Annotated in this window: 60 protein-coding genes (2 of these 60 only partly in view); 30 read left to right on the top strand and 30 right to left on the bottom strand. The window is 41.9% G+C overall.

Going from position 1 to position 57,671, the window contains the following annotated elements:
* The 13 genes from fabG to nagZ all read left to right on the top strand — a co-directional run.
* Positions 1-714, top strand: the 3' portion of a protein-coding gene (fabG, locus tag I3B46_RS09125) for a 3-oxoacyl-ACP reductase FabG (protein ID WP_004920831.1). Its footprint begins 21 nt before the window's first position; the window shows 714 of its 735 coding nt (coding positions 22-735); its start codon lies off the left edge, out of view; it ends in the stop codon at positions 712-714.
* 155 nt (positions 715-869) lie between these two features.
* Positions 870-1,106, top strand: coding sequence for an acyl carrier protein (gene acpP, locus I3B46_RS09130; protein WP_004920830.1), 237 nt, complete (start codon positions 870-872; stop codon positions 1,104-1,106).
* Between the two features lie 80 nt (positions 1,107-1,186).
* The gene (gene fabF / locus I3B46_RS09135; protein WP_014656177.1) at positions 1,187-2,437 is read left to right on the top strand and encodes a beta-ketoacyl-ACP synthase II; all 1,251 of its coding nucleotides are present in this window, start codon (positions 1,187-1,189) and stop codon (positions 2,435-2,437) included.
* Between the two features lie 160 nt (positions 2,438-2,597).
* Positions 2,598-3,428 (top strand): aminodeoxychorismate lyase, encoded by an 831-nt coding sequence (gene pabC, locus I3B46_RS09140; RefSeq protein ID WP_014656176.1) that lies wholly within the window; start codon positions 2,598-2,600, stop codon positions 3,426-3,428.
* 18 nt (positions 3,429-3,446) lie between these two features.
* Positions 3,447-4,475, top strand: coding sequence for an endolytic transglycosylase MltG (mltG, locus tag I3B46_RS09145; RefSeq protein WP_004920827.1), 1,029 nt, complete (start codon positions 3,447-3,449; stop codon positions 4,473-4,475).
* A gap of 1 nt (position 4,476) precedes the next feature.
* Positions 4,477-5,103: a dTMP kinase gene (tmk, locus tag I3B46_RS09150; protein WP_014656174.1), complete on the top strand. Its 627-nt coding sequence runs from the start codon at positions 4,477-4,479 to the stop codon at positions 5,101-5,103.
* 9 nt (positions 5,104-5,112) lie between these two features.
* The gene (gene holB, locus I3B46_RS09155) at positions 5,113-6,105 is read left to right on the top strand and encodes a DNA polymerase III subunit delta' (protein WP_014656173.1); all 993 of its coding nucleotides are present in this window, start codon (positions 5,113-5,115) and stop codon (positions 6,103-6,105) included.
* A 13-nt stretch (positions 6,106-6,118) separates the two neighbouring features.
* Positions 6,119-6,910, top strand: coding sequence for a metal-dependent hydrolase (locus I3B46_RS09160; RefSeq protein ID WP_014656172.1), 792 nt, complete (start codon positions 6,119-6,121; stop codon positions 6,908-6,910).
* 28 nt (positions 6,911-6,938) lie between these two features.
* The gene (gene hinT / locus I3B46_RS09165) at positions 6,939-7,289 is read left to right on the top strand and encodes a purine nucleoside phosphoramidase (RefSeq protein ID WP_004920823.1); all 351 of its coding nucleotides are present in this window, start codon (positions 6,939-6,941) and stop codon (positions 7,287-7,289) included.
* 9 nt (positions 7,290-7,298) lie between these two features.
* A complete protein-coding gene (locus I3B46_RS09170; protein WP_014656171.1) occupies positions 7,299-7,715 on the top strand; it encodes a YcfL family protein in 417 nt (138 codons plus the stop codon).
* Positions 7,715-8,299, top strand: coding sequence for a penicillin-binding protein activator LpoB (lpoB, locus tag I3B46_RS09175; protein ID WP_104873546.1), 585 nt, complete (start codon positions 7,715-7,717; stop codon positions 8,297-8,299). Before I3B46_RS09170 ends, lpoB begins: the two co-directional genes overlap by 1 nt.
* Positions 8,289-9,149: a phosphotransferase gene (locus I3B46_RS09180; protein WP_104873545.1), complete on the top strand. Its 861-nt coding sequence runs from the start codon at positions 8,289-8,291 to the stop codon at positions 9,147-9,149. Before lpoB ends, I3B46_RS09180 begins: the two co-directional genes overlap by 11 nt.
* 63 nt (positions 9,150-9,212) lie before the next feature.
* Positions 9,213-10,232 (top strand): beta-N-acetylhexosaminidase, encoded by a 1,020-nt coding sequence (nagZ, locus tag I3B46_RS09185; RefSeq protein ID WP_004920819.1) that lies wholly within the window; start codon positions 9,213-9,215, stop codon positions 10,230-10,232.
* A 339-nt stretch (positions 10,233-10,571) separates the two neighbouring features.
* Here nagZ and I3B46_RS21770 read toward each other — a convergent pair whose 3' ends face one another.
* Genes I3B46_RS21770 through I3B46_RS09215 form a run of 7 tightly spaced genes read right to left on the bottom strand, consistent with a single transcriptional unit; the run spans position 10,572 to position 18,629 of the window.
* Complete coding sequence (locus I3B46_RS21770; protein WP_231405914.1) at positions 10,572-11,333, bottom strand: hypothetical protein; 762 nt, start codon at positions 11,331-11,333, stop codon at positions 10,572-10,574.
* Positions 11,334-11,342: 9 nt separating this feature from the next.
* Entirely contained in the window at positions 11,343-11,822 is a 480-nt protein-coding gene (locus tag I3B46_RS21775) for a hypothetical protein (protein ID WP_231405915.1), read from the bottom strand.
* Between the two features lies 1 nt (position 11,823).
* Complete coding sequence (amrS, locus tag I3B46_RS09195; protein ID WP_014656168.1) at positions 11,824-13,242, bottom strand: AmmeMemoRadiSam system radical SAM enzyme; 1,419 nt, start codon at positions 13,240-13,242, stop codon at positions 11,824-11,826.
* Between the two features lie 12 nt (positions 13,243-13,254).
* A complete protein-coding gene (locus I3B46_RS09200; RefSeq protein ID WP_060561089.1) occupies positions 13,255-15,486 on the bottom strand; it encodes a penicillin acylase family protein in 2,232 nt (743 codons plus the stop codon).
* A complete protein-coding gene (locus I3B46_RS09205; protein ID WP_104873544.1) occupies positions 15,483-16,514 on the bottom strand; it encodes an NAD-dependent epimerase/dehydratase family protein in 1,032 nt (343 codons plus the stop codon). Before I3B46_RS09205 ends, I3B46_RS09200 begins: the two co-directional genes overlap by 4 nt.
* Positions 16,501-17,592 carry an acyl-CoA reductase gene (locus tag I3B46_RS09210; protein WP_104873543.1) on the bottom strand — a complete coding sequence of 364 codons (1,092 nt, stop codon included), beginning with the start codon at positions 17,590-17,592 and terminating at the stop codon, positions 16,501-16,503. Before I3B46_RS09210 ends, I3B46_RS09205 begins: the two co-directional genes overlap by 14 nt.
* Positions 17,589-18,629, bottom strand: coding sequence for a LuxE/PaaK family acyltransferase (locus tag I3B46_RS09215; protein ID WP_036940774.1), 1,041 nt, complete (start codon positions 18,627-18,629; stop codon positions 17,589-17,591). The genes I3B46_RS09210 and I3B46_RS09215 overlap by 4 nt, the downstream gene beginning before the upstream one ends.
* A gap of 1,310 nt (positions 18,630-19,939) precedes the next feature.
* Here I3B46_RS09215 and I3B46_RS09220 point away from each other — a divergent pair.
* Positions 19,940-21,244, top strand: a complete 1,305-nt coding sequence (locus I3B46_RS09220) for an NAD(P)/FAD-dependent oxidoreductase (protein ID WP_004920811.1) — start codon at positions 19,940-19,942, stop codon at positions 21,242-21,244.
* An 811-nt stretch (positions 21,245-22,055) separates the two neighbouring features.
* Positions 22,056-22,664, top strand: coding sequence for a UmoD family flagellar biogenesis regulator (gene umoD / locus I3B46_RS09225; RefSeq protein WP_004920810.1), 609 nt, complete (start codon positions 22,056-22,058; stop codon positions 22,662-22,664).
* 71 nt (positions 22,665-22,735) lie between these two features.
* Here the strand turns inward: umoD and mfd are convergent, their stop codons facing one another.
* On the bottom strand, positions 22,736-26,182 hold the full coding sequence (gene mfd, locus I3B46_RS09230; protein ID WP_004920809.1) for a transcription-repair coupling factor: 3,447 nt from the start codon (positions 26,180-26,182) through the stop codon (positions 22,736-22,738).
* A 195-nt stretch (positions 26,183-26,377) separates the two neighbouring features.
* Between mfd and lolC the strand changes: the two genes are divergently transcribed.
* Genes lolC through lolE form a run of 3 tightly spaced genes read left to right on the top strand, consistent with a single transcriptional unit; the run spans position 26,378 to position 29,521 of the window.
* Positions 26,378-27,580, top strand: coding sequence for a lipoprotein-releasing ABC transporter permease subunit LolC (gene lolC / locus I3B46_RS09235; RefSeq protein ID WP_014656160.1), 1,203 nt, complete (start codon positions 26,378-26,380; stop codon positions 27,578-27,580).
* Positions 27,573-28,274 (top strand): lipoprotein-releasing ABC transporter ATP-binding protein LolD, encoded by a 702-nt coding sequence (lolD, locus tag I3B46_RS09240; RefSeq protein WP_004920807.1) that lies wholly within the window; start codon positions 27,573-27,575, stop codon positions 28,272-28,274. Before lolC ends, lolD begins: the two co-directional genes overlap by 8 nt.
* Entirely contained in the window at positions 28,274-29,521 is a 1,248-nt protein-coding gene (lolE, locus tag I3B46_RS09245) for a lipoprotein-releasing ABC transporter permease subunit LolE (RefSeq protein WP_014656158.1), read from the top strand. The genes lolD and lolE overlap by 1 nt, the downstream gene beginning before the upstream one ends.
* Before the next feature lie 36 nt (positions 29,522-29,557).
* Here the strand turns inward: lolE and I3B46_RS09250 are convergent, their stop codons facing one another.
* Positions 29,558-30,115 (bottom strand): class IV adenylate cyclase, encoded by a 558-nt coding sequence (locus I3B46_RS09250; RefSeq protein WP_036940758.1) that lies wholly within the window; start codon positions 30,113-30,115, stop codon positions 29,558-29,560.
* Positions 30,116-30,246: 131 nt separating this feature from the next.
* Positions 30,247-30,744 carry a TIGR00645 family protein gene (locus tag I3B46_RS09255; protein WP_004920804.1) on the bottom strand — a complete coding sequence of 166 codons (498 nt, stop codon included), beginning with the start codon at positions 30,742-30,744 and terminating at the stop codon, positions 30,247-30,249.
* A gap of 305 nt (positions 30,745-31,049) precedes the next feature.
* Here I3B46_RS09255 and cobB point away from each other — a divergent pair, with 305 nt between their 5' ends.
* Positions 31,050-31,886 carry a Sir2 family NAD+-dependent deacetylase gene (gene cobB, locus I3B46_RS09260; RefSeq protein WP_080997986.1) on the top strand — a complete coding sequence of 279 codons (837 nt, stop codon included), beginning with the start codon at positions 31,050-31,052 and terminating at the stop codon, positions 31,884-31,886.
* A 63-nt stretch (positions 31,887-31,949) separates the two neighbouring features.
* Here cobB and I3B46_RS09265 read toward each other — a convergent pair whose 3' ends face one another.
* Positions 31,950-32,660: an SDR family oxidoreductase gene (locus I3B46_RS09265; protein ID WP_014656155.1), complete on the bottom strand. Its 711-nt coding sequence runs from the start codon at positions 32,658-32,660 to the stop codon at positions 31,950-31,952.
* A gap of 399 nt (positions 32,661-33,059) precedes the next feature.
* Here I3B46_RS09265 and ssuE point away from each other — a divergent pair, with 399 nt between their 5' ends.
* The 6 genes from ssuE (at position 33,060) to pepT (ending at position 38,831) form a co-directional block, all read left to right on the top strand.
* Positions 33,060-33,650: an NADPH-dependent FMN reductase gene (ssuE, locus tag I3B46_RS09270; RefSeq protein ID WP_004920800.1), complete on the top strand. Its 591-nt coding sequence runs from the start codon at positions 33,060-33,062 to the stop codon at positions 33,648-33,650.
* Positions 33,651-33,652: 2 nt separating this feature from the next.
* Positions 33,653-34,432: an aliphatic sulfonate ABC transporter permease SsuC gene (gene ssuC / locus I3B46_RS09275; RefSeq protein ID WP_004920799.1), complete on the top strand. Its 780-nt coding sequence runs from the start codon at positions 33,653-33,655 to the stop codon at positions 34,430-34,432.
* Positions 34,429-35,184 (top strand): ATP-binding cassette domain-containing protein, encoded by a 756-nt coding sequence (locus I3B46_RS09280; RefSeq protein WP_004920797.1) that lies wholly within the window; start codon positions 34,429-34,431, stop codon positions 35,182-35,184. The genes ssuC and I3B46_RS09280 overlap by 4 nt, the downstream gene beginning before the upstream one ends.
* Before the next feature lie 24 nt (positions 35,185-35,208).
* Positions 35,209-36,357 carry an FMNH2-dependent alkanesulfonate monooxygenase gene (gene ssuD / locus I3B46_RS09285; protein WP_104873542.1) on the top strand — a complete coding sequence of 383 codons (1,149 nt, stop codon included), beginning with the start codon at positions 35,209-35,211 and terminating at the stop codon, positions 36,355-36,357.
* 106 nt (positions 36,358-36,463) lie between these two features.
* Positions 36,464-37,393 (top strand): sulfonate ABC transporter substrate-binding protein, encoded by a 930-nt coding sequence (locus tag I3B46_RS09290; RefSeq protein ID WP_104873647.1) that lies wholly within the window; start codon positions 36,464-36,466, stop codon positions 37,391-37,393.
* Positions 37,394-37,598: 205 nt separating this feature from the next.
* Complete coding sequence (gene pepT / locus I3B46_RS09295; RefSeq protein ID WP_004920791.1) at positions 37,599-38,831, top strand: peptidase T; 1,233 nt, start codon at positions 37,599-37,601, stop codon at positions 38,829-38,831.
* 67 nt (positions 38,832-38,898) lie between these two features.
* Here pepT and I3B46_RS09300 read toward each other — a convergent pair whose 3' ends face one another.
* The 8 genes from I3B46_RS09300 to rluE all read right to left on the bottom strand — a co-directional run bounded on the left by I3B46_RS09300 (position 38,899) and on the right by rluE (position 46,879).
* Entirely contained in the window at positions 38,899-40,023 is a 1,125-nt protein-coding gene (locus I3B46_RS09300; protein ID WP_036940747.1) for a ribosomal protein uL16 3-hydroxylase, read from the bottom strand.
* Between the two features lie 86 nt (positions 40,024-40,109).
* Positions 40,110-41,567 carry a two-component system sensor histidine kinase PhoQ gene (gene phoQ / locus I3B46_RS09305; RefSeq protein WP_196993179.1) on the bottom strand — a complete coding sequence of 486 codons (1,458 nt, stop codon included), beginning with the start codon at positions 41,565-41,567 and terminating at the stop codon, positions 40,110-40,112.
* A 1-nt stretch (position 41,568) separates the two neighbouring features.
* Positions 41,569-42,243 carry a two-component system response regulator PhoP gene (gene phoP / locus I3B46_RS09310; RefSeq protein ID WP_004920785.1) on the bottom strand — a complete coding sequence of 225 codons (675 nt, stop codon included), beginning with the start codon at positions 42,241-42,243 and terminating at the stop codon, positions 41,569-41,571.
* Between the two features lie 210 nt (positions 42,244-42,453).
* Complete coding sequence (gene purB / locus I3B46_RS09315; protein ID WP_104873541.1) at positions 42,454-43,824, bottom strand: adenylosuccinate lyase; 1,371 nt, start codon at positions 43,822-43,824, stop codon at positions 42,454-42,456.
* An 18-nt stretch (positions 43,825-43,842) separates the two neighbouring features.
* Positions 43,843-44,475: a high frequency lysogenization protein HflD gene (gene hflD / locus I3B46_RS09320; RefSeq protein WP_004920781.1), complete on the bottom strand. Its 633-nt coding sequence runs from the start codon at positions 44,473-44,475 to the stop codon at positions 43,843-43,845.
* A 2-nt stretch (positions 44,476-44,477) separates the two neighbouring features.
* Positions 44,478-45,581, bottom strand: coding sequence for a tRNA 2-thiouridine(34) synthase MnmA (mnmA, locus tag I3B46_RS09325; protein WP_004920779.1), 1,104 nt, complete (start codon positions 45,579-45,581; stop codon positions 44,478-44,480).
* 181 nt (positions 45,582-45,762) lie between these two features.
* Positions 45,763-46,212: an NUDIX domain-containing protein gene (locus I3B46_RS09330; RefSeq protein ID WP_072502355.1), complete on the bottom strand. Its 450-nt coding sequence runs from the start codon at positions 46,210-46,212 to the stop codon at positions 45,763-45,765.
* On the bottom strand, positions 46,205-46,879 hold the full coding sequence (gene rluE, locus I3B46_RS09335; RefSeq protein WP_014656147.1) for a 23S rRNA pseudouridine(2457) synthase RluE: 675 nt from the start codon (positions 46,877-46,879) through the stop codon (positions 46,205-46,207). The genes I3B46_RS09330 and rluE overlap by 8 nt, the downstream gene beginning before the upstream one ends.
* Positions 46,880-47,683: 804 nt before the next feature.
* Between rluE and icd the strand changes: the two genes are divergently transcribed.
* Positions 47,684-48,937 (top strand): NADP-dependent isocitrate dehydrogenase, encoded by a 1,254-nt coding sequence (gene icd / locus I3B46_RS09340; RefSeq protein ID WP_036940731.1) that lies wholly within the window; start codon positions 47,684-47,686, stop codon positions 48,935-48,937.
* Positions 48,938-49,055: 118 nt separating this feature from the next.
* Here icd and I3B46_RS09345 read toward each other — a convergent pair whose 3' ends face one another.
* The 11 genes from I3B46_RS09345 to I3B46_RS09395 all read right to left on the bottom strand — a co-directional run bounded on the left by I3B46_RS09345 (position 49,056) and on the right by I3B46_RS09395 (position 56,055).
* Positions 49,056-50,183 carry a phage integrase Arm DNA-binding domain-containing protein gene (locus I3B46_RS09345; protein WP_036940728.1) on the bottom strand — a complete coding sequence of 376 codons (1,128 nt, stop codon included), beginning with the start codon at positions 50,181-50,183 and terminating at the stop codon, positions 49,056-49,058.
* Positions 50,167-50,409 (bottom strand): excisionase, encoded by a 243-nt coding sequence (locus tag I3B46_RS09350; RefSeq protein WP_036940725.1) that lies wholly within the window; start codon positions 50,407-50,409, stop codon positions 50,167-50,169. The genes I3B46_RS09345 and I3B46_RS09350 overlap by 17 nt, the downstream gene beginning before the upstream one ends.
* 34 nt (positions 50,410-50,443) lie before the next feature.
* Complete coding sequence (locus tag I3B46_RS09355; RefSeq protein ID WP_196993180.1) at positions 50,444-51,016, bottom strand: 3'-5' exonuclease; 573 nt, start codon at positions 51,014-51,016, stop codon at positions 50,444-50,446.
* An 11-nt stretch (positions 51,017-51,027) separates the two neighbouring features.
* Entirely contained in the window at positions 51,028-51,825 is a 798-nt protein-coding gene (locus tag I3B46_RS09360) for a DNA adenine methylase (RefSeq protein ID WP_196993181.1), read from the bottom strand.
* Positions 51,826-51,827: 2 nt separating this feature from the next.
* Positions 51,828-52,433, bottom strand: a complete 606-nt coding sequence (locus I3B46_RS09365) for a hypothetical protein (RefSeq protein ID WP_196993182.1) — start codon at positions 52,431-52,433, stop codon at positions 51,828-51,830.
* Between the two features lies 1 nt (position 52,434).
* Positions 52,435-52,905 (bottom strand): hypothetical protein, encoded by a 471-nt coding sequence (locus tag I3B46_RS09370; RefSeq protein WP_196993183.1) that lies wholly within the window; start codon positions 52,903-52,905, stop codon positions 52,435-52,437.
* Positions 52,906-52,987: 82 nt separating this feature from the next.
* On the bottom strand, positions 52,988-53,890 hold the full coding sequence (gene rdgC, locus I3B46_RS09375; RefSeq protein WP_196993184.1) for a recombination-associated protein RdgC: 903 nt from the start codon (positions 53,888-53,890) through the stop codon (positions 52,988-52,990).
* 153 nt (positions 53,891-54,043) lie between these two features.
* The gene (gene csrA / locus I3B46_RS09380) at positions 54,044-54,229 is read right to left on the bottom strand and encodes a carbon storage regulator CsrA (RefSeq protein ID WP_196993185.1); all 186 of its coding nucleotides are present in this window, start codon (positions 54,227-54,229) and stop codon (positions 54,044-54,046) included.
* Between the two features lie 439 nt (positions 54,230-54,668).
* Positions 54,669-55,013: a hypothetical protein gene (locus I3B46_RS09385; protein ID WP_196993186.1), complete on the bottom strand. Its 345-nt coding sequence runs from the start codon at positions 55,011-55,013 to the stop codon at positions 54,669-54,671.
* Between the two features lie 29 nt (positions 55,014-55,042).
* Positions 55,043-55,252, bottom strand: coding sequence for a hypothetical protein (locus I3B46_RS09390; protein ID WP_036940698.1), 210 nt, complete (start codon positions 55,250-55,252; stop codon positions 55,043-55,045).
* A 155-nt stretch (positions 55,253-55,407) separates the two neighbouring features.
* Positions 55,408-56,055: a LexA family protein gene (locus tag I3B46_RS09395; protein ID WP_052127956.1), complete on the bottom strand. Its 648-nt coding sequence runs from the start codon at positions 56,053-56,055 to the stop codon at positions 55,408-55,410.
* A 96-nt stretch (positions 56,056-56,151) separates the two neighbouring features.
* Here I3B46_RS09395 and I3B46_RS09400 point away from each other — a divergent pair, with 96 nt between their 5' ends.
* From I3B46_RS09400 to I3B46_RS22375, 4 genes are all read left to right on the top strand, one after another.
* Positions 56,152-56,346 carry a Cro/CI family transcriptional regulator gene (locus I3B46_RS09400; RefSeq protein WP_036940692.1) on the top strand — a complete coding sequence of 65 codons (195 nt, stop codon included), beginning with the start codon at positions 56,152-56,154 and terminating at the stop codon, positions 56,344-56,346.
* 37 nt (positions 56,347-56,383) lie between these two features.
* A complete protein-coding gene (locus I3B46_RS09405; protein WP_196993187.1) occupies positions 56,384-56,842 on the top strand; it encodes a YmfL family putative regulatory protein in 459 nt (152 codons plus the stop codon).
* 282 nt (positions 56,843-57,124) lie between these two features.
* Positions 57,125-57,307 (top strand): DUF4222 domain-containing protein, encoded by a 183-nt coding sequence (locus I3B46_RS09410; RefSeq protein ID WP_140186704.1) that lies wholly within the window; start codon positions 57,125-57,127, stop codon positions 57,305-57,307.
* On the top strand, positions 57,304-57,671 hold the 5' portion of the coding sequence (locus I3B46_RS22375) for a conserved phage C-terminal domain-containing protein (RefSeq protein ID WP_196993188.1). 694 nt of this gene lie beyond the right edge of the window; the window shows 368 of its 1,062 coding nt (coding positions 1-368); its start codon is at positions 57,304-57,306; its stop codon lies off the right edge, out of view. The genes I3B46_RS09410 and I3B46_RS22375 overlap by 4 nt, the downstream gene beginning before the upstream one ends.

Below are 57,671 nucleotides of genomic sequence, written 5' to 3' on the forward strand. Positions count from 1 at the left end.
GCACTTGTAACAGGCGCTAGCCGCGGTATCGGGAAAGCGATCGCTTTAACGCTTGCTGCGCGTGGTGCGACGGTTATTGGTACAGCAACCAGCGAAAAAGGAGCAGAAGCGATTTCTGCTTATTTAGATGGAAAAGGCAAAGGTTTTGCTCTTAATGTGACAGACCCTGCATCAATTGACGAAACCTTGAATAATATTCGTCAACAATTTGGCGAAATTGATATACTGGTCAACAATGCAGGTATCACACGTGATAACCTTTTGATGCGTATGAAAGATGATGAGTGGCAAGATATTATTGACACTAACCTCTCATCCGTTTACCGTTTATCAAAAGCCGTATTACGCGCCATGATGAAAAAACGTTGTGGACGTATTATTTCAATCGCATCTGTTGTAGGTGTGATGGGAAATGCGGGTCAAGCGAACTATGCAGCAGCGAAAGCTGGGCTAATTGGTTTTAGCAAATCATTAGCACGCGAAGTCGCTTCCCGTGGCATTACCGTTAATGTCGTTGCACCTGGTTTTATTGAAACTGATATGACCAAGGCATTGACAGATGAGCAGCGTGCAGGCATTTTATCTCAAGTTCCTGCCGACAGGCTTGGTGATGCACAAGAAATTGCCAGTGCTGTAGCGTTTTTAGCTTCTGATGAAGCTGGTTACATCACAGGTGAAACATTACATGTCAATGGCGGCATGTACATGATCTAAAGAAATGATGGAACCATTTGCATTATTAGTGTTAATTAGCGCAAAATAATGCAAAATTTAGGTTTCAACAGCCGGGATTGGGTTGTATCTTTTCCTGTATTTTATAAACTACGAAAACCATCGCGAAAGCGAGTTTTGATAGGAATTTTAATAGTATGAGCACTATCGAAGAACGCGTTAAGAAAATCATCGTTGAGCAACTAGGTGTTAAAGAGGAAGAAGTTGTAACAACAGCTTCGTTTGTTGATGACTTGGGCGCTGATTCTCTTGACACAGTTGAGCTGGTTATGGCTCTGGAAGAAGAGTTCGATATCGAAATCCCTGACGAAGAAGCTGAAAAGATCACAACAGTGCAGGCTGCGATTGATTACGTCGAGAACGCATCTAACTAATTGTTTTAAAACTTGTCTAGGCGGTCACTCGACCGCCTATGTTTCTTTGATAACTTTTTTTCCCTCCTTGGAGGATTTACGTGTCTAAGCGTCGTGTAGTCGTAACCGGACTGGGCATGTTATCTCCTGTCGGCAACACAGTTGAATCATCATGGAAAGCTGTTTGTGACGGACAGAGTGGTATCAGCCTTATCGAACATTTTGATACTACCAACCACGCAACTAAATTTGCTGGCGTAGTTAAAGATTTCAATTACGAAGATTATGGTATCTCCCGCAAAGATGCACGGAAGATGGACCCTTTCATTCAGTATGGAATTGCTGCTGGTAATCAAGCTATCAAAGATTCCGGGCTGGAAGTAACAGAAGCCAATGCTACTCGTATAGGGTTAGCGATTGGTTCTGGTATTGGTGGTCTAGGCCTAATTCAAGAGAACTGTGAAGCATTACAAAATGGCGGTCCTCGTAAAGTTAGCCCATTCTTCGTTCCTTCTACGATCATTAATATGGTCGCAGGTCATTTAAGCATTATTTACGGTTTCCGTGGCCCAAGTATTTCGATTGCCACAGCCTGTACTTCAGGTGTTCACAATATCGGTCATGCCGCACGTATGATTGCTTATGGTGATGCTGATGTAATGATTGCTGGTGGCGCTGAAAAAGCGACAACGCCATTGGGTGTTGCAGGTTTTGGCGCAGCACGGGCTCTTTCTACGCGTAATGATGATCCGCAAGCGGCTAGCCGCCCATGGGATAAAGACCGTGATGGCTTTGTACTGGGTGACGGTGCGGGTATTATCGTACTTGAAGAATATGAACATGCTAAAGCTCGCGGCGCAAAAATTTACGCTGAAGTTGCTGGTTTCGGCATGAGCAGTGATGCTTATCATATGACATCACCGCCTGAAAATGGTGAAGGTGCTGCTCTGGCGATGGCAAATGCTCTGCATGATGCAGGTATTGAAGCTAACGCAGTGGGCTATATCAATGCTCACGGTACTTCAACACCAGCAGGTGACTTAGCGGAAGCGCAAGCGGTTATTTCGGTCTTTGGTGAAGGAACCGACGTATTAGTTAGCTCAACAAAATCGATGACAGGTCATCTATTAGGTGCCGCTGGTGCCATTGAGTCTATCTTTACGATCCTTTCACTGACAGAGCAAATCGTTCCGCCTACGATCAATCTGGAAAACCCAGATGAAGCTTGCAAACTGGATTTTGTTCCAGGCAAAGCAAGAAAAGTAGAAAATATGGAATATGCTCTGTGCAACTCATTTGGTTTTGGTGGTACAAACGGTTCATTAATTTTCCGTCGCTATCACGAAGAGTAACCCAGACGTATTACTTTACGTTGTAAAGGGTAAAAGCCTCAGTGTTCACAATACTGGGGCTTTATTTTTAGTGTCGTTTTGCAGTCTATGTCAGTTTAGTTTATGATAGTTAATATCCTGTTACTGACTGATTTATCAGCCATTATTATAAGAATTATCAATGCTATACTGGGTTAATGGAGTTGAGTGCCGTCATATTGACGTGACTGATCGGGCTGTGCAATTTGGTGATGGCTGCTTCACCACGATCCATGTGTTTAATCATCAACCAAAAATGCTTGATATGCATATTAGGCGTCTCATGCAGGATAGTTCTCGCCTTAAATTACCCCAACCAGATTGGCAAATGTTAGAGAAGCAGATCCACGCGATTTGCCAACAGCATAATGATGATGAATTCGTTGTTAAAGTGATTATTAGCCGAGGCACGGGGGGCAGAGGCTATAGCACTTTAGGGTTTAATCAGCCAACGGTAATAATGTCTATCGCGCCTTTTCCACAACATTACCAAGCGTTGCAGAAATCAGGTATCCAACTGATATTAAGCCGTATTCCAACGAGTAAAAATCCCTATTTAGCAGGGATCAAACACCTTAATCGCCTTGAGCAGGTGTTAATACGCCAAGAAATTGATGAAGCTCAGGTTGATGAGGCTTTAGTTGTTGATTCTGATGGTATTTTAATTGAATGTTGCAGTGCCAATATTTTTTGGCGCAAAGGCGATACGGTATTTACGCCAAATTTAGCATTTTCTGGCGTAAATGGATTAATGAGACAAAAGATCATAGCGCTTTTAGCTGCTAGTCAGTACCATCTTCGGGAGGTTGAACGTTTTCCCGATGTATTGGGGAACTGTGATGAAGTGTTTATTTGTAATACGTTGATGCCAATACTGCCGGTTGCTACGATCACCTTGGGTAACAATAAACCTCAATGGCAATATTCATCAAGGGAACTGTTTGAATATTTGTTTTTACGTTGCCAACTTTAGTCACTGAATGGTTAATGAATGAAACTCGCTAAAAAAATCTCTATCGCAATTGTCGTTATTCTGTTGGTAATAGGCGTAAGTGCCTATGTGATGTATCAACAGGTTTTGAACTATGCAAAAGAGCCGCTAAATCTAACACAAGAGAAAGTTTTTACGGTTCCTGCTGGAACAGGCCGCGTTGCGCTTGAAGCATTGCTGGTAGACGAAAAAGTGATTAATCAAAGTAACAAATTTCAATGGTTACTAAAATTGCGCCCAGAGTTAGCTAAAATGAAGGCTGGGACTTACCGCCTCCAGCCAAATATGGATATCGCGCAGATGTTAGCATTAATTTCCAGTGGCAAAGAGGCACAGTTTTCCATTCGTTTTGTCGAAGGTAACCGACTCTCTGATTGGACAAATATCTTACGTGATGCGCCTTACTTAAAACATGAGGCGGAAGGGAAAACACAAGAAGAGTTATACGCGCTAATTGGTTTTGATGGAACGACCACCCTTGAAGGCTGGCTATATCCGGATACCTATCTGTATACGGCGGGAACGCGTGATATTGATATATTAAAACGCGCTCACCAACAAATGAAAAAAAATGTCGATGAAGTTTGGCAAGGGAGAGATAAAGATCTACCTTACAAAAACGCGTATGAGATGCTAATCATGGCTTCAATCATCGAAAAAGAGACGGGTATTGACAGTGAAAGAAACCAAGTGGCGTCGGTATTTGTGAATCGTTTGCAGAAAAATATGCGGTTACAAACAGATCCTACAGTTATCTATGGTTTAGGCGATAAGTATCGCGGGAAAATTTATCGTAGCGACTTAGACAACTATACACCATATAACACCTATCGCATTGATGGGTTACCGCCAACGCCGATAGCAATGCCAAGTCTTGCATCAATTAAAGCCGCGGCACACCCTGCGAAAACGAACTATTTATACTTTGTTGCAGATGGTACAGGTGGGCACACATTCAGTAGTAGCCTTAATGACCATAATCGAGCCGTCAAAGTGTATCGAAAAATTGAAAAACAGAATGATAAGTAAGATGAAAAACGCCTATATCGTTATTGAAGGGTTAGAAGGGGCAGGTAAAACCACTGCGATTAAAACCGTTGTTGAAACATTAAATCAGGCAGGGATCCAAGACATTGCCTTTACCCGAGAGCCAGGGGGAACCCCATTAGCAGAAAAGCTACGTGAACTCATTAAACAGGGGATCAGCGGGGAAAAAGTCACTGATAAAGCCGAGCTTTTGATGCTGTATGCCGCACGTGTCCAACTGGTTGAAAACGTCATTAAGCCAGCCTTAGCGGCGGGTAAATGGGTTGTTGGTGATAGGCATGATTTATCTTCACAGGCCTATCAAGGGGGCGGACGTGGTATTGATCGCCAACTTATGCAGTCATTGCGTGATCTGGTTTTGGGGGAATTTAAACCAGCGTTAACACTGTATTTGGACCTACCTCCAGCATTAGGGTTACAGCGTGCGCGCGCTCGTGGTGAGCTAGACCGAATTGAGCAAGAGTCTCTGGCATTTTTTGAACGCACTCGTGCACGTTATCGTGAGTTAGCGGCCTCCGATGAGACTATTTTAACGATTGATGCAAGCCAGAATATTGAACAAGTTCAACATGATATTCGCCAAGCTTTGCAGCAATGGTTGGCAAAATAAGGTGATACAATGAATTGGTACCCTTGGTTGAATGAAACGTATCGTCAACTAATTACCTCCTACCAGCAAGGTCGTGGGCACCACGCATTGTTATTGCATTCACTACCGGGTAACGGAGTGGAAGCATTATGCTATGGTATTAGTCGCTGGTTAATTTGCCAAAATACAGACGGGCTAAAAAGCTGTGGGCAATGCCATAGCTGCCAATTGATGTTGGCAGGAACGCACCCTGATTACCATGTTTTAGAGCCAGAGAAGGGCAAAACAACGGTTAGCGTGGAAGCGGTAAGGAAACTGACAGAGACCTTAAGTAGTCATGCACAGCAAAATGGGGCTAAAGTCGCCTATATTCCTCGAACAGAAGCATTGACCGATGCAGCGGCCAACGCGCTCTTAAAAACCTTGGAAGAGCCAACAAAGCAGACCTATTTTTTATTAGGTTGCGAGAAACGTGAAAATCTATTAGCGACGCTACGAAGCCGTTGCTTATATACCTTTTTATCACCACCTGAATCGCAAATTGCGTGGTATTGGTTACAAAAGCAAATCGTTGGCGTCAACTATAACGACGCATTGACCGCGTTAAAGTTGTGCCAAGGGGCTCCAGTCGCGGCGATGTCATTGTTGCAACCTGAGCATTGGCAACAGCGTAGTGTGCTATGCCAGAAACTCGCTCATGGGATACAACATAATGATATGTTGTCGTTATTACCTGCGATTCATCATGATAAGGCGATTGAGTCGATGGGGTGGCTGCTCGGACTATTAGCCGATAGCATGAAACTGCAACAACATGCAGCCCAATTTTGTTTAAATCAAGACCAATTGCCACTTGTGAGCGTACTTGCATCACGAATGACAAATACACAATTGTTTGAAGTTTATGAGGCTTGGCAAAATTGCCGCCACCAATTGATGACAGTGCCCGCACTGAATCAAGAGTTACTTTTGACAAATCAATTATTACAATGGGAAGCATTAATTGTTACCCCAACACCATAAAAAAGAGTGAAATATGTTTGTAGTTGATTCACACTGCCATCTCGATTGCCTTGATTATGAAAAATTACATACAAGCGTCGATGATGTGATCGCAAAGGCGTCGCAACGCGATGTCGGATTTATGTTAGCGGTTGCCACAACGTTACATGGTTTTGATAACATGAAAACCATGATTGGCAAGCGTGCTAATGTGGCATTTTCTTGCGGTATTCATCCACTTAATTTGGATGAAGGGTATGATTTTGAGCGCTTAGCGCAATTAGCTGCTGGTGAAGAAGTGGTCGCGTTAGGGGAAACAGGGCTAGACTATTATTATCAGAAAGAAAATGCAGCACTTCAGCAAGCGTCTTTCCGTCAACATATTCGTATTGGTCGTCAGGTTAATAAACCTGTGATAGTTCACACGCGGGATGCGCGAGAAGATACACTGACTATTTTACGTGAAGAACAAGTGATGGATTGTGGCGGTGTTTTGCACTGCTTTACGGAAGATAAACAGACAGCCATGGAATTGCTAGATCTTGGTATGTATATCTCTTTTTCAGGGATAGTTACCTTCCGCAATGCAGAGCAAATTCGTGAAGCCGCAAGGGTTGTTCCATTAGATAGGATCTTAGTAGAAACGGATTCACCTTATTTAGCCCCCGTGCCGCATCGTGGGAAGGAGAACCAACCTGCTTATGTGCGGGATGTGGCAGAGTATATGGCAGTATTAAAAGGGGTTAGCCCTGAAGAAATGGCACGTATTACCACTGAAAACTTTAACCGCCTATTTCATTTGAATGTCGGCGAGAATAAAGCGTAATAATTAGTCAATATTAAAGGAATTCGCAATGGCAGAAGAAACTATTTTCAGTAAGATCATTCGACGTGAAATCCCGGCAGATATCGTTTATCAGGATGAACTGGTTACCGCATTTCGTGATATTTCGCCACAAACTCCCTCACATATCCTGATTATTCCCAATAAACTCATCCCAACAGTGAATGATGTGACTGCGGAAGATGAACTGGCATTGGGGCGCTTATTTACCGTTGCAGCAAAAATTGCCAAACAAGAAGGGATTGCTGAAAGCGGTTACCGTTTGATCATGAACTGTAATGAACACTCCGGGCAGGAAGTGTTTCATATTCATATGCACCTTGTTGGCGGTCGTCCTCTTGGACCATTGCTGGCAAAATAAGGTAATGATGTGAAAAAGATTTGGGGAACATTGATACGTATATTAACACTCAGTGCTGTGGTATTTGCGCTGAGCGCTTGCTCATGGGGTAAGCGTGATGGGTTAGTATTCAATGATCAACAACGAGTGATTATGGAGCCTGCGGTTCTTGCGCAAGGTATCATTGTAGAGCAACCTGTAGTCAGCGTTGAGAACTATGCGACGGTGGCTAAGATCAATATGAGCAATAGCCAGCCAAATCCGATGACTGTCATGTACCGTCTCTATTGGTACGACGATAAAGGATTGAAAATCGCAACAACCCATGATTTGCAGCAGATGATACCTGCAAATTCAGTGATTAGTGTTAATGCTGAAAGTACATCATCACTCGCGCGTAATGTACGTGTTTATGTATTTTTACCGCAAATGCTTGGAGACAAATAATGAAACGGATCTTGTTCGTTGCAGCGGCAGCGATGATGCTGGCAGGATGTCCTTCTTTTCAGCAGGATAGGCCTAAAATGCCTCCGCCAGTTGTCCCTGTAGAGCCAACTGAACCCACTGAGCCTACAACTCCACCACCAATCGATAAGGTGCCTACACCACCTAAGCAAAAAACCACAGATTGGTCTGCTGCTGTCTCGCCTTTAGTCGGACAGATGACAGGGGCAAATGGTGTTGAGAGCGGCAAAGTTCTGTTGGTGGATTCAGTTAAAAACAATACGACAGGTTCATTTTCTGTACAAAATGTGACCTCAGCCATCGTAAAAGCGGTTGATGACAGTCATCGCTTTAAAGTCGTACCACAAGATGTGGTCAATGCCGCGCGTAGAACGTTAGGTTTATCGCAAGACGATAGCCTTGTTACACGCAGTAAAGCGATTGGCTTAGGGCGTTACGTACAAGCTGATTATGTATTGTATAGCGTGATTTCAGGCTCTAACGACCAACGCGATATCGAAATGCAGCTGATGGCAGTGCAAAGCGGTGAGATCCTTTGGTCAGGAAAAAACGATATTGAGCAATGACAGTGCATTATTGGCACTGCTGGCAGGTTGCTTCCCAAATATTAACGTTAAAACGTGGGAAGTAACCCCATTAGCAGGGCTTTCAGGGGGAACCTATCACTTACGGTCACATACTCTCAATCTGATTGCGCGTGCTCAAAGTCAGGCGCAAACGGCTCTATTCGTGAATAGACGCAAAGAGGCGCGGGTATTACATCAATTACAACACTTTGGCCAAGCGCCCAAAGTGTTAGCAAGAAATTCAGATTGGTTATTACTATCATGGTGTGATGGTCAGCAACCCAGTGATACTCAATTTTTAACACCAACATTTCAATCTTTATTAGCGGCAACAATTGCTAAATTACATACTCAACCCTTACTCACTTATCGTCTACAGCTTAGGCAAGAAATTGCCCATTACGGGTATTTAGTTGATCCAAAACGCCAAGGGCCTCGGTGGCATCGATGGCACCAACATTTTTTATCCGCACCTATGCCAAGGGTTCTAAAGTTAGCCCCCGCCCATATGGATATTCATAAAGGCAATATTGTCTGTACTGAGAGTGGTCAACTGGCTTTATTGGATTGGGAGTATTCGGCAAATACCGATATTGGATTGTCATTGGAAACCTATTTTCAAGCGAACCAATTGAATACCACACAACGTGATTTTTTCTTATCAGAGTATTGCAATAAATACCATGCTTATGGCGATGTTGAACGCTTGGCTCACCAATGCCGGCTATGGACGCCATGGGTCAAATATATGATGTTAATGTGGTATGAAGTGCAATGGAACCAAAGTCAAAATAATGATTTTTTGTTACACTCAAGGTCATTAAGGCAATACTTTAGTTTGCCTAGTTAATTAAATTCGTATAACGCAAGTGCGAGCAAAAATCGTAAAACCGTTTTAAATAGTGAGGCATGTATGGGTCCGATAATGCTAGACGTTCAGGGCTATGAGCTGGACAGTGAAGAGCGTGAAATACTGGCACATCCGCTGGTGGGCGGGTTAATTTTATTTACCCGTAATTTTCATGATGCAGCACAATTAAGGGAGTTAGTTCGCCAAATTCGTGATGCATCCCGTCATCGCTTATTGATAGCGGTTGATCAGGAAGGCGGGCGAGTGCAACGTTTTCGTGATGGCTTTACGGCATTACCTTCCGCTCAAGCATTTGCAGCACTTAATAGCCAATCTGAAGGGGCAAAATTAGCGGAGGAAGCTGGTTGGTTAATGGCATCTGAAATGATTGCTATGGATATCGATATTAGTTTCGCGCCGGTGCTAGATCTTGGGCATCAAAGTATTGCGATTGGCGAGCGCTCGTTCCATGAAGATCCTGAAATTGCCATGATCATGGCGGAACGGTTTATTAAAGGTATGCGTAGTGCGGGGATGAAAACGACAGGGAAGCATTTTCCTGGGCATGGGGCAGTGAAAGCGGATTCTCATAAAGAAACCCCTCGTGATGACCGCGACCTTGAAACTATTCGTAAAAAAGATATGTCAATCTTCAGAGACTTTATTCAGCGCGATTTGCTTGATGCCGTGATGCCTGCACATGTCATTTATACACAAGCAGACGACCGCCCTGCAAGTGGCTCACCATTCTGGCTCAAATCGATTTTACGTGAGCAGTTGGGCTTCAATGGTGTGATCTTCTCTGATGATTTGTCGATGGAAGGGGCGGCTATCATGGGAAGCTATCCAGAGCGTGCAGCCGCTTCGTTGTCAGCCGGTTGTGATATGGTGTTGGTTTGCAACAACCGTGATGGTGCGGTGAGTGTATTAGATAACCTACCAAAGCAGCAAGGGAGCCTAGCTTCATCACTGTTCCATAGTGGTCGACAATATAGCTTGAAAGACTTACAAGGCGCACAACGCTGGCAAGAGAGCCACAATAAACTGGTAGAACTGCATCGTAAATGGCAAGAACAGCGTTAATTATTACCGGCCGTTAGTAAAAAAGCCGTAAACTGAACAGCCCCCAAAAGTTGGATGCTTTTAGTCTCACTTGAAGGGGCTTTTTCTATGGTAAAACAGTCCTTAAAACGTCAGTTTTAAATTACTTAAGCTTGAAGGTTTTTGCGGCAAAAAGTTTAACTCGATTGTTAAACAGGGGAGTCGTGAATGAAGGTATCTATGATTATCACTATGAAAGATGCAAGGTTAAATGAAAAGGACTAAGCCCTGTTGAATACAGAACTCAGTGCTTGAAGACCGCTTAATTCACGGTCAATTTTATGGGAACGTTCAATTGGGGGAGGAGCCACAGGGGCAAGGCTATGCCGCTTTATCTCTATGTAATCGCCTTGTGGTGGCAATATCAAAAGCAAGACTGCGTAAATTCGGCGTATGATTAATCAATGCACGGTGAGTAGATGCTTGGCTGATAAAGACAAAACTTTCCCCCCAAGGCTGTTGATAATTATCACGGACAATAGGCCCACAACGATGTTTAAGTAAGCCTGCAAGTGGTAAATGGTCATCGCCTTTAGCTAACGTCTTATCAGCTAAATGGGCAAAATCTCGTTTTATCTCTTTGGCTTTCAGATACCAGCGATCACGCGCCCAGATTGCAGCGGTTAAAGCGGTATTGTTATCACTCAGATACCAAACCTGTGGAACAGACTGCTCATGAGGGCATACACCAGAAACTGCATGGTTAAATGTTTTCGCACTGTGTAAGTAACTTGCTAGATTATCGCGTACACGTTGGCATTGCTCTGAAACGATGGAGGTTTTGTATGGGCCGATACGTAACCGCTGCCAGCAGTCGGCATCATAGATATCAAACGGTTCAATGGCTTTGCCATGATGATCGATAACGGTTGGATTAGCAGGAAGTAACTGGTAAGCACTCGGGTATCCGGCAATATCATCGGGAGAAAAGCCATAAAAATAGCGACTACCGGCGTAATAGCCAGTTTCCATCATTGACCACGCATGAAACGTTCCTTCCCATGGCGGGCCGAAAGCATACCATTTGGCAATAAGCTGCCGATTCTCTTCACTGGTTTGACGCAACCAGTAGCGTACAGCCAAATTAGATGCCTATTGCGCAATGATAATACATTTTTGTTTGTCACCAAAAAGGGTCTTTATGCGGTTAATCTCGGCATCTAATATTGTAACAAGCTCTCGGTGATCCGCTCGCCAATCATGGGCTAAAAAGAAGAGGTCTTGGCCTTCTCGATAACCTAAACCAACGTGCAAAACATCTTTCAGCTCCTGTGTGACCAATGTTGTGATGAGCTTAGGAACAATCGTGAATTCATGCAGTTGCTCTGTGGCTAAGATATTACAAGGGGTATCGGGAGAAGGAGCCTGATACTCATAATCGCTTTTCGTGAAAACGCCACGATAATCCCCCCAGATAAATGCTTGTTTGGATCTATCAAACAGTTTACTGCCTAAAATACCCGGTAGATAAATAATGGGTAAATTAGGGCTTTTATCATTGAGTTTGGCACGACGTAGCTGCGTGGCGATGGATTGTGCGCGTAGATATGACCATCCACGATTTAACGGCATATTAGCGCCCCTTTAATGGTATAAAAGTCACCGGCACATTTTCACTACCAAGGTGGGTTTTCTCTGCTTCCGTGACAGGAAAATGGGCACGGTCATAAACTTCAAATAGTTGGCAAGGTTCATTTAAATGATGATAGAGGCGAATACCTTCCGCGTTAGGGTTACTTTTAGAAAGCATAAAACGACCGCAGTTATTCATATTGATATCGCTAACAGGAGTGCCGTCTTTTGAGACAAATTGGTAATAAATATCCGATTCATGCTGTTGCTCAATATGGCAGGCTTGAACTGGGCCGCGGAACATGTGGGTAATACAATGTAACCCATCTGGTATGCTCAAGACTGTTTTATCGGTGTTCGCATCTTCCCATGGTAAAATAATTGGAGGATGGAAATGACAACGAGGGCAATAGCCTTTATCCATATAAGGTTCTGCAATGAGTCCACTACGTTTTACTAACAGTGTTTGGCATTCAGGGCAGTAGGTATTGGCGCTTTGCGTATCGAATACATTACCGACATAAACATAACGCATTCCATCATTGAGCGCTTGCAAACGTGCTTGTTCAAGGAGTGGGATAGCGGTGCGCTCGACATGAGTATATTGGTAGTCGGGATGAAAACGTACATAGTGTAGCGGGATTTCAGCATCAAGATGGGTTAGCATCCAATCAGAGACTTTTTTAGCCTCTTCTAATGTGTCATTGCGGCCTGTTACACACAGATTGGAGATTTCTAAATGTGGGTAATTACCTGATTTTCGAGCATCATAAACTTGTTTGATCCCATCAAGGATAGGTTGAAGGCGACCACCTGTGTGTTTGCGATAAAAGCTATCCTGCATTGATTTTAATGAAATACTAAAAATATCCATGACGGTGAGTAATTCATCAATCCCTTTTTCACTGATATAAAATGCGCTTTTATAGAGATTTTTTAAGCCTTTTTCACGTGCCAGTTTCGCGGTATCCATGACAAACTCGTGCCAAACAACCGGATCGTTATAAGTCCAAGAAAGAACACGAATATTGTGTTTTAAGGCATAATTCACCACATCTTCTGGGCGATAATATGCCACATGGCTGTCTTGAACATAGCGGGCTTGACTCGTTGTCCAGTTTTGGCAAAAGTCACAACGCAGCATACAACCAATATTGCCTAAAGAAAGAATGCGTTCACCGGGAGCGTAATGATAAACGGCTTCGGTTTCAATGGACTCTTGTGTCATAGGAACGGATTTGCCGTAGTTAAGCGTCACTAGGCGACCATTTTCATTGCGACGGACTTTACAAGTCCCGACTCGACCTAGGTTAATTTTACAGGCTCGAGGGCATAATTCACATTGAATACGTGAATTAGAAATCGGGTGCCAAAGGCGAGCAGGATGACTAGTTTGCTGCCATTGCTTCAAGATTGCCATTGATCTAAATCCTCACTCATTATTATTTTGCTTATTTGCCAGTCTTGTCGTTTTTCTTTTACCTGCTTGCCAATCGTTAAGTGTTTTCCTTAGTTGCCAAAAAAATGGGGAGCCTTTTGCCGGTGTATTGATTAAATACACACATTCCCCTCGATTTGCTAAATTTGAGATTAGTTTGAATCCAGGACCAAAGGTATAGGGTTTAGTCTTAATAGACTTATTTTTACCCGCTTGGGATTGCGTCAGAAAATCGGCATTTTGTCGTGTGGCATGGACTGTTTCGCGATTACCGCCTTGATAAGGAAAACGACCTGTTAACAGTTTATTGAGCCATATTGGTTTTTTGATGCTGTGTTGAAACTCAACTTGGGGGTGGGCCATTTTTTGGCTAGCGACTAACGCAGTGGCATAACATTCACGGATCAGATCAGGCAAAGCATCGGCTTCATGCTGCCAATCCTCAATATGGTGTTGCAGGATATTGAGAATGCTCCAGCGGCAACTTGGCCAAAAATCGGTATATAGCGTTCTGGAACCTCGTTTGAGTACTTTGCCAAGTAATTTATCGGTTAAATGTTGGAACCATACATCAAGTAAGCGCGAAGCTTGGATATTCTCTGTGTTACCATCCCACTGCGATAACATCTTGTCTTCAGGGACGAAAGGTAATAAAAAATGTTTTGCCTGCTGGGCAAAATAATCTGTTTTATCATCCTGAATAGCGGTCAATGTTTCGGTGGTGTGTTGGTCGGTGTGTTGGATCAACGCCTCGATACGCCGTGAACGGCTAGGGGGATGCCAGCGATTAGATAAAGCCACTTTTCCCGTAAACAGTGACTCACTATATTGATTGGCATAAAGAGTATAGCCTCGTTCAGGATTATGTTCGCAAGGTAATTCATCAAAAGGCACATAACCCAACCACTGGTGCTGTGGCTCTGTTAGGTTTAGTACCAAGCTACCGATTTGTTGATGACGCTTTGGAATATATCCCATGGTTTGCAGACCAATATCCCCATGAATATCAGCATAGCCAACCATCATTGGTGAGTTTTTTACATGCTTAAGGGCATCTCTAAATGAAGGCCAATCTTGGCATTTGGCGAGCTGATAAAAGGTAATGTCACCACTTGGGTCATCTAGTGCAGGCCAACGTAAAAACATACCGTAGCCATTTTTTTCTGACACTAACCGCCCTTGAGCAAAGCTATAAGTTGTGAAACTGTGTGATTTACCATTTTTCAGTTTGATTTCATGGATATTTTTAGTTAAAGGCAGATTCCCTGATGCCGTTTCAACCTGCTCATTTTCAAGGTCGAGCTTACCCCAAAATAAGTCTTGGTTATCCGCCATGATACCAACCATTCCCCATGCAGCATGGTTATTACGACCGACGATAATGCCAGGAGAGCCTGGAAAATGAGAGCCGACGACATTGAGTCCTTCATCACTTTCAAGGCGGCAAAGTAGATTAAAATTAGGATTCACATGCCCCATATGAGGGTCGGTAGCCAATAGCGGTTTTCCTGATTGGGTTAATGACCCACTGATGGCAATGACATTCGAGCCCGTATCGGGTGAAGCTAGCCCTAAATACTGCAATCCTTTTAATCCATCTTTGAGTGCCTTAACCACTTCTTGGTGCCAATCCCCATTTTCATTTAGTGGTAGTGGGGGAATTTGATGGCCTTCATGGCTAAAGGTTGCCAATAACTGTTGATGCTGTTTTGGCGTCAATCGATTTGCTATGCGCGTGTGGAATAGTTCATATTGCCAAGCGGAATTAATAAAATATTTCAGTTGTCCTAATAAATAACTGTCTGAGATTGAAAAAATTTCAGGACGATAGTGCAGTAATAAGCACTCGATGGGTAAGACTTTCATTTCACTAAGTGCTTGGTTGATACCGGCAGTATAAGCTTGAATATGTTGATATTGCATAGCCTGCCAAGAGTGAGTTGGTGCGGCACAATCAATGTTTGTCGCACGCTCAGCCAGCTCCACTAATCCTAATCGTCGCTGAAAAACATCGGTACGTAAGGCCCCATTTCCCATAATTTCAGATAAGCGACCACTGGCGACACGGCGGGATAAATCGAGTTGCCATAAACGTAGTTTAGCGGTGCCATAACCTTGACCAAAAAAAACCGCATTATCGCTATTCCCTTTAACGGAAAGTAATTGTGCTGATTCGAGGGATAGAGTGACGTGCCCCCATTGGCATGAGAGATGTTTGGTTTTCATGCTACATCCTTTTTAGCAGATGACAATTGAGTCGCGAGGTGTGATACGTATTCGATAAACTCTTCTTTTGGATAGCCTGCACTCCAACCTAATTGTTGTTGGGCCTTATAGGAAGAATAAGTGTAGGAACTGCCATCCATTATATGAAGCGCTTCGCAAGATAACGGCATTGTCAGCCCAAGGCTGGCGAGTTTATCCATTAACCAAGCAGGTATTTTCAGTGAAGAAGCCTTTTTGGCAGGTAAAGAAGGTCTGTCACAAAAATGGCTTAGCATCTGAAAAAGTTCGGGCATAGAGAAAGTCTCGCCAGCCAAGATATAGTTTTGGCGAACAATTTCCGGTGATAGTAGTGTGATGAGTCCATCACAAACATGTGACACATGACAAAGTTGAAATGTGCTTGTCGTTGCGATTTGAAAAGGGATTTTTCCAAGTAAAAAGGCGTTTACGGTCTGGGCTAATACGCTGTTATCACCTAAACCAAATACCCCACCGCTGATGGCAATATTGATAGGAGCGCCTTGGCATTGCTGTTTTACAACCAATTCGTGTGCAATATGTTTTGTTTCTTCGTAATAACTACGAAAGATGCCATTGTGCCGGTGAGATTCATCAAGTAATGCGCCTTGGGTTTCGCCTAAAGCAGCGGTTGAGCTCATATAAACGATTTTTGAAATATCAGCATCTTGAGCCGCTGCTAACAGGTTTGAGGTGCCGATGACATTAGTTTGATACATATGCTGCCGTGCTTGGCGGGTTGGCGCTAAACCGACACGGTAATCCGCAGCAAGGTGGATCACGGCATCTTGCCCTGCCAATGCTTGTTTTAAGCTTTGAGGTTGCAAAATATCACCAGTCACCACGTTCACCTTTTCAGGTAATTTGGGGCGATAGGGAATCACACGATTTTGTGGATTTCGAGATAATACAGTTAAATTATGACCTTGTTCAGCAAGCTTATGCAGCAGATGAGAGCCAATAAACCCAGTTCCACCAGTAATTAATAGGTTGCGGTTATTTATCGCCATTTTCTTCCTTACTGATAAAGTTAACGAGGGCAGATAGCATGAAAAAGCCATCATGCGGCGCATGAATAGGGCGCTGGTGCATGCGACCAATTGGGCAATAACGGGTAAAACTGTATTGTTGTAATGACAAAGAATCTAAATCGCCAAAATAACCAAGGGTCTGTAGGCGCCCAGGCCAAAGTGTTTGCGCTTGTTTTAGGCTATCTTCGATAGAAGCAACGACGAGTTGAAAGCCCTGAGTTAACCATGCTTGAGGGGCAAACTCTGTTTGATAAGTGACTCCCCAGCCTGTTTTTTCACTGTAAACACTCGGCTTATCGGGAGCGGATAGCGAATAAGTGAACCGATGTTCGCGAAATTGCGATATGCCTTGTAAGCGTAGGTTGTCAGACAAAATGGGAAGGTGATCAAGTGTGGTTATCAGTTGATGATAAAGCGCTTCTGCCGCTAAGGGGTTATCCAACAAAATGAATCGAGGTGAGCTACAGACTTGTTGATGAAAAAGGGCGATATCGTACAAAATCAATTCAATTGCAGGAAGTTGCTTGCCAATGATTGCCATGGCACTGATTTTTGGCCCTAGTTCGACCAATTTGATATGTGGCGGTGTGATTTGACGATAGTGTTGGATTAATGCCTCGCCCCCTGCGAGTAAGACCGTATCGACGCCAGAGAGTATCTGCTGATCATTTTGTAAATGACTTTGCCAATCAATGATTTCACACTCCTCATCATCAAGTGACAGAATGCGTTTAACCTGTTGCAAATAATTGATTGATATGCGGGCTTTCAGGCGAATTTTACTGCCAATAAGGTAAGCGGCACATAGCGCTTCTAGTGTACCTAATGGATCTTTTTCAGAAACAATAATCAGCAAACGCTTCGGTGCATGCCAATATTTTCCACCTAATTCACGATGGATCTTTTGTTCCAATAACTGATTTTCAGTCAGACGCTCCAAACGCGATAAACAAAATTGTTGCGTATTTTCATCTTCCGAAAACGACCAATTAGCTTCACGCAAAGTTGTTAGGCACAGTTTGATTTTATTTACACGCGTTTGTAGTGAGTTTTTCATTTTACTTGTGCCGCACAGGTGCCCTCTGGGGTAGATGCTCGTCCTAGATAGCGCAGGAAGGGTAGCGGTTGACCACAGGCACAATTATTGCCCCAACAACCCAGATCTTGCGTTAATAAGCGATGTGAAGGTATTGAGGCAAACAGAGGGCTTTCAAGTACAATGAGTCCATTTTTATTTTCTGGTGCATGGTTCCCATCTTCAGCCATGATTGAAAAACGTGAATAAGCAGGGAGATGAAAATGACCTTCAGGACAACTAATGTAGTGAAGAGGATGTTCAGTCATACCATAAATATCGCGAATATCGACGCTAGGCGCTTGTAAAACTTGTTGCAAACCTTGAATAATCTCAGGGCGTTCAAGTTGTTTTGTCATCCCTTTCCAACCACCGCCGGTTAAGCCTTTTATCGGTGATTTCAAGGTAAATGGTTCAGGGCGTTTTAGGCATAAAAATTCAAAAAACAGTGTTAAGCCTAAAATATAGATAGGGGCAGGATCATTAGCCCAGCGTTTGAGTGTAGACCACGCTAACTCACTATCAAATTGACCTTGCTCTGACACAGTAAAAACAAGCTCTTGTATTGGGGCACATTGGGTGAACTTTAAAAAGGCAGTGGCATAACCTGCATGCTCACCTGTGGCGGGATCAGGAGATAACATTAAAAAGCGAGAAGGTGTGGTTGAAATCAAATGATTATGCAAAAAAATTTGCACCATAGCCGTTTCAATACGTTTTAAACTGAGATTGTCAAAGAAAACGCGTGTTTTCCCATGTTGCCCAGTACCTGAACTATTTAACCATATACCATCAAGCTGGGTATTTGTCGCCAAATCCATGGTTTTAAACAAATTAATAGGGATCAGAGGGTTGGCTTCTGTTTCCCATAACTTTGCATAATTAACATTACGGTTTAAATGCCAGGTATCAGCTTGTTTCATTGCGGCTGAAAATAACGCATCATCAATACTTTCTGGCGCATAGGGTTGCGGGTTATTGATAAGTAAATCAATAGGATTGCTTGTGTTCTCAGACATTTTTTTCACTTATATCAGAATGCTTAGTTATTATTAAGTTTTATTATATGACCTAACTAAAGGTAAATATTCTGAATCAAGCGTTGCAGTTATCACTTTAGGAGAATTTTAAGTTTGAAAAGTTATCATGAAAGCCGTTTTGTTAGTGGTATTTATAGCGGATTGGGGAAATATTAATCGTTGGTAAATAGAAAGTGTCACTTAATTTAGTTGTGTTATTGATTTATTTAAGTGATCAAGCAGTATAAAAAGTTAATGGGGATGACATAGCGTGCTTTTAAGTGCGAAGAGGTAAAGTGATATCTCTTCGCTACAATGTCTCACTTATCGTTTTTTTGCTTTTTATAGGCGATAAATGCTTTATATAAAGGGATTAAACATAGCAATAAAGTTGCATATTTAATGACGGTGATCGTCATATGTAACATCCAAATATTGAGGTTTTCCAAGAAGGTTGGATTTAGGCGAATGAGTAAGATGAGTAGCAAACTAAACAGTAGAGTAACGATGTAGGTGATGACAAGTGAAAATGAAAAAAGAATAAATAAATCAATTCTTTGAATATTATTTTGTTTTTTATATTTAAATAAATTAACACAAAACTCCCAGCGTTTGTTCCGTCTCGCCACTTCATTAATAACGATCACGTATAATGAAAGAAATATTATCGTTATTTTAGTTATTAAAAAATAACCACTGGACAGCTCAAAAGGCAAAGAGGAAAAGACAAGATAGAGTGTAACAAGATGATAGATACAAATAATGCTCGATATAATGCTAGTAATGATTTGATATAAAATAAATTTCATTAATTATGCCTTTCAACAAGAACGATGCCGTTTACCGCCGAAATGATAAAAACCGAGAGATTTATCAGAGAAACTAGCCAAAAATAGGCAAATGATGATCTCTAATATGGGTTGTTTTCTCTACAAAATTTACACTATCCCGCTTTTTTTGTAAGCCCTTAGTGAACAATAAGCTGTCATGGCCCCCTTAAGTCCACATATATTGACTACCAATAATAACTGATTCTCATTATCAAATAGATTGGAAATTGGCTCAAATATTGATTAATATCAATCTATGCAAGCTGACTCGTTTCATTTTGCTAATGAATCACACTTTTTTGTGATCGCTGTCATATTAATCAATTAATTTGATATACATCAATATTTGGTATGACCAAATGACCAAGCGTGTTATCCTCAACAAACTTTTGGTCTTATAAGTGGTGATTAATGTTATTTAAGTTTTTTTATTTCGAATAAGACTTAAATAACATTAATTTATTTTGCAATGAGGGAAATATGGCCTTTTCTCAACCAAAAATTGTGATTGTCGGTGGTGGTGCTGGTGGCTTAGAGCTAGCAACACGACTAGGTCGTAAATTAGGGCGTAAAAAACGTGCAGAAATCACTTTAGTGGATCGTAATCCAAGTCATTTATGGAAACCTCTGTTACATGAAGTAGCAACAGGCTCTTTAGATGATGGTGTGGATGCCTTGAGCTATCTTGCCCATGCTCGTCACAACGCATTTAACTTCCAATTAGGCTCTTTGACACAAATCGATCGTGACAATAAAAAGATCATTTTGGGTGAATTACGGGATAAAAACGCGGAGTTATTGGTTCCTGAGCGTGAAATTGATTATGACATTTTAGTCATGGCACTAGGTAGTACTTCAAATGATTTTGGTACGCCGGGTGTTAAAGAGCATTGTATTTTCTTAGATAATCCGCAACAAGCCCATCGATTCCACGATGAAATGCTTAATCTATTTTTACGTTATTCTGTTCGCGACAATGCAGAAGAGAAAGTGAATATTGCGATTGTTGGAGCTGGAGCTACAGGTGTTGAGTTGTCGGCTGAGTTGTATAACGCGGTAGAGCAGCTAACCAGTTATGGATTTAAAGGATTAGATACTGACGCGTTAAATGTGACATTAGTCGAAGCCGGTGAACGTATTCTGCCTGCATTACCACCACGTATTTCTGCGGCAGCACATCAAGAGTTAAATAAGTTAGGCGTAAAAGTGCTAACTAAAACGATGGTGACCAGCGCTGATGACGATGGCTTGAATACAAAAGAGGGTGAGAAAATTCGTGCTGACTTAATGGTATGGGCAGCCGGTATCAAGGCACCTGATTTTATGAAAGAGATTGCGGGGTTAGAAACGAATCGTATCAATCAGTTGGTCGTTAAGTCGACATTACAGACAACCCGCGATGATACCATTTTTGCGATTGGTGACTGTGCCTCATGCGCTAAGCCTGACGGTGGTTTTGTGCCACCTAGAGCGCAATCTGCACACCAAATGGCGAGCCGCTGTTATGATAATATTTTGGCGATGATAAAAGATAAGCCACTAAAAGATTATATCTATAAAGACCATGGCTCTTTAGTCTCTTTATCGCGTTTTAGTACCGTGGGTAGCTTAATGGGTAACTTGATGCGTGGGGATATGATGGTGGAAGGGCGTATTGCACGTTTTGTGTATATCTCATTGTATCGAATGCACCAAATTGCGCTTCATGGCTATGTGAAAACAGGGTTAATGATGTTAGTCGGAAGTATTAACCGCATTATTCGTCCGAAATTAAAACTTCACTAACGTTTTAGTCAGTCGCAATAAATAGGAAAAATCCTCGTTTTTCATTAAACGGGGATTTTTTTATAAGTATTTTTAAATATAAACTTTAATCAATTGATTGATTATTTATGAATAAACTATTTTGAGCGACCCCAACGATTAAATACATTATAGGAGGTACACTATAAAGATGCCTGATATGAAGCGGCATTAATTTAAATATGCCATTTTAATTAAATTCTGGATTAGCTTATAAGCTAATATACTTATTATTGGCAGTTGCTACCTTCTATTATGTGGAATTTTTGTTTTATATAAAATTATAAAAGTATCCGTTGAGTCATGCGAGTATCAACCTCATAGTGTCACCTAAAACCGCTCTCAATGGGCGTTGCCGCTAGGTAAATAGAAATGGGGTGAAATCATGTTAAAGCTGTAGGCAAGAAAAGGTAATATAAAAAATGCTAGTCGTGTTCTCTGATGAAAATTAAAAAGGTCGTTTGCATTCATTGAATGAGAAATAAAAAAATAAAGGGGGAAATTGATAGAAATTAATAAAAAGATATCTTCGTGTTATTACTTAAAATAAGTGTAAAAAAGACTTTTTTATAATTATAATTACCAAAAATTGATCGTAATCAATATGTGAAAATAGATTAAAATTTAATTTATTGACTTAACAACCAACAGGAGTAAGTTAAATTTTTATTGACTTGTTCTTGATTAAGAAAACTCTAAATCTTTTGATTGTTTTGCCAGTAACTATCGAATTATTAAAGCGAAAAGTTACAATGGGACTATTCACTAACATTGTCATTAATAAGGGCAGCCTATGAAGCTAACATATAAGGTGTTATTAGCAGCAATAGTTATTTGCCTTATTATTATTGTATCAATAACTTCGCTGCGTTTCTCCAAGGATGAAAGTCGGTTGGCGACGGTAATTTCGATAGAGCCAATAAAATCGCATCGGCTGATTGAACAGGAGAATTGTTCAGTTATGGGGATATTTGATGGATTTAATCAGGAATATCTATCGCGCTATCACCCAGCTCAAAGTGAATGTAAGATGGTATTTATGATTGAGGCACTCCAAAAGGACTCCTTATCATCACTACTTGAACGTGACAATCGTAAATGCATAGTAACAGAAAAAGTAGAACAAATTATTGTGGGTTATGATGTGGTATACCGTATTGGTAACACCCTAGGCAAAGTACGCACCGTTTATGATCCAGGACTATTTATCCCCCTTGATGAAAATGGGCGATTAGATTTAAGTACCTCTAGTAGTCAACTTTGTAAAGCGGCACGTAACCAGACTGATGCATTAGTGCCGTTTTATTGCGTCAAACTTGATGAAGCTAGCCGAAACTCGCTGAATATGAATAATGCCGTAGAGATTTATGCGGGAAAAAACACCTACGCTTATTTTGAATAAAAATGAGCGGAAAAGCCCCAGTAACATTATTATGTGGCTGGGGCTTTTCATTTGTTCTAACGCATCATAGATTATGCTTCTAGTAAGTTATCCGCACAGTCACGCAACAACTGTTTGATAAACTCAATGCGTGTCACGCGCTCGCTGAGGTCATGCACAAATTTCAACCTTACAGGACCATCGAGGCGGAAGGTTTTCGGTTGATTTTGTAATAGACTGATTAAGAAGTTTGGCGAGACTTTATGTTTTTCACCAAATTCAATAAATCCACCTTGCTCATGAGCTTCAATTCGCTTGATACCTAATTTTTCCGCTTCTAGCCTGATAGCCGCGCTGGCAAGTAAGAAACGTCCAGCATCGGGTAATGTGCCAAAACGGTCAACCAGCTCAGTACGAAGATCATTTAACTCATCTTCATTATGAGCACTGGCGATACGCTTATAGAACGATAAACGAATATTAACATCATGAATGTAATCATCGGGAAGCAGCACGGGCATGCGCAGTTCAACTTCTGTTTGCTGATTAACTAAGTCCTCTAATGAAGGCTCACGCCCATCTTTTAATGCCTCTACCGCGCTTTCCAGTAACTCCATATACAGCGTAAACCCGATCGTCGTCATCTGCCCGCTTTGATCTTCACCGAGCAATTCACCCGCACCCCGAATTTCCAAATCATGAGTGGCAAGGGCAAATCCCGCACCAAGATCTTCAAGGGAAGAGATAGCTTCTAAACGTTTATGTGCGTCAGCAGTCATCGCTTTTGGATGTGGCGTTAATAAATAGGCATAGGCTTGATGATGAGAGCGGCCTACACGACCTCGTAGCTGGTGTAGCTGCGCTAAGCCAAAATGGTCTGCACGTTCAATAATGATGGTATTCGCTGTTGGAATATCGATACCCGTTTCAATGATGGTCGTACAAATCAGGACATTGAAGCGTTGATGGTGGAAATCGGTCATCACACGCTCCAGTTCGCGCTCACGCATTTGCCCATGACCGACCACAAAGCGCGCTTCTGGTACTAATTCTTCCAGACGTTTTTTGGCTTTTTCAATATTTTCAACATCGTTGTAGAGATAATACACTTGGCCTCCACGTAATGTTTCACGCAAAATGGCTTCACGAACCACAAGGTCATCATATTGGCGTACAAAGGTTTTCACGGCTAAACGGCGAGCAGGAGGCGTTGCGATAATCGACAGATCCCGCATGCCACTCATGGCCATATTGAGTGTACGAGGGATAGGGGTTGCGGTGAGCGTTAAAATATCCACATCCGCACGCATAGCCTTAATACGCTCTTTATGACGAACACCAAAACGGTGCTCTTCATCGACCACGAGCAACCCTAAGTCATGCCACACTAAGTCACTTTGCAGTAACTTGTGGGTACCAATCAAAATATCGACTTTCCCTTGAGCGGTTTCTTCGAGTATCTGTTGCTGCTCTTTGGCGGTTTTGAAACGAGAGAGCATTTCAATTCTTACCGGCCAATTTGCGAAACGGTCACGGAAATTATCGAAATGTTGTTGAGCCAGCAAAGTGGTAGGCACAAGCACCGCAACCTGTTTATTATTATTGATGGCTAAGAAAGCTGCTCTCATAGCGACTTCGGTTTTACCGAAACCGACATCACCGCACACAAGGCGATCCATTGCGATAGGTTGACACATATCGCTAAGCACGGCATTAATTGCCTGCTCTTGATCGGGGGTCGTTTCAAAAGGGAAGCCTTGACAAAACTCTTGGTACTGCTCTTTGTCATGTTTAAAGGCAAAGCCGGGTTTGGCGGCTCGCTGAGCATAGATATCAAGTAGTTCAGCCGCGACATCACGGACTTTTTCTGCGGCTTTATGCCGCGCTTTCCCCCAACTATCGCTACCAAGGCGGTGTAACGGGGCATTTTCATCTGCACCACCGGAGTAACGGCTGATAAGATGCAAGGATGAGACAGGAACATATAGCTTGTCGTTACCCGCATAGGTCAAAATCAAATATTCCGCTTTAATTCCACCTGCTTCAAGTGTTGTTAATCCTTGGTAACGACCCACTCCGTGCTCAATATGAACAACTGGCTGCCCAGGACGTAGTTCGGCTAAGTTACGGATCAGCGTATCAGTATTGATAGTTCGGCGGTTATCTGTGCGGCGACGAACAACACGTTCCCCTAATAAATCACTTTCACATATCAACGCACGGTGTTGTACTGATTGAATAAAACCGTGTTCAGCAGCCCCGATCATGATGGCAAAACGGTTGCTTACTGGGCTGGAGTAGTGACTAATAGTCTCAGGGCGAATTTTGATCCTTCCCAATAATTCAGTGACTGTCTCGCGCCGGCCTTCACTTTCAACAGAGAAAATGACGGTGCCATCAAAATGTTCAACAAATTGACGCAATTTTTCAAGCGGCTGTTTACTTTGCCCTTGTGTACCGATATCTGGCAACGGTAGGTAATCTAAATTAGTGTTAGCTGCCTTATCGGCTAATTTTTCAACAGACAGCTGTACTCGCGGCCATTTTTTTAATGCCTGATTGAGTTGCTCGACGGTCAGCCATAAATCTGTCGGTGGCAACAAGGGGCGCATCGGGTCAACACCGCGGCTTTCGAAACGTTGTTGGGTATCACTTTGGAAACGTTCGGCAGCTTCTTGGTAGTGCTGTGAGATAAACAGCGTATTTGTTGGTAGATAGTCAAATAGCGATGGCAAAGGTTGACTAAAAAAGAGCGGTTGCCAGTATTCAATCCCTGTGGGAAGTGTTTTTTTGCTGACTTGTTGATAGATATGTTCAGGGTCACGCCTGACTTCGAATCGTTCACGCCACTGGCTACGGAAGCGTTCGATGGCATCTTTGTCTGTTGGAAACTCGTGTGCAGGCAACAGGTTGATGCTCTCAACTTCTTCAAGCGTTCTTTGGCTATCGACATCAAAGGTACGCAGACTATCAATTTCGTCATCAAAGAAATCAATTCGGTAAGGGAGTGCGCTCCCCATTGGGTACAGGTCTAATAATGCGCCACGTGTAGCGTATTCCCCGTGTTCCAAAACTTGTTCAACATGGCGATAGCCTGCCTTATCTAGCTCGTCGCGCAAGTTATCGCGCGAAAGTTTGTCACCTTTAGCCATCACAAGTGCATGGCTAGCCAGAAATTCAGATGGGCAAACCTTCTGCATTAAGGTGTTGACCGGAAGGATCAAAACCCCTTTTTGCATAGTAGGTAAGCGATACAGTGTTGATAAACGGTGTGAGATAATTTCTTGATGTGGTGAAAAGTTATCGTAAGGCAAGGTTTCCCAGTCGGACAATGTTTCAATTGGCAGTTGCGTAAACTGTTGAATTTCATCGCGGAGACGTAAGGTGTTTTGCATGTCTCTTGTGATAATGACCACAGGCCCTTGATGACGCTCTATCATCTCTGCACATTCAAGTGCACCCGCGGCCCCAATCAAGCATCCAAGATGACGGACATCACCACCGCGTGTAGGAAGTTCATAACGAAATTTTGAAGACATAAAAATATTCGGTTTCTCAAAGCATAATGGCTAAACGACCTGTTTTACCCCGTACAATTGTCTGAAAGTAAGACAAACAGGCCGTGCCAATAAGAAAAAAATCCACAAAACCGGGGCCGGGTGGTTCCATTCATCATTCGTACCCTTTATTATCGCTGAACACTTCGCTTTGGCAACAGGGGCGTTACAGATTTCATGTCTCAATCTGTCTCAATATTTATAGGTCTGCGTTACATGCGCGGACGAGCTGTCGACAAATTCGGCCGTTTTGTATCCAGTTTATCAGCCATTGGTATCACGCTAGGGGTTGCGGCATTGATCACCGTGACCTCCGTCATGAATGGATTCGAACGATCGTTACAAGATAGCATACTCTCTTATATGCCGCAGGCCGTTTTAACGTCGGCAACGGGGCATATTGACCCACAAAAGTACCCCATTGCAGATCTACAGGGCCTGCAAGGTGTTTCTCATATTGCACCGCTTGTGCAGTCGGATGTTGTTTTGCAAAGCCGCTCGAATGTCGGGGTAGGCATGATGCTTGGCATCACTTCTGACGAACGATCACCACTATTAGATAACTTGATTGACGGGCAGCGCTCAGAATTAGTCGAGGGGCAATATCGTGTCTTCTTGGGGAATAAGCTGGCGGAAAATTTAGGTTTAAAGCGTGGCGATGAAGTTCGTTTGATTATCCCTGGAGTCAGTCAGCTTACGCCAATGGGGCGTATTCCGAGCCAACGTTTATTCACGGTGGCAGGGGTGTTCCAAACCAATGGTGAGGCCGATGCCAGCGAACTGATTGTTGCGCAAAATGATGCTGCTAGGATGATGCGCTATCCCGCAGGGCATATTACAGGCTGGCGGTTATTTCTGAATGAACCGTTAAAGGTCGATACGTTGAGCCAACAAAATTTACCTGACGGACTGATTTGGACCGATTGGCGTGAACGCAAAGGTGAGTTTTTTCAAGCGGTCAAAATGGAAAAAAATATGATGGGTCTGTTGCTCAGCCTCATCATTGCTGTCGCTGCTTTCAATATTATTACTTCACTCTCTTTATTAGTTATGGAAAAGCAAGCTGAGGTGGCCATTTTAAAAACGTTAGGTTTAAAGCGTGGGCGCATTTTGGCGATTTTTATGATCCAAGGGGCAGGTGCGGGGATCATTGGCGCATTAATAGGCTCACTGCTTGGTATGTTAATTTCCAGCCAATTGAATTTCTTGATGCCGCTATTTGGCATGTTGCCAAAAGGGGTTCACTTACCCATTGTGCTTGATTTTTATGGTATTTTAATTATTGCGGTATCCGCAATGCTCATTTCGCTGCTTGCGACGCTTTATCCTTCTTGGCGTGCGGCGGCTGTGCAACCTGCTGAGGCGTTACGTTATGAATAAACAACCACTTCTTATCTGTGAACATTTAAGCAAGGTCTATCAGGAAGGCGCATTGTCGACGCAAGTATTAAAAGATGTCTGTTTTTCGATTAATGAAAGCGAAATGATGGCAATTGTTGGTAGTTCAGGCTCCGGGAAAAGTACCTTACTGCACCTATTAGGTGGCCTTGACACCCCGTCTGAAGGCGAGGTGATTTTTCGGGGGCAACATATTAACCGCCTCTCATCGGATCAGCGTGCCGCCATCCGTAACAAAGATTTGGGGTTTATTTATCAGTTTCACCACTTATTACCTGATTTCACGGCATTAGAAAATGTGGCTATGCCATTACTGATTGGTGGTATGAATAAATCAGAAGCCTTTGATAGAGCGACTAAAATGCTGGATGCGGTTGGCTTAGCCCACCGTTCAGGGCATAGGCCATCCGAGCTTTCTGGTGGTGAGCGGCAGCGTGTGGCGATTGCTCGAGCATTAGTTAATCAGCCTGCATTGGTACTTGCGGATGAGCCAACAGGGAACCTTGATTTACGTAATGCAGATGCGATTTTTGAGTTACTCGGTGAGTTAAATAAAACCCAAGGCACCGCATTCTTGGTGGTGACTCATGATATGAAGCTAGCGCATCGTTTATCGCGCCAACTTGAGATGCGTGACGGGCACCTTCAACAAGATATCACACTGGGGGCAGTGTAATGTCTGGATTACCGCTGACTTTACTTACAGCGTTACGGTTTAGCCGTGGCCGCCGCCGTACAGGGATGGTATCACTGGTTTCTATCGTTTCAACACTTGGTATTGTTTTAGGTGTGGCCGTCTTGATTATAGGTTTGAGCGCCATGAATGGGTTTGAGCGCGAACTTGAAAATCGCGTTTTATCGGTGGTGCCACATGGGCAAATCTATGCGGTGAAAGCCCCATATCAAGATTGGCAATATGCTGAGAATGTGATCCGCAATACTCCCGGGGTTAAAGCAGTGAGTCCGTATGTTGGGTTTACTGGCTTGCTGGAGCGCGGAGCTAATCTCAAAGCAATACAGGTTATGGGGGTTTCGCCGAAAACCGAGTCAGAAGTCAGTGCATTGCCTAAATTTGTACTCGATGATGCGTGGAAAGATTTTAAAGCAGGGAAACAATCGATTATTTTAGGGCAAGGTGTTGCTGACTCACTGAATGTTAAAGTTGGGGATTGGGTAACCATCATGATCCCCAATACAGATGCGAGTTTAAAAATCCAACAACCTAAACGGATCCGTGTTCAAGTTTCAGGTGTTTTTCGTTTAAGTGGGCTATTAGATCACCAATTAGCGCTGATCCCTATTGCCGATGCGCAAGCGTATTTAGGCTATGGTGATGGCATTACAGGGTTTGAAATAAAAGCCGATAATCCATTTAATGCGGATAAAGTTGTTTATGATGCGGGCCTGAAAACCATGCATCATGTGGTTGTGAAAAGTTGGATTGGCGACTACGGCTATATGTATAACGATATTCAGATGGTACGTAGTATCATGTACTTGGCTATGATCCTCGTGATAGGGGTTGCTTGTTTTAATATCGTGTCTACGTTGGTCATGGCGGTCAAAGATAAGAGTAGTGATATTGCTGTATTGCGGACACTTGGTGCTAAAGACAGGCAAATTCGGGCGATTTTTTTGTGGTATGGTTTGCTAAGTGGACTCGTTGGCTCCTTAATAGGGGCAATACTTGGCGTGGTTGTTTCATTAAATTTAACCACCATAATCAAAGGACTTGAGTATGTTATCGGGCATCCTATCTTGTCTGGCGATGTCTATTTTATCGACTTCCTTCCTTCTCAATTGCACCTATTAGATGTGGTGTATGTGTTGCTGACAACGGTGGTATTAAGTTTGTTGGCAAGTTGGTATCCTGCACGCCGAGCAAGTAAACTTGACCCAGCTCGTATCCTGAGTGGTCAATGATAACTAACTGGGTAGCCTATCGTTACCCAGCTTGTTTTATTGCTCCCCATTGCGACGCGCAAGTTGTATCTGCTTATAACTGCGCGTTTCTATCAATGTGTCATTGAAATCATATTGCTGAGCGAGAGACATCAACTGCTGTGTGAGCTGAGGGAGCAGTGAAAGCGTGTCTGTCATTATGGCAAATTCAGCAAACCAGCCAATACCCTCTAAATAATCAATAGTGATATGTACATCGCCAAGAAAATAGATGCTACGTTGTTTGCTGGTGGCGAAATAGCATTGATAGCCAAGTGTTGTCAGCATATTTTTGACGTGAGCACAATCTTCAATATTAATCGCTTTACATTCTGAACTGCCAGGGCCTTTGACTATCCATAATTTAATGCCTGAAGGGAACATTTCACGGACTGACAGACTTATTCCTTGCTGCGCAAGCTGACCATCAGGCATATCAAAAAAGTCATCTTTTTCCGTATTATTTTCCGTAAAGACTTCAGCGCCATCAGCCATGATCCGTTGTAAAAAACGGTTTGGGTCAGGCAATCTAAATTTAATTTCGGCTTCATATTGACCAACAAAATGTTCACTCATGGTAATTCCTAGTTTTATTTATGGGGCAAGGTATTTTCTTCTAAGCTGTGGAACAATGCAGGTATTTAAATGCGAAAGAGTACAACTTATAAAAAGAGGGAAAAATAGTCTTTCCCTCCGATTTAGATGTGCTATTTGCTTTTTTTCATAATAGATTGATCAAGGTAACCCATCACAAATGCGGATAAAACAAATGTTAAATGGATAATGACATACCACATTAATTTGTTATCAGGGATATTCTGTGAGTTCATAAAAACTTTTAACAAATGGATTGATGAAATGGCTACGATAGAAGCTGCTACTTTATTTTTTAATGAGGTTGCATCCATCTTACCTAACCAACCCAATTTTTCGCTATTCTCAGGGATATTGAGCTGGGAAACAAAGTTCTCATAGCCTGAAAACATCACCATTACGAGTAAACCACCGACTAACGCCATATCAATTAATGATAATAGTATCAGAATTAAATCTGCCTCAGGGATTGAGAAAATATTGGGGATCACATGCCATAGTTCTTGAAAGAACTTAATCGTTAATGCAAATAGAGTCAGTGATAGGCCAAAGTAGATAGGGGCAAGTAACCAACGTGATGCATACAGCGTCTTTTCAAACAATTTTTCCATATAAACCTTTTACTGTGTGATGAATTAATCGTGTTAAAAGTAAACTCGTCTATTTTAGCGAGTCTAAATTCAGACTGCGATATTTAGTTTGGTTATGAAGATATAATCACTGAGAAAAACGTATTATTATGGTTTAGTGGCGTTTAAGATAAGTGATAGATAAACATTTAGCCTCACAATTCCTTTTGTTATTTGTTGCGTTATACTGACATTCGAATTAGGTTTGGGTAACGATTATGATCATTGCGAGTAAGGTATAAAACTCGCGGCGATAACAACATGGAAGAAAAAGGTATTTATTGATGTTGCGATTTCGTCATAGGCTAAAGAAACTTAAAAAAATTAAAATGTTACGTCGTCAACGAGCTCGCGATCGTTTTTTTTACAGTGAAAATAGAATAACCAATATGAAAAATGTGAAAGTCGTCGTACTAACTGGGGCGGGTATTTCTGCTGAATCAGGCATTCAAACTTTTCGTTCTTCGGATGGTTTATGGGAAGAACACCGCGTTGAAGATGTGGCAACACCGGAAGGGTTTGCTCGTGACCCACAATTAGTGCAGCGTTTTTATAATGAACGCCGCCGCCAACTCCAACAAGAGAATATTAAACCAAACCCTGCACATTATGCTTTAGCGCAATTAGAAGATTTGTTAGGGGATAATTTTCTGCTAGTGACTCAAAATATCGACAATTTACATGAGCGTGCGGGTAGTAAGCGTATTATTCATATGCACGGTGAGTTATTAAAAGTCCGGTGTAGTTGGTCAAATCAGGTATTAGAGTGGAAAGAGGATTTATCCACAGATGAACGCTGCCATTGTTGCCAATTTCCTCAACCGCTAAGGCCGCATATAGTTTGGTTTGGTGAGATGCCATTAGGTATGGATGAAATTTATCAGGCTATTGAGAATGCGACACTCTTTATCGCAATTGGCACGTCTGGTCACGTCTATCCTGCGGCAGGTTTTGTGCATGAGGCAAGGCTAAATGGTGCACATACTGTCGAGCTAAATTTAGAGCCAAGTCAGGTTGAGAGTGAATTTGAAGAAAAACATTATGGTTTGGCTAGTGAGGTCGTGGTTGATTATGTGAAGCATCTTATTGCCGAACTGACGATGGCGAGTGAAAGCAAGATTTAACACGCGATTTAATGAAGGGGGGTAAAACCCCTTCATCATATCACTTTCTTGCATGGCGTGATGTTAGACGTTTTCATCTAACATAGCAGGCATCGTAATCTCTTTTACACAAGTTGCGTTACTCGTACTTAAAATAAACTTGACGGCATTAAGGACGTCTTGCAAGGGGATTAATGCACCTTCAGTGCGTGAAATAACGTCATCGACAGGCACTGATAGAGGGTATTCCGTTGCTAAATAACCGAGATTAATCACAGAAATAGCTATTTTATCTTGGCGTAATGTCTCCCTTAGCGAGTGAACAATACCGCGTAGTGCATACTTTGAGGCAGAAAAAGCCACTTCATGACCGTTATGGTTATCTAATCCCCACGTTGAGCCAATTAAGATGATTTTGCTATTTTGGCCAAGTCGTAAATTAGGCAACATTGCCTTGAGGTGCAAGATACAGGCACTGATATTGGTTTGGATCATCGTGAGCAGTTCAACATCATCCGTTGATTCAAATCGATAATCGTCGGTGAACGCATATTTTTCCCAAATGCCGACATTATAAATTAGGCAGTCAATCGGGCTATCTTGCAGGGTGCTCTTTACGGTTTGTACAGAATTCGTTTCCGATAAATCAGCTTGGATCCAATGAAAATTGTTATTGGAGAAAGAAGGCATAGAGCGAGAAACGCCATAAATAGTATCTTGTGCGGTAGGAATACCTTCAATTAATGCTTTTCCCAACCCTTTACTGACACCATAAACTAAAAATTTTTTTGTCATCGATATTCTCTTTATTTTAAGCTGAATGAAATAGATACCGTCGCGATGGTTTGCTTTGCATAGATAATAATAGAGGAATAAAAATAATGCTATTGGGAAGTATAAGCTTTAATTCAGCGATGGCTAAAATAAATAATAGGCAAAGTTAAACAGTTGACTAAAAAATAATAATCCCTTGATAACTGGATAATAATAAGTATAAAAATAGTTTTATTTTGTTGAATGCTGCTATCAAAAATAGGGTTAGGCGATTTATTTTATGGAATTTATTATTTGTTATTAGATATAAATAAATATGCTTATGATAAATATGTTCTGACTAAGAACAAATAATTATTTCTGTTTATCAGAGTAACTCGATAAAGATTAAGGACGGTTAGTTCTTAATGCGAGATAAATATGAATGTCTTAATCATTTCAGGTAGCCCCGCGCTAAAGTCGCGTTCATCAGCATTGCTTGATTATGCTCAACAATGGCTGAGTCAGTTTAATTTGATAATTCAACGGATAAGTGTGAATGAATTTGATGCGAGTGTGCTGTTACAGGGTAAATATCAACATGCACAAATTCAAAAATTTATCCAACAAGTCAAAGAAGCTGACGGTATTATTATTGCGTCGCCGGTTTACCAATCCTCATACAGCGGCGTACTTAAAGCCGTGATAGACCTATTACCTCAACGCTCTTTATTACATAAAACAGTATTACCCATCATGACAGGGGGGAGTGAACATCATCAGCTAGCATTAGATTATGCCTTTAAACCATTACTTACCGCATTGAAAGCAGAAGAGATTATTAGTGGCATCTATACTAGTGACCAGCATTTTCAGTATTCAGAAAATACGCATCAATATCTTATTTCCCAAGAAATAATTGAGCGACTAAATAGTAATTTACAGGCTTTTTATCACACGTTAAATAAAAATTATTTTCAGCATATTAACTATCAGACTCAATTACCATTAATCAATGAAATGAGGCTTTAAGTATGGGCTACTCACGTATTGTTATTTTGAGTTGGTTAGTGCCACTGAGTTTATTAATCGTTTGGCAATTTTCAGTCAGTACAGGTTGGCTTTCGAGCCGAATATTACCTGAGCCTCTACAAGTTTTTAGTGCGGGGTGGAACCTTATAAAAAATGGTGAACTTTGGGAGAACTTAGGAATTAGTGCATTACGTGCGGGCATTGGATTTATTATTGGCAGCTCAATCGGATTAATATTGGGATTAATAACAGGACTTTCTCGATTAGGTGAACTCTTATTAGATAGTTCCATTCAAATGATCCGTAATGTGCCCCATTTAGCACTAATTCCCTTGGTGATCCTTTGGTTTGGTATTGATGAATCGGCAAAAATATTTCTTGTCGCACTAGGAACCTTTTTCCCAATTTATTTGAATACGTTGCATGGTATTAAACATCTCGACCATAAATTAATTGAAATGGCAAAAAGCTATGGTTTACACGGTTATAGCCTATTTCGCCATGTTATTTTTCCGGGAGCACTACCTGCAATATTTGTAGGGGTACGTTTTTCATTGGGCTTGATGTGGCTGACATTAATTGTTGCAGAGACGATTTCGGCTAATGCGGGGATCGGCTACTTAGCGATGAACGCTCGCGAGTTTTTAAGAACGGATATCGTGGTTTTCACCTTAATTATTTACGCCTTATTAGGAAAAACAGCCGATACACTCACTTATTTACTCGAAAGGGTTCTACTTCAATGGCATCCCAAATGGCATAAAAAAGAGGTCACAGCATGATAACGAAAACACAATGTTTTGCAGCCAATACGGGGATCCCAATTCAATTAGAGGGCGTGATAAAAGGCTTTAGGGGAAATAACGTCTTACGGTCACTCAATTTTGCTATCCCCGCTGGGCAATTCGTGACCATCGTGGGGCACAGTGGTTGCGGAAAAAGTACCTTATTACGTTTGTTGGCTAATTTAGATTCGCCAACATCAGGGGAGATCACCGTGGCAAAACAGCCTTTATCCAATTTTCATGGGGATATTCGCATCATGTTTCAGGAGCCTCGGCTCTTACCTTGGAAAACGGTGATTGAAAATGTGGCGCTCGGGTTAAACAGAACGTCGCACAATGAGGCACTTAAGGTGCTAGCCTCCGTGGGTCTGTCAGACAAGGCGGGTGAATGGCCAGAAGAACTTTCAGGAGGACAAAAACAACGAGTCGCTTTAGCGAGAGCATTAATCCATCAGCCTCGTTTGTTACTACTCGACGAGCCTTTTGGGGCATTGGACGCCTTAACACGTATGGAAATGCAACAACTGCTGATCAAATTATGGCACCAGTATCAATTTACGGTGGTTTTGGTCACGCATGATATTCATGAAGCAGTATGGACCTCGGAGCGAGTATTGATGCTAAAGGAAGGGATGCTGCATCTGGATATTAATATCAACGAAAACTACCCCAGAAACTTAACCAATGCCTTTTTAATTGATTTGGAATCACAAGTACTCAATGCGTTGACTGAGCGAAAGTTTGCTTGATCACTGAAAATAAGGAATCTCAAGATGACGATACAACAAAAACTGCAATTGTTTTGGTTTTTACCAACGCAAGGGGAAGGGCGTTATTTAGGAACTCAAAAAGGTGGTCGGGCAGTCACACTCCAATATTTACAGCAGATTGCGATTGCAGCCGATAGCCTTGGTTTTCATGGTGTCCTGATCCCGACAGGAAAAAGTTGTGAGGATCCGTGGATAACGGCGGCATCCTTACTCTCAGTCACACAAAAATTACGCTTTTTAGTCGCGGTGAGACCCGGCTTACAGTCACCGACATTGGCGGCTCGAATGACATCAACATTGGATAGGCTCTCTGATGGTCGTGTGTTAATCAATGTGGTGACAGGTGGTGATCCTGTTGAAAACAGAGGCGATGGTATTTTTTTAAATCACAGTGACAGATATAAAGTAACTAAAGAGTTCCTTGATATATACAGACGCCTTATGAGAGGGGAAGCGGTTGATTATCAGGGTGAACATATACAGGTCGAAGATGCCAGTTTGCTATTTCCTCCGGCACAACCATACGGGCCTCCTCTCTATTTTGGCGGGTCATCACCAGAAGCAATGGAGATTGCCGCTGAACAGATTGATACCTATTTAACATGGGGAGAGCCACTTGCGGAGGTTAGTGAGAAAATTAATGCGGTGAAAAGACATGCTCAAGCTAAAGGGAATCATGTGGAATTTGGTATTCGGTTGCATGTGATTGTGCGAGAGACGGAGCAAGAGGCCATTGATGCCGCCAACCGCCTTATTTCACACATTGATGATGAAACAATTGCCAAGGCGCAATCGGTCTTTTCTCGGATGGACTCCGCCGGCCAAAAACGCATGCAATCATTGCACAGCGGTTCAAAAGATAACCTTTTCATTGCCCCTAATTTATGGGCGGGGATTGGCTTGGTGCGTTCTGGGGCTGGTACAGCTTTAGTGGGCGATCCTCAGCAAGTTGTGGCACGTATCAGGGAGTACCAATCGCTTGGGATCAGCAAATTTATTTTTTCAGGGTATCCACACTTAGACGAAGCCCATCAATTTGCAGAATTAGTGATGCCGCTGTTAGTGGATAAAGAGGCCGCGCTATCACCGCAACACGTTAGGTCACTTGGTGAAACGATCGGTATCCACATGCGACCAAAGCAGGCAGTGTAGGGTAATAGCCTCACTATTTTATTCGATTCTTGCCAATAATTATTGTTGGCAATGCAACACTATTTAGCGTGTTAGGAGAGCCTTGGTGAAAAAGTTTATTTTATTGATGGTATTGTGGGTTATGTATACCTTTACCAGTTTTGCTTATTCAGAAACGAAAGTGATTAATATTGGGTATCAGAAAGCGAATATTTTAGCATTGCTTAAATATCGAGGAACGCTAGAGCCGGTATTTAAAGAATATAATGTGAATGTTCGCTGGATTGAGTTTCCAGCAGGCCCTCAAATGCTAGAAGGCTTAAATATTGGCAGTATTGACCTTGCGGCAACAGGGGATGCACCACCAATATTTGCTCAGGCGGCTCAAGCAGATTTTGTATATTTAGGCCATTCACCCAGTAACCCTCAATCAGAAGCGATTGTCGTACCTAAAAACTCGCCCATTCAATCCGTAAGTGATTTAAAAGGCAAGCGGGTTGCCTTAAATAAAGGCTCCGATGTTAACTATTTGCTAGTTGCTGCCTTACAGCGGGCCGGATTGAAATATAACGAAATAACGCCAGTTTATTTACCACCATCAGATGCCAGAGTGGCTTTTGAACAAGGTGCTGTCGATGCATGGGCGATTTGGGACCCTTTTTTAGCAGAAGTTGAAACAAGCTTGCCTGTACGTGAAATTGTGAATGGGGAAAATTTAGCTTCTCACTATACGTTTTTCCTTGCTAGTCGGCAGTTTGCTGAAAAACAACCACAATACGCTGAAGCGATTATTACGCAATTGAGCCAGCAAAGTGAGTGGGCAAATGCCAACCCGCAAGCAACGGCTGCAATTTTGTCTGCATCAACGGGTCTCGATAAAAAAATATGGTTAAAAGCGTTACAACGCACAAATTATGGTTTTATTCGTATGAGTGATAGTGCATTTTTAGAGCAACAAAATATTGCGAATATCTTCGCGAAGATACGTTTAATACCTGTTGCTATTGATGTCAAAAAGGCACAATGGAAAGTAGAAGCTAATGCAAATAAAACCTAACTTTATCAACAATAAGCCATAACAAGATAAATTTTATTAAATATTGATAAGGCGACAAAACTTATCAATAAGTGGTACTCGATTTATCTTATCAGTATTATTTTATCGGAAATAAGCCACCATTAGCCCCAAAGGTGATTTAAAACAAGAATTGTTCATACGTTCTTTCTCATAATAATCTTATTGATACTTGGGGGAATTACGTATGGACAAACTTTTAGAGCGGTTTTTTGAATATACTGCTTTTGATACACAATCAAAATTAAATGCTAAAACAATACCTAGTAGCACAGGCCAGCTAAAATTTGCTCGTGCACTGGTCAAGGAACTAAGAGAGCTCGGTTTTGAAGATGTCGCTCTTTCAGAACAGGGGTGTGTGACCGCTTGTTTATCTGCGAATGTTGATTGGGATGTTCCTACTATTGGTTTTATTTCACATTTAGACACTTCCCCGGATTGCTCTGGTAAACATGTTTCCCCCCAGATTTTAGAAAATTATCGAGGTGGTGATATTGCTTTAGGCATTGGTGATGAGGTGCTATCTCCAGTGATGTTTCCTGTATTGCATGAGATGATCGGCAAAACATTGATCATGACAGATGGTAAAACCTTACTTGGTGCGGATGATAAAGCAGGTATAGCAGAGATAATAACCGCATTTGTGCGTTTAAAGGCCAATAATGTGCCACATGGTAAAATTTGTCTTGCCTTTACTCCTGATGAAGAGATAGGGCGTGGTGCTCAATATATTGATTTAAATGTCTTTGACGCACGCTGGGCTTATACCGTTGATGGGGGGGCGGTCGGTGAACTCGAGTATGAAAACTTTAATGCCGCGAATGTAGCGATAAAAATCGTGGGTAATAATGTACACCCAGGTACGGCAAAAGGGGTGATGGTGAATGCGTTAACACTGGCAAACCGTATTCACGCTGAATTACCGAGAGAAGAAACACCGGAAAATACCGATGGTTACGAAGGTTTTTATCACCTGAACTCCATGAAGGGGACAGTTGAAAAAACAGAAATGAACTATATTATTCGTGACTTTGATAGCCAAAAATTTGAAGAGCGTAAGAAAAATATTATCCGTATTGCAGAAAAAGTAGGGCAGGGATTACACCCAAGCTGCTACATTGAACTGACTATCGATGATAGCTATTACAATATGCATAAAGAGGTAATGAAACATCCACATGTTATTGAAATAGCTCACCAAGCCATGAGAGATTGCGGTATTGAACCTATCGTGAAGCCGATTCGTGGTGGAACCGATGGCGCTCAACTGTCATACCGAGGCCTACCTTGCCCGAATATTTTTACGGGTGGCTATAACTTTCATAGTAAGCATGAATTTATTACCCAAGAGGGTATGGAGCAGGCTGTAAGCGTGATAATGCGTATTGTTGAGTTGACGGCTGAACGTGCGCGCAATTAAACCGTAGGCGTAGGCTAAGAGTCTGCACCTTATGAATTCACCATAAGGTGCAGAATGATATTATTGATTAGTCATCAAAGTACCAATAACCACTATTGATGAGCGCAGTCATTAACGCAATGAAATTCACGTCATCAATTGCATCACCAAGCTGCTGAGCATTCACCGCGTCATAACGGCATAGGCTATCTGCCGCAGCATAACAAGTCGTTTCTAAGCATTCACCATTAACAAAGAATTGATCGCCGACACGTAATGCCCTGAGGCCATTGAGTTTATACAAGGTCTCTTGCTGTGTTTTAAGCAGATCGTACACCTCATCTTGCTCATAAGGCGGCTCTGGCGGTGCAAGGTCTAGCTCATGGCGTGATTGTGAAATAAATTCACCGAGCCATTTACGGAAAAGCTCAGGGTCGTGGAGCATGGACTCCATCATTTCACGTAACTTGATTTGTTCGCCCTGCAAGATTTCAGCTGGGTTATCTCGGAATGAGAGGTCAGGGTCACTATAGCGGTAGCTCCCCAAATCATTGGAAATCAAATAATCCGCAAAGCTACTAATAAGCTCACGGGTATTCGGTGCACGGAAGCCAACAGAGTAGTTGAGAGAAGGCTCAATGGCGTAACCTTCATGTGGGAACCCAGGTGGAATATACAGAATATCCCCCGGCTCCATCTCTTCATCAATAATGGCATCGAATGGTTGCACTTGCAGAAGATCAGGGTGAGGGCAGTGTTGTTTCATCGGCACTTTTTCACCAACGCGCCAACGCCTACGACCTTCACCTTGAATGATAAAAACATCATATTGGTCTAAATGTGGGCCGACACCGCCGCCAGGAACAGAGTAGGAGATCATTAAGTCATCCATTCGCCAGTCAGACAAGACTCTAAAGGGTTTCATCAACGCCGCGCTGGGATGATGCCAATGGTCAACGGCTTGTACTAGGATAGACCAATTCTCTTCGCCTAAGTGGTCATAACTTTCAAAAGGACCATGAGCAACTTCCCATAACCCTTCTTTATGGCTGACTAAACGGCTGTCAACCTCATCTTCCATCGCCAGTCCCGCGAGTTCATCAGGCGAGATAGGATCAATAAAACGTGTAAAACCATTTTTAATGAGTAAAGGGCGTTTCTGCCAATGACTATCCAGAAAACTCTGCCAGTCAAGATTCAGTTTATAATCCATCTTATTGTCCTGCGTTAACATATCTATTGATAGTATACCTGAATTTGCCGCCATAGCAGGGGTTAAACAAGCGCGATGATCACAGATTAATTATCTTGATTCATTTCTTGCCGACGAAAAGTTACTTCCACTCGTGCACCACCGAGCGGGCTGTCACTGATCGTAATATCGCCATCATATTGGTCAATAATTTCAACGGCGATAGATAAGCCAAGGCCTTGACCGGGCCTTAAGGTATCAACACGTTGCCCCCGCGCAAAAATAAGGTTACGTTGGCTTTCGGGTACACCGGGGCCATCATCATCGACAGTGATCACCAAATGGTCATCCCCAACACGGGCGGTCACTTCGACGAACTCAAGGCAGTACTTACAGGCGTTTTCCATTATGTTGCCCATCACTTCCATAAAGTCATTCGGCTGGCCTAGCCAAGTCACTTCAGGCGAAATATCAACGGTAATCGAGACACCTTTATTTTGATAAACCTTATGTAAGGCGCTAGCAAGACTATCGAGCAAAGAGGGAACTGAGGATATCTCGCGCAACATAAGGTTATTGTCACCTTGAGCAGAAGCCCGATGCAAGTAATAACCCACTTGTTGAGAAATACGACCAATTTGCTCAAGCATCACAGGCTCTGCTTGCTCAATCGTCATCTGTTTACCTGTTCTTAGTGAGCGCAAAGTGGACTGTAAAACGGCAAGAGGGGTTTTTAGGCTATGGGTTAAATCAGAAAGCGTGGTGCGATATTTGCTATAACGCTTACGCTCGTTAGTCAGCAAATTATTTAAGTTTCGAACCAAGCCACGCAACTCATAAGGTGGATTTTCATCCAACATCTCGCGTTCACCTTTTTCTAGGCTACTAATTTGTGAAACGAGCGATTTAATGGGGCGCAAGCTCCAATAAGCGGCGAGCCAAAGTAGAGGGATCACTAAAATAAGATTAGCAAGCAGTACATAGCCAAACCATTCCCAGACTAACCCCGTTTTTTGTAAGTCCTGAGGCAATGTATCAACGACCACAATAGTCAGCGGTGGGAGATTTTCTGTCGCACCATATTGATTGACGGACACTGAGTGGGTTAGCGGCTCGTCATTATGGTTCATATCATCAAGTTTACTGTTAAATTCAGGGTTGTTTTGTAACAACAGGCGAGTTTCACCGATATCAGTGTCAATTTCATACAACCCTTCTTTTTTTAACCAATCACGGCGAATGAGGTTTTCGACGTTAGGCATTTCCCGTTGGCGCCATAGAACCTGCCCGTTTTCATTGTATATTATGATTAACGTTGGATTATTTAAGGTGAAATTAGGCGGTACGCGAATATCAATTTTGTTATTTTGCCACTGCACTAAACTATAAATAAGATTGCTTTGACTACGTAACAAGGTATAGGTCGTTTTATCAAAACTAATTAAATAGCCTAATATGGCGACAATACCATAGGAGAGCGTTAGGGCGAGGATCACCGCTGAGGTCGCACACAAAAAGCGTGCCCTCAGGGATAAAGGCTTAAATTTAAATTTCTTTAGCCGCATATTAGCCATTCACATCAAAACGATAGCCTTGCCCACGGACAGTCACTATCACGTCATTAGCATGAAACTGCTGTATTTTTTTACGTAAACGGCCCATTAACACATCAATTGTATGGCTTTCACGTAGCTCAGCATCAGGGTAGAGCTGGCGCATCAACGAATCTTTGCTAACCACTTTCCCATTGTTACGTAGCAAAGTTTCAATAATCGTGTATTCAAAAGCGGTTAATTTAACGGGTTCACCATTTACCGTGAACTCTTTTCTTGATAAATCAATGACGAAGCCATCTAATTCTAATACCTGAGAGGCGAGGCCACTATTTCTGCGCATCAGAGCTTGCATACGTGCAACCAGCTCTTCAAGATGAAAAGGCTTAGTAACATAATCATCTGCACCACTATTGAGCGCTTGGACCTTTTCTTGCCAACTTTCACGTGCAGTTAGTACCAGTACAGGAATGTTGATTTGTGTACTGCGCCAGCGCTTGATCATAGATAAACCATCTTCATCAGGTAACCCTAGGTCGACCATCGCAATATCGGGACAGCTTTCACGTAAAAAATAGTCAGCTTCTTTAGCGTCTTCGGCTGCATCGACTTGATGACCAAGCTCTTTGAGTTGAACCGTTAGGTGGTGACGAAGAAGAGCATTGTCTTCAACGATAAGAATACGCATCTAAAACCTCACATTAAAAAGAGAGAATTGCTCGATATTATTGCAACAAGAATAGCATTAGAAGCTCTATGGTAAAAAGATAAGCGCTTTACAACAAGTGATTAAGTAAACCAAAGGCAAACAAACCCAAGATATGGGCAGAAACAGTAAAAGTAGGCGGGATATTTCCTGCCTACTTTTGCTTAGAGAGAGGACTTAAAAAGGTGAAAATTATTTTAACTCATCAATAAAAGTGACAGCGTAACCAATGTAATTAGCTGGCGTCATCCCTTTCAAGCGCGTTTTTTCTTCTTCTGGAAGGGCAAGTCCGTCGATAAATTGCTGCATGCCTTCAGCCGTGACGCGTTTACCGCGAGTAAGCTCTTTAAGCTTCTCATAAGGTTTTTCAATGCCATAACGGCGCATAACGGTCTGAATAGGCTCAGCAAGTACTTCCCAGTTTTGGTCTAATTCATCGAGCAGGTGTTGCTCATTAACTTCTAATTTATTTAAACCTTTTAGGGTAGATTGATAAGCGATTAGCGAATAGCCAAGACCAACCCCCAGATTACGCAATACAGTCGAGTCAGTCAGGTCACGTTGCCAACGTGAAACCGGCAGTTTGCTCGCTAAATGGCCCAATACTGCATTCGCTAAACCTAAGTTACCCTCTGAGTTCTCAAAATCAATAGGGTTAACCTTATGTGGCATGGTTGAAGAACCAATTTCACCAGCAATGGTTTTTTGTTTGAAGTGATTCAGTGCAATGTAGCCCCAGATATCACGGTCAAAATCTAACACAATGGTATTAAAGCGTGCGACACAATCGAACAGCTCGGCAATATAATCATGCGGCTCGATTTGCGTGGTGAATGGGTTCCAAGTAATACCTAAAGAAGTGACAAATGTTTCGCTAAACTCGTGCCAGTTAACTTCTGGGTAAGCTGCGATATGCGCATTATAGTTACCAACCGCACCATTAATTTTACCTAAGATCTCAACTTGCTCTAACTGATGGTATTGGCGCTCCATACGGTAAGCAACGTTCGCAAACTCTTTACCGATTGTTGACGGTGTTGCCGGTTGACCATGGGTACGTGACAGCAAAGGTAGGTGACGATATTCCTGAGCCATTGCTTTAACTTTGTCAATAATTTGACGCCATTGTGGCAGTAGCACTTCTTCTCGCGCTGTTTTTAGCATCAGCGCATGAGATAAGTTGTTAATGTCTTCAGAAGTACAGGCAAAGTGAATAAATTCAGAAACAGCGTGTAATGCAGGTACCTGCGCCACTTTTTCTTTTAGAAAGTACTCGACGGCTTTCACATCATGGTTAGTTGTACGCTCGATCTCTTTAATGCGCATAGCATCTTTTTCGCTGAAGTTCGCAACAATTGCATCTAGGTAAGCGTTTGCGTCATCATCAAATGATGGAACTTCTTTGATTTGAGCGGTTGCCGCCAGTTTTTGTAGCCAGCGAACTTCAACTTGCACGCGAAATTTCAGTAAGCCAAACTCACTAAAAATAGTGCGTAGTGCGCTGACTTTATCACCGTAACGGCCGTCAATCGGGGATACAGCGGTCAGTGAGGATAATTCCATTGGTAGCAACTCCAAATTTTAAAAGTGAGACAGAATTTCTTTCGCCTGATTACTCAGACGGCTTCGGGAAAACATTAATTGCAGACGACTTCCCCCAACTTGCTGCCAGAGTACAGCACTACGGATACCACTGAGCAAAAGTGTTCTGACTTTCGCTTGAACCAGTGAATTTTTTAAAATATCAGGGGAGCCAGTCACTTGAATCCGAGGGCCTAGTGGACTAATTACATCCACGTAGATCCCCGCTAATGCGTTAAAAACACCGTCAGACATAGGGTCAAAATAGCTTGCTTGACGCTCAAACTGTTCGATTCGTTGCCCGAGCTTATCCATAGCTTGTTGATTCTTATTGAGGCGGCGTTCTAGTACGATAATACTGAGCATATAGCGGGTCACTTCAGCGGATAATGCGCTTGCGTTATTGCCGCCAGATAGCATGCCAAGCATCGCACCAAGACCTGTTTTTAGGTTGACAGGGTCATTCCCATAAACATCGATGGTGGAAGATGGATTCATGTTGGTTAAGCTATTGACCATGACTTCAAGATCATGGTCGTTACAACTACCTTCTTGTGCAAGTTTTTGAACCATGTAACTGGCTTGGCAGATGCCCGCGAGCGCAAGTGTAATATCGCGATAATTTTTAGCCACAACTACTCCTGAATACGAGATTCGATAATACCGCCACCTAGACACACTTCATCAAGGTAAAATACGGCTGATTGACCTGGAGTCACTGCTGCAACAGGGTAATCAAAAATAACTTCAACTTTCCCGTCATTAAGTGGCGTGACAGTACAGGGGATGTCAGCTTGACGATAGCGGGTTTTGACAGCACAACGTAATGTTTGTGTTAAAGGCTCTCTGTCGACCCAATCTAATTGTTGGGCGATCAAACCTGTTGACATCAGACGAGGATGTTCATGCCCTTGTGCAACAATTAGGCGATTATTTTCAACGTCTTTATCGACAACGTACCAAGGTTCATCCGAGCCTTCTTTCATACCACCAATACCCAGCCCTTTACGTTGGCCTAGCGTGTGGTACATCAAACCTTCGTGTTGACCAATGGTTTCACCATCAACGGTCACAATAGGGCCTGGTTGTGCAGGTAAATAGCGCCCAAGGAAATCACGGAATTTACGCTCACCAATAAAGCAAATCCCCGTAGAGTCTTTTTTCTTTGCGGTGACTAAACCGACTTCTTCTGCAATACGGCGGACTTCTGGTTTCTCTAATTCACCAACAGGGAATAGGCTTTTAGCAATTTGCGCATAGCTGAGGGTATAGAGAAAATAGCTTTGGTCTTTATTGTTATCTAAGCCTCGAAGCAATTGGCTTTTACCATTCACATCGCGGCGGCGCACATAATGGCCCGTTGCGATATAGTCGGCACCGAGATCTTCTGCGGCAAATTCAAGGAAGGCTTTGAATTTGATCTCTTTGTTACACAAAATATCAGGATTTGGCGTACGGCCTGCTTTGTACTCGGACAAAAAGTGTTCAAACACATTATCCCAATATTCTGCTGCAAAATTAATGGTATGAAGTTCAATGCCTAATTTATCGCAAACAGATTGTGCATCAGCAAGATCGGTCGCGGCGGAACAATACTCTTCGTCATCATCCTCTTCCCAGTTTTTCATGAACAGACCAACAACCTGATACCCTTGCTGTTGAAGCAAATAAGCTGAAACGGATGAGTCTACACCTCCGGACATACCGACGATGACTTTTTTTTGGCTGTTATCTGACATGGAATACTCTCACTGCGGAAAAATTAAGCCCCATACTTTACCATGTTGTACCCTTGTTACGCCAGCGTTAGCAGGGGGAATATTCTAATCATGATTTCTGCTCGAAATGGGTATTGGCATACCCGCAAACGATAAGTATCTGTTAGCGCTTAGAGCCAGCCTTGTTGTGACACAACATGAATCAGCCAAAGTGCTCCCCAAATGCGGATAACACATCAAGTGGATATTGAGTGCCTTCGAGAAAACAACGTATGCTTTCGGCGACAAGCGGTGAACGCAAGCAATCACTGTTCAAAATATCCTGCGCGCTCACCCAATGGCAGCAAGTGATATCGCTATCTTGTGGCTGGGTATCACAACGCTCAGGCAGTTCCAATGCAAAGAGAAAGCGAATAAAGGGGGTGTTATCGGGAGCTATCCATTGGTGAATTTTAAGCAGTTTTTGCGGTCGCCCTTTAATGCCCGTTTCTTCGAATAATTCACGTTCAGCAGCGGCTAATAGTGTTTCATCTGCTTCTAGGTGACCTGCGGGTTGGTTCCACGTCGGTTTGCCATTAACCCATTCTTCAACAACCAAAAACTTATCCTTCGCATGGACAATCGTTGCGACAGTAACATGAGGTTTAAACAAGAGTGATCTCCTTCCATTCACCAGGTGCTAAATTATTAAGAGTATACTCACCAATTTGATAGCGAATTAGCCGCAAAGTCGGATAACCAATATGCGCCGTCATGCGCCTAACTTGACGATTTCTTCCTTCACTAAGTGTGATTTTTAGCCAGCTAGTCGGGATGTTCTTACGTTCACGAATTGGTGGGGTTCTCGGCCATAACCAATCAGGTTCATTGACTCGTTCTATACCAGCAGGGCGTGTCGGACCATCTTTAAGAGTCAGACCTTGGCGAAATTTCACAAGAGCCGCGTCATCAGGGATACCTTCAACTTGCGCATAATAGACTTTATTAGTGTTTTTTTGCGGTTGTGTTAAACGCGCTTGTAATTTCCCATCATTAGTCAAAATGAGTAATCCTTCGCTGTCACGATCTAACCTGCCAGCCGCATAAACATCGGTTATTGGAATATATTTTTTTAGGGTATCTCGGCCTTGCTCATCGGTAAACTGCGGTAATACATCGAAAGGTTTATTAAATAAGATCACTTTACGCGACGTAAGGGGCTTAGATTGAGTCCGAGATGACAATGAAGAACGAAAATGCTCAGAGGTGGCTTTTGACCCAAACTTGCGCGGCGCTTTCTTACTGGCTGGTGGTCTAGCTTTATAATTCGATGTAGACATGAGAATCCATTTTAACAGATTAACTAAATATTGATAAAAACAGGCCAACAAAATGTTGGCTGAGCTTTCAGTGTAGTTGATTTTTAAGAAAAATGACACAAAAGAGCAAGGAGGGAGATGAGGTTTATTGTCAATCACAAAGAGAAGATAAAAAATGTCATTTAAAGAGGGCATTTAAAAAAGTTCAAAATGAAAGATATAAAAGTATAAGGAGACGGAGATAGTTTATTATTTATTAAGCTTGAGAATAATTTTTATATTTAAAGTTGTATCTCTATCTAGAGATGTTAATTTTATACATCTAAGGCGCATGAGCTTATCTTATTGATAAACTTAATAGAAGAATAATAGAGATTATTTTTATCAGTGGTTATTAATTAAAAAAAACAAATAATATAATAAAAAACTTTAAAATCATTAAATCTGTTAAAACCTATTAATTTACAATGATAAATTGCTTTAATAAACCTAGTTTATGTGAGCAAAACGAATTTTTCTTAATAGCATTTAAGATAAACTGCAAATAGTCTCTTTTTTCAACAACTATTCATTTATTCACTAAATCATCGAAGCAACATCTTGGTTACGTAATTTCTTTAAGATTAGGCTTTTATCGTACCTTGTTGATTTAATGGGAAATGTGTTAACTAAATCAACAAAAAATGTGAGTCAGTCAGTACGTTTAATGCGATCCGCATAAAACCTTGAACGACTAACCATTGGCGTTAGAGAAAGTTTGAAGTAGTATTGACAGGTCTCTTACAAAAAATTAACAAGCAAATGCGCAAGTGAAAGGAGAGGTTAATGGAAAGCAAAGTAGTAGTTCCGGCAGAAGGCGCTAAAATTACCATTGATGCTAAAGGCAAACTGAATGTTCCGAACAACCCGATCATTCCTTACATCGAAGGTGATGGTATTGGTGTTGATGTGACGCCAGCGATGTTGAAAGTGGTTGATGCAGCAGTTAAAAAAGCCTACAACGGCGAGCGCAAGATTTCTTGGATGGAAATCTATACCGGCGAAAAATCTACTCAAGTTTATGGTAAAGATGTTTGGTTACCGCAAGAAACTCTCGATTTAATCCGTGATTACCGTGTTTCAATTAAAGGCCCTCTGACAACCCCAGTTGGCGGTGGTATTCGTTCTTTGAACGTAGCGCTACGTCAACAACTCGACCTCTATATCTGTCTACGCCCTGTGCGTTACTATAAAGGTACGCCAAGTCCTGTTAAGCAACCTGAACTCACTGATATGGTTATCTTCCGCGAAAACTCAGAAGATATCTATGCGGGTATTGAATGGAAAGCAGGTAGCGCAGAAGCAGATAAAGTCATTAATTTCCTGAAAAATGAAATGGGTGTAACTAAGATCCGTTTCCCAGAAAATTGTGGTATTGGCGTTAAACCTTGCTCAGAAGAAGGAACAAAACGTCTAGTTCGTGCTGCGATTGAATATGCTATCGATAACGGTCGTGATTCAGTGACTTTGGTTCATAAAGGCAACATTATGAAGTTCACTGAAGGTGCCTTTAAAGATTGGGGTTACCAACTGGCATTAGAAGAGTTCGGTGGTGAGCTACTTGATGGCGGCCCATGGGTGAAAATTAAGAATCCAAAAAATGGCAAAGACATCATTATCAAAGATGTGATTGCTGATGCGTTCTTACAACAAATTCTTCTGCGCCCAGCGGAATATGATGTTATCGCATGTATGAACCTAAATGGTGACTATATTTCTGATGCATTGGCGGCACAAGTTGGTGGTATCGGTATCGCTCCAGGTGCAAACATTGGTTCAGAATGTGCACTGTTTGAAGCAACACATGGTACAGCACCTAAGTATGCAGGTCAGGATAAAGTGAACCCAGGTTCAATTATTCTTTCCGCAGAGATGATGTTACGTCACATGGGCTGGACAGAAGCCGCTGACCTAATCGTTAAAGGTATGGAAGGCGCAATCGAAGCTAAGACTGTAACCTATGACTTCGAACGTCTGATGGATGGCGCTAAATTACTGAAATGTAGCGAATTCGGCGACGCAATCATTAAACACATGTAATTTATTACGTGATGTGATTAATAACGGGAGCCTAAACACTCCCGTTTTATTTTGCCTAAAAAATTCTTCTGCAAAACTCCTGCAAAACTCTTCTGCAAAACAAGCTACAAAATAATCGTTATTTTATAGCTAAAACCTGCCAATTCTTTCCTCTGTCGTCATGATATTTATCGGTCATTGCTTGGCTCTTATGTCCCAATAATGTTTTAGTATCGATGCCTTGATCTCTATATAACCTTTCCGATAAAGAACGTTGTTCATGAAAACTTGGCGGGGTTCCATCTTCCCACTTCAAATCAGTCTGATCCCTAATTCTCTGAAATAATGTTGTGATTGCATTACTTGAAACTTGTCCGCCACGTTTAGCCTGTGAGGTCGTGTGGTGATAATGAAGTATATAAGGGCTAACGATTAGATCCCGGCATCGAGCAATAACATCTCTTAATGAGTATCCCAATTTTTCACAATGTAATGAGAGGGGAATTGCAATTTTAGAGCCTGTTTTTTCTTGAATAATATGTAAATGGTCATCCCAGACATCATCAAACCTCATTTTTGCAATATCACCCAAACGCTGGCCAGTTATGACCGCTAATAGCATTGCATTTTGCAAATAACGTTGCGTTTTTTCAGCCTCATTAAAGATCACCAGCCATTCATCAAAGTCTAATCGCTGGCGCTTAATTCTATTCATTGGCAACTTTGTTGCTTGTGCGGGGTTGTATCCTGGTGGAACTTCGCCGGCATGTTGCGCTTCTTTAAATACATCGACTAAAACCATTCTAACGACTTGGGCCATTCTTGTTTGCCCACGCTCTTTGTATTCATCAACGATGGATGCTATGTCTCTAACATCTATTTCTGAAATAATTTGGTTACCACATGCTTGGCGAAAAGCTTCAACTGGCGCTATTTTTTGTTTATATGTATTGAGCTTTATTTCGCCATATTCCATGCGTTCTTTTTGTATTTTTAAAAACTGATTTAGCCATGTATGGACCGTAATCCCTTTTTTTAGCTTTCGGCTAATTTCATCCTTGGCTTTAATTAACTGGTTCATTTTTGCTTCAGCTAACCGAGAGTTTGCTTCAATCGCAATTGCTTTTGCTGCGCTTTCATCTGTGCCTAGCCCGTGAAACTTGCCAGTGATAGGGTGCTTATAACGCCAGTACACTTTCTTTGTTCTGGCGTCAATGTAGCAAGATAAGCCCGGTATGTTGATATTGTATTTACGTGGACGAGCCATCCTCTAATATCCTCAGTAATCGCGGATCGTCATTTTGCTTGATTGTCGGTTTGCTATTCATTCCAATAAATCTTGCATTTGTGTCGACTCGCCAACAACGGCCAGCTTTAAATGGCTGGGGTGATATCATGCCGTTTTTTGCGTAACGTATTAATGTTTGATAACTAGGCACGGGCGCTTCAAATTCTTCCTGAGCCCAAGTTTTCAATGTTTTTGTACGTGTCACAGTAAATACCTCCACACATCTGCCGCATACAGATTTAAATATCGTCGTTAACTGGTTTAATTAAATGCTGGTGGATAATAGACACATACTTAGCTTGATGAATTGCATCAGCCAAAGCATTGTGTTGCTCACCCTCAAAGGCTAATGTCCGCTTAGGATCAATACCAGCACTACGACCAAGCTCTACAATCGTGCGAACATCTCGATTATTCCAGAATTTCCAGAACGGATTAAAATCACATGCAGCATAAGCACTAGCTAGGACAACATTGTCAAAATCGCTACCGTTACCCCATACACATACATTGTCAGTTAAATGTTCTTCAGCGAAAGCGGATAGGGCGAGTAATGCTGATTGAATGGTTCCAGCATCCTCATCAACAATAGCAGCTCTAGCTTCACTACTTTGCCTCATCCACCACAGCACTGTATCAGCACCAATATGCATGCCGAGCTTTTCGCAACTAACCAGATCAACAGTCAAATAGAACTCGGGACCTAATTCACCCGTTGACGGCTCAAAAGCTACTGCACCAATCGAGACAATAGCCGCATTACTTTTGTTGCTCATAGTTTCCAGATCTAACATTAAGTGTTTATATTTCATTAAATTTCACCTTAAAAGTTTAGCCACAGACATTCGGTACGTTTTACAGAACCTGCGTGTCCATTTGCTGCTGTTGTCTTTGCTTCTTTTCGCCAGCTCGAGAGTTGGCTGTTATATAGATCGTTGTCATAACCACAAATAATAACTTTTCCTGAAAGCTGGCCAGCGACGGTTATTAATTGCTGGTGTCCCCATTCATCCATTTCGTACCGATATGTTTCGCTTCTCATGCTCCTTGTTTCATGTAAATAGGGTGGATCGATAAAATGCAATGTGCTGGTGGTATCATGGTCTTTCATGCACTGAACAGCGTCACGATTTTCAATTAATACCCCTTGTAATCTGTCTACTACAGCGAGTAGGTTTTCTGGTGCCCGTGTCCATATTTTTTGTGCTGTTGCTGAATTACGTTTAGTGTCTAATCTAAAACCTGTTTTGCCTTTTGTTGCACCGGCACTACCAAAACCCATAGTGGCACGCACAATTGTTTTGCGTGCTCGTTCAATAGGACAATCTGAATCATCATAAGCACAATTAAACTCGGTGCGTGAATAGGGCGTTAATAAGCAAGCATCGATAAGTTTCTCAGCTTGGTCTTTATCACGTAGAACGCGAAACAGATTTACTATTTCATCATCTAGATCGTTATAAACTTCAGCTTCCGAGCGAGGTTTACGTAAAAGAACCGATGCAGCACCACCGAAAGGCTCAACATAACAACGATGATCAGGAAAGTGGCCTATCACCCAAGAGGCAAGCCGAAACTTGCCGCCATGGTAGCGAATAACTGGGTGCTTTATATTATTCATAATCACACTCGCTTAAACTCAATAACCCATACCCACGGATTACTTTCAAAATTACAGTCAGGTTTACTAACTGAATCCCATAAGTGACGAAACCAACAAAACGCATCAGTACTACCGCCAGTTAACGCCCTTTCCAGCGGGTATCCCTCGGCTTTAAAATCATCGTCGCTAGCTGCTTGCAAGCGCTCTACTCGAACATCAGTAATTTCTAGTGTGATACGTGAAGCCCAGCGCGGCATGTGGATAGATGGGGTCCACTTAATTTCCTCAAGCCATCCTTCTTCTAAATCAGAGGGTTTATGCGTAGCTTTGTATGCAATTGTTGATTTAGTGCATAACCCTGCTTTAAATGTTTCACGAACCCAAAGGCGATCGCCAACTCCACCGTGTGGACAGGCTATTCCAGCAATGCCAGCCCATATCCCTTCGTTATCCTGCATCATATCTTCGATATTAATCATGGACTGACATATATTACTAGGCCACGATAAGCCACCGTTTTCATTTGTTTTTGGCTGCGGCTTCATGATTCTGCGTGTTTGAGTTTTACGGCCATCAAGGATGGCGCGTACCATTTCTGAGTTAAAAATAATTCCGCGCTCTTTCATGTTAATCCCTTAATGACTTGTAAGTTGATTTCATTTCTAGATAAAGCTTTTTACCTTCACCGGCGTCGTAAAGAACCTTCCATTTATCCCAATTATCAATAACAGCAGACCACTGAGGGGAACATGCTTTCATTTTATGTAATTGGCTTGCTAGTTCAGGTACGGCTTCTAGTAATCGAATGCAGCGACCTAAATCAGCACCATCCAAAGGGTAATGATGTGGAGCGCTAAATTGACCAGAAAGAACGGAAGCCATATATTTTGAGCTCGCCCCTACATCATCACTAGCAAGCCAAGCAGCAAGCCCCATACCTTCAGAAGCTTTAACAAACGGCTTTTTGAATTCGTCACAAACCAAATTCGCGGCCTTAATAATGGCATTCATATAACGAGGTTCAGCAGGTATGCCGGGTATTTGTTTTTCAATTTCGCTTGATATCGCAGCAATTAAATCAATTTGATTAATATGCATAATTAATACTCCACACAGATTTAGATAATAAAAGTCCGTCTCTTAATAAAGAGAATTAAATTCCTTGGTGTTGGCTAAATAGTTATTCTGTTTTTTCTTTGTATTTTAATAATTCAATTAATAGCTCAATGGTATTAACCATATGAAACATAAATACAGCATTAGTGTGTCTATAGCGAAAAACTCTATCTCCATCACAGTCGATTTCAATTAGAGGCTTGATATTTTTAAAGTCAAAATCATCCGTAAGCTTAAAGCTTATATCAAAGGTACTCAATTCAATTAAACAAACTGTAAAATGATTCTCAATAGAGTCTTTGACTTGCTCACGGATTAAATTAAGTTCCGCATCATATTTTAGGGTTTCTAGCTTTTTATCAAGCTTACGTTGTAGCAAAAGGAAATTGCCGGGATATAGGTCATGACCAAAGCACTCTGCTGGTGGTTGGTTATCAATGTGGTTAGATAACCGTGTTGTAATCCCATTCTTTGCATCATCAATGTGAAAAGTTTCAGTTTTTACAGTACCGCAAGCTTTCACTAAACTACCTAATAGTGCTTGGTGGTCTGGCTTTCGCGTTGTGGACACAAACAGGAAACCCTTTTTAACATGGTACAGAGCAGTGATGATTTTTGTTTTAGTTAAAGCAACCTTTAGCATTTCTTCTATTGCAACATGCTTTAGCTCCGCTTCAAGAAAGTCATCGATACCTTGTTCTTTCAATTTTTCAATGCGTCTATTAACCTCAAAGGCGATAGCCGCTTTAGGAAGTATCTTTTCATCAATACGAAAAGTAATAATATAACCACCTTCAATTGGGGTAACTAATTCACCAGTAATTTTATTTGGAATAAAACCATAGCTTGTAGAGTGAGATTCTAAAATATCAACAAAAGGCAATTCTTTTAAATGATTTTCTAAAACTTCGGCGCTAGGTAATTCCGCTTTGAAAATAACACAGTTAGTAATAGGGAATCGTTTCATTCATTGTTCCTCAACATAATTAACTCCACACAATATATAAGACCACTGACAATAATTAATTAACTTACCTAGTGTGAACTGACTATACGCCAGTGGCCTTATGTATTGAGTAAAAAAGTGGCGGCCTGTCACCGCCAAAGCGAGCAATGGCAATTAGTTAGTAATTTCGTTCTTTTTCTCTGCTTGTATTCTTAAATAAATTTCTTCTCGATGAACTTCAACTTCTTTTGGAGCATTGATCCCCATACGCACCTGATTACCTTTAACACCTAAAACAGTAACGGTAATATCATCACCAATATTAAGAACCTCACTGACCCTTCGAGTTAAAATAAGCATTTCATCCCTCTCTATTACTCCACACAGTTAAAAGGTTGCCTGATTATTTAGCCACATCAGGCGGCTATGGTTCCTGCTATTCCCCAGCAGAAAGAACTTTGTTATATTCGAACTCCCCCAACAATTTAGGATAAGTTAAATGTCTAATTACGCATCTTTATGGTTGTCTATAAGAAATTCGCTTTGTAACCACCATGACATCGCAACCAGCTCTTTTGACCAAAATGACATTAAAGCCCAGCCAATAAGAAAAAAGCATACCTAATATTTCTTATTGAAGTCGTAACATTTGAGTACAGAAAAAATGAAATAAATATATGGTTTAAGCAATCATTTGATGGAACATTAGGTTCGTTCATTTTCAACAAAATAGGTTTGCTTCCTGACCAATACGACAAATTATCTGATAGTGATAGAGTTGCCATTTTACAGAAGTACCTTACCGAATATCCTCTTCCCGAAGCGGCTCAAACTTACTTACAAAATCTTTTAAGACCATCAGCTTCTGATAATTTTGATGTAGATCTTGCTGGAGGATGGACCCTTGGTAGTGGTTGGCAATATCTATAGCTGCATTAGCTGATATCTCCGCTGTTTCTATTGCTCTTTTCAAGGATTCAACACAAGAATTAACCCAAGCAGCACCTTGATGAAAGCTCACAAATGGGTAAAAAATATTATTCACTGAATGGTACAAATCAGAGCCTGTAAGCTCACCAGGGTCAATTTTGCTTAAATCGAATTGACCTTTTTTCTCGACATTTTCGCCAATTACTCCACACATACCTAATACCCCACACATTTAAAATTTAGTTAAGCACTAACAGTAACCGCACACATATCCAAGCACTCTGCAATTTCTTCGTCGAGCTTTTCGAGTTTAGATTGCAGATTGTCACGTTCTTCGCGCAGTTTTTGCAGGTTGTTAATCTGCTTAGCTTTTGTGAGGATCCACTCGCGCACATCATCCTGCGACATTGGTACACTGAAAGTAACGATTGGTTCATTTGAATTGGTTTGCATAAACTTCTCTCCATTGCTTTGATGTATTTAATGTAGGATATCCGACATTAATGTGTCAAGATAAAACGTAGGAAAACTTACATTTATTTTTTGAGGGGGTAGTAATGAGGGGGAATGTAAGGAGCTACCAATGGGGGAGGTGGTAGCAATGAGAGTTAAAAATCAATTAAAACTTGCTTGACGACGCCTACAATTCTGCAGTTCTCATCGAAATCTATTGTCTTATAGAAAGGATTTAAAGGGATAAGGTATCTGTTTGGCCAGTCTTCTACGAATTTTTTTAATGTTGCTTCTGTTCCGCCATGAATATAAGCAACAACAATTTTCCCATTTATAGATGAAAACCGTGTTAAATCAGGTTCAACGATAACTATTGAGCCATCTGGGATGGAGGCGTCCTTAACAATTGTTGTCATTGAAGATCCATTTACACGCAAAGCGAAAGCACCACTAGAGAGGCTGAGGGTGGTTGTTATATATTCGTTAACATCATCAAGGCAAACCCCTGAATCAGTATCAGTCCAAGTTCCAGCTTGCACCCAAGACAACACGGGCAGCTCACGAACAGACACCGACAAGCCTCTTGTATATGGGGTATTGCAGCTTCCAGTCCCTTCAACTAACCAGATAGGATTGCACTTTAGAGCTTCCGCTAGCGCCTGAAGGTTGGCTCCGTTCGGTTGGTAATCATCTTTCTCCCATCCGGTAACGGTGACACGATTCACACCAGCGATTTTAGCCAGTGCTTCTTGAGTTAATTTTAGTTCTTTTCGCCTTTCGCGAATTCTATCTCCCATGCTCATGTAGGATAGCCTACCACTTATCATTGTAAGTTTCTTGACATTGTAATGTTGGATATCCTACATTATGGGTTGAACAGTACATTATGAGGCCTCAAAATGAAAAAAAGTGATGTTATCTCTTACTTCGGCGGTTCATGCAACACAGCTAAAGCTTTAGGAATCAAGCACCCATCTGTAAGTGGGTGGGGTGAAATAATTCCTCAAGGTCGAGCTTATCAAATTGAAAAAATCACAAAAGGAAAATTGAAATTCAATCCTCAGCTCTACCAAAACAGTAGCAAATCTAACTAACTGAGTTAACTACAAACAAAACAACGGAATTGTAGATATGTGCAAACAAACACTAAAAGAAGTTGTGAAAGAGATGTGCAGAGCATACCCCGGTGGACGTTCCGCAATGTCGGGCGCATTGGGTATTTCTGAAACAACTTTCAACAATAAGTTGTATGAAAAAAATGGCTGTCGCTTCTTTGAACACGATGAGCTTGAAGCCATAGAAGAGTTATCAGGCACTCAATTGCTGGTGGCCTATCACATGGAACGACACTCAATTGTACCAGCAACAAAAGTAGAGCCAGAAAACTTAGATGCAGTGGAACTCTTTGAAATACGTATGAATCTTGGTGCTATGCAGGGGGCGCTATCCGTGCTGATTCAAAACAGCATTTCTGATGGTGTTCTTACTGACGACGAGATTAAGGCAATAGATCGCAAATTAGCTAAGGTTTTTGGTTACGCGGCTGGTTTCATTGAATCACTGAAAACTGTGTACGGGATTAAAAAATGATGAATAGAGCTAGAAAGGGTAACGCTCAGGATATGCGGTCCCGAGCGTCGAGTGCTAACAACTTTTTGTGTGGAGTAATTAGCATGAGCAGTTTAAACCAATTTCAACCTAAAAAGCAATTCCGCTGCTTACCAGTATCGAAATGTGGTCCGTTTCAATATGTAGAGATCATAACCTCAGCCGACGAGTCGGGCAACTACCAGACAAGACAGCAATTGGTAGATAACAAAAACCTGAAAGATAGCTGGGCTAGTTTTTATTTCCGCAGTGGGAGAGGGGAGCATGTCCAATGAAGATGCTAATAATCTCAATCGCATTTATCTGGATAAGCGGGGTGTTCGCGTTCGCGTCATACGTTATGACCGAGTCAAGCAGTGGGTCATATTCTTGCGTGACGGTTATGAACATGAATGCTTCGCCCCTTTGTACAAATTTAAAGCCGAATTCACAAGGGTGATGGAATGAGCAGCTTGTTACTACTTAAAACGCGCCCACAAATTGTTATACCTGAATTGGCGGTACGCTTAGGCTTGAATGAGGCTTTATTGCTTCAACAAGTTCAATACTGGTTATCGGAAACCACCTCAGGTGTTGATCATGACGGTAGGCGCTGGGTTTATAACACCATTGAAGAATGGCGCGAACAATTCCCGTATTTTTCCGAATCCACAATTAAGCGTGCATTTAACAATTTAAAAAAATTGGGTGTATTAAATATTGAGCAAATCAATAAACGCACCCATGACCGCACAAATTATTACTCTATAAATTATGAGCATGCATTGTTATCCGATGAGGTCAAATTGACCCAATCGAACAGTTCAGCCGA

The organism is Providencia sp. 2.29 (assembly GCF_015832305.1).
Taxonomy (GTDB): domain Bacteria; phylum Pseudomonadota; class Gammaproteobacteria; order Enterobacterales; family Enterobacteriaceae; genus Providencia; species Providencia stuartii.

What these genes read in the sequence shown, in the direction of transcription:
- acpP (WP_004920830.1), top strand. Translation starts at nt 870, where the DNA reads ATGAGCACTATCGAAGAACGCGTTAAGAAAATCATCGTTGAGCAACTA.
- pabC (WP_014656176.1), top strand. Translation starts at nt 2,598, where the DNA reads ATGCTATACTGGGTTAATGGAGTTGAGTGCCGTCATATTGACGTGACT.
- mltG (WP_004920827.1), top strand. Translation starts at nt 3,447, where the DNA reads ATGAAACTCGCTAAAAAAATCTCTATCGCAATTGTCGTTATTCTGTTG.
- tmk (WP_014656174.1), top strand. Translation starts at nt 4,477, where the DNA reads ATGAAAAACGCCTATATCGTTATTGAAGGGTTAGAAGGGGCAGGTAAA.
- holB (WP_014656173.1), top strand. Translation starts at nt 5,113, where the DNA reads ATGAATTGGTACCCTTGGTTGAATGAAACGTATCGTCAACTAATTACC.
- I3B46_RS09160 (WP_014656172.1), top strand. Translation starts at nt 6,119, where the DNA reads ATGTTTGTAGTTGATTCACACTGCCATCTCGATTGCCTTGATTATGAA.
- hinT (WP_004920823.1), top strand. Translation starts at nt 6,939, where the DNA reads ATGGCAGAAGAAACTATTTTCAGTAAGATCATTCGACGTGAAATCCCG.
- lpoB (WP_104873546.1), top strand. Translation starts at nt 7,715, where the DNA reads ATGAAACGGATCTTGTTCGTTGCAGCGGCAGCGATGATGCTGGCAGGA.
- nagZ (WP_004920819.1), top strand. Translation starts at nt 9,213, where the DNA reads ATGGGTCCGATAATGCTAGACGTTCAGGGCTATGAGCTGGACAGTGAA.
- I3B46_RS21775 (WP_231405915.1), bottom strand. Translation starts at nt 11,822, where the DNA reads ATGCCGTTAAATCGTGGATGGTCATATCTACGCGCACAATCCATCGCC.
- amrS (WP_014656168.1), bottom strand. Translation starts at nt 13,242, where the DNA reads ATGGCAATCTTGAAGCAATGGCAGCAAACTAGTCATCCTGCTCGCCTT.
- I3B46_RS09200 (WP_060561089.1), bottom strand. Translation starts at nt 15,486, where the DNA reads ATGAAAACCAAACATCTCTCATGCCAATGGGGGCACGTCACTCTATCC.
- I3B46_RS09205 (WP_104873544.1), bottom strand. Translation starts at nt 16,514, where the DNA reads ATGGCGATAAATAACCGCAACCTATTAATTACTGGTGGAACTGGGTTT.
- I3B46_RS09210 (WP_104873543.1), bottom strand. Translation starts at nt 17,592, where the DNA reads ATGAAAAACTCACTACAAACGCGTGTAAATAAAATCAAACTGTGCCTA.
- I3B46_RS09215 (WP_036940774.1), bottom strand. Translation starts at nt 18,629, where the DNA reads ATGTCTGAGAACACAAGCAATCCTATTGATTTACTTATCAATAACCCG.
- I3B46_RS09220 (WP_004920811.1), top strand. Translation starts at nt 19,940, where the DNA reads ATGGCCTTTTCTCAACCAAAAATTGTGATTGTCGGTGGTGGTGCTGGT.
- umoD (WP_004920810.1), top strand. Translation starts at nt 22,056, where the DNA reads ATGAAGCTAACATATAAGGTGTTATTAGCAGCAATAGTTATTTGCCTT.
- mfd (WP_004920809.1), bottom strand. Translation starts at nt 26,182, where the DNA reads ATGTCTTCAAAATTTCGTTATGAACTTCCTACACGCGGTGGTGATGTC.
- lolC (WP_014656160.1), top strand. Translation starts at nt 26,378, where the DNA reads ATGTCTCAATCTGTCTCAATATTTATAGGTCTGCGTTACATGCGCGGA.
- lolD (WP_004920807.1), top strand. Translation starts at nt 27,573, where the DNA reads ATGAATAAACAACCACTTCTTATCTGTGAACATTTAAGCAAGGTCTAT.
- lolE (WP_014656158.1), top strand. Translation starts at nt 28,274, where the DNA reads ATGTCTGGATTACCGCTGACTTTACTTACAGCGTTACGGTTTAGCCGT.
- I3B46_RS09250 (WP_036940758.1), bottom strand. Translation starts at nt 30,115, where the DNA reads ATGAGTGAACATTTTGTTGGTCAATATGAAGCCGAAATTAAATTTAGA.
- I3B46_RS09255 (WP_004920804.1), bottom strand. Translation starts at nt 30,744, where the DNA reads ATGGAAAAATTGTTTGAAAAGACGCTGTATGCATCACGTTGGTTACTT.
- I3B46_RS09265 (WP_014656155.1), bottom strand. Translation starts at nt 32,660, where the DNA reads ATGACAAAAAAATTTTTAGTTTATGGTGTCAGTAAAGGGTTGGGAAAA.
- ssuE (WP_004920800.1), top strand. Translation starts at nt 33,060, where the DNA reads ATGAATGTCTTAATCATTTCAGGTAGCCCCGCGCTAAAGTCGCGTTCA.
- ssuC (WP_004920799.1), top strand. Translation starts at nt 33,653, where the DNA reads ATGGGCTACTCACGTATTGTTATTTTGAGTTGGTTAGTGCCACTGAGT.
- I3B46_RS09280 (WP_004920797.1), top strand. Translation starts at nt 34,429, where the DNA reads ATGATAACGAAAACACAATGTTTTGCAGCCAATACGGGGATCCCAATT.
- ssuD (WP_104873542.1), top strand. Translation starts at nt 35,209, where the DNA reads ATGACGATACAACAAAAACTGCAATTGTTTTGGTTTTTACCAACGCAA.
- I3B46_RS09290 (WP_104873647.1), top strand. Translation starts at nt 36,464, where the DNA reads ATGGTATTGTGGGTTATGTATACCTTTACCAGTTTTGCTTATTCAGAA.
- pepT (WP_004920791.1), top strand. Translation starts at nt 37,599, where the DNA reads ATGGACAAACTTTTAGAGCGGTTTTTTGAATATACTGCTTTTGATACA.
- I3B46_RS09300 (WP_036940747.1), bottom strand. Translation starts at nt 40,023, where the DNA reads ATGGATTATAAACTGAATCTTGACTGGCAGAGTTTTCTGGATAGTCAT.
- phoQ (WP_196993179.1), bottom strand. Translation starts at nt 41,567, where the DNA reads ATGCGGCTAAAGAAATTTAAATTTAAGCCTTTATCCCTGAGGGCACGC.
- phoP (WP_004920785.1), bottom strand. Translation starts at nt 42,243, where the DNA reads ATGCGTATTCTTATCGTTGAAGACAATGCTCTTCTTCGTCACCACCTA.
- purB (WP_104873541.1), bottom strand. Translation starts at nt 43,824, where the DNA reads ATGGAATTATCCTCACTGACCGCTGTATCCCCGATTGACGGCCGTTAC.
- mnmA (WP_004920779.1), bottom strand. Translation starts at nt 45,581, where the DNA reads ATGTCAGATAACAGCCAAAAAAAAGTCATCGTCGGTATGTCCGGAGGT.
- rluE (WP_014656147.1), bottom strand. Translation starts at nt 46,879, where the DNA reads ATGTCTACATCGAATTATAAAGCTAGACCACCAGCCAGTAAGAAAGCG.
- icd (WP_036940731.1), top strand. Translation starts at nt 47,684, where the DNA reads ATGGAAAGCAAAGTAGTAGTTCCGGCAGAAGGCGCTAAAATTACCATT.
- I3B46_RS09345 (WP_036940728.1), bottom strand. Translation starts at nt 50,183, where the DNA reads ATGGCTCGTCCACGTAAATACAATATCAACATACCGGGCTTATCTTGC.
- I3B46_RS09355 (WP_196993180.1), bottom strand. Translation starts at nt 51,016, where the DNA reads ATGAAATATAAACACTTAATGTTAGATCTGGAAACTATGAGCAACAAA.
- I3B46_RS09360 (WP_196993181.1), bottom strand. Translation starts at nt 51,825, where the DNA reads ATGAATAATATAAAGCACCCAGTTATTCGCTACCATGGCGGCAAGTTT.
- I3B46_RS09365 (WP_196993182.1), bottom strand. Translation starts at nt 52,433, where the DNA reads ATGAAAGAGCGCGGAATTATTTTTAACTCAGAAATGGTACGCGCCATC.
- I3B46_RS09370 (WP_196993183.1), bottom strand. Translation starts at nt 52,905, where the DNA reads ATGCATATTAATCAAATTGATTTAATTGCTGCGATATCAAGCGAAATT.
- rdgC (WP_196993184.1), bottom strand. Translation starts at nt 53,890, where the DNA reads ATGAAACGATTCCCTATTACTAACTGTGTTATTTTCAAAGCGGAATTA.
- csrA (WP_196993185.1), bottom strand. Translation starts at nt 54,229, where the DNA reads ATGCTTATTTTAACTCGAAGGGTCAGTGAGGTTCTTAATATTGGTGAT.
- I3B46_RS09385 (WP_196993186.1), bottom strand. Translation starts at nt 55,013, where the DNA reads ATGTGTGGAGTAATTGGCGAAAATGTCGAGAAAAAAGGTCAATTCGAT.
- I3B46_RS09390 (WP_036940698.1), bottom strand. Translation starts at nt 55,252, where the DNA reads ATGCAAACCAATTCAAATGAACCAATCGTTACTTTCAGTGTACCAATG.
- I3B46_RS09395 (WP_052127956.1), bottom strand. Translation starts at nt 56,055, where the DNA reads ATGAGCATGGGAGATAGAATTCGCGAAAGGCGAAAAGAACTAAAATTA.
- I3B46_RS09400 (WP_036940692.1), top strand. Translation starts at nt 56,152, where the DNA reads ATGAAAAAAAGTGATGTTATCTCTTACTTCGGCGGTTCATGCAACACA.
- I3B46_RS09405 (WP_196993187.1), top strand. Translation starts at nt 56,384, where the DNA reads ATGTGCAAACAAACACTAAAAGAAGTTGTGAAAGAGATGTGCAGAGCA.
- I3B46_RS09410 (WP_140186704.1), top strand. Translation starts at nt 57,125, where the DNA reads ATGTCCAATGAAGATGCTAATAATCTCAATCGCATTTATCTGGATAAG.